We start from the raw sequence: 42,180 nt of genomic DNA on the forward strand, positions 1-42,180 counted from the left end.
CCAAGCCTCATTGCGAGTTGTTTTGTTAGGTGAATTTACACAATTTATTTTTTAGCGCTTTAAAGCAAAGTGACTTTTAAAAACTCGACCATCTTGAAGGGTTACAAAAAACCAATAATCACTAGAAGGCATATCATTACCATTATAAGTGCCATCCCAGCCAGCTCCTAGTGGATCAATTTCCGCAAGAAGTTTTCCAAAACGATCAAAAATTAGGATTTGTGTATTGGGTTGAAATTGTTCTGAAAGACCTTTTACTTGCCAAAATGGATTGTACATATCACCATCTGGTGTGAAAAATTTCGGAAATCCAATAACTGAAACTAATTCCTCAGAAATACCACAATCATTTTCTATATCACGAACATAAACGGTATGAAATCCAAAGTCCACGTTGCTAAACACATTGCTTTCTTGATAAGGTCCGATAATGTTATCTAACGCATATTCATAAACACCTTCACCAGAAACAAACACAGATATGGTATTGTTAGTTGAAGCATCAGTAATTTGAATATCAGTAATAACTGCAATATCTGAAGGTAAAACATTAATAGTTCTGTCTTTAAAACAACCATCAGTATTGGTAACGCGAACTGTGTAGGTTCCTGGTTCATTGACTTCAATTTCAAACATATCTTCACCAGTTGACCATTCGTAATAATAGTTATTAGGTATGTCATCAATTAGTCCACTTGTTAACGTTATGGTCTCAGGAAAATCATTTAAGCAATACAACAATTCTTCTTGGATCACAATATTTGGCAATTCAAAGACGGCTAATTCTATAGCACTAATGCCATAACAGGCATTCGCATTTTCAACACGAGCGTAAATGGTTTGGAAATACGGAATAGTATTAGTAAAGTTGGTACCTAAAGGATTATCTTCAATAAGTGCATCTTCGTAAGTTTCATAATACGTAAGATCTAGACCAGCTGGCAACCCATTTAAAATGAAATTTTCAGCATCAGAAAGATTAAAGTTTACAAATCCATCTTCTGTACCATCGTCGTCACAGGATTCTAAAAAGGTATCGCTAGATGCAGTTGAACTTGCTTGAAGTGTGATTTCGGCAATATTGGTACAGCCAGTAACAGTATCTGTTACAAGTGCATAAATGATATGTGGATTGAAATAATTATCAAAGGAATCCGGATTAAGTTCATCTTCATCATTGTTTAAATCAACTAGAGATACATAAAAATTAATGGTTCTATTAGGAGCACTATTGGTAATGTCATTGAAAGCTTGATTAAGATCAAAGGTTGTAAACCCTTCAGGAATACCGTCTTCATCACATTGTAAAATGGTTGTATCAATAGCTTCTGGAGAATCGTTGATAGTAAAAATGAAAGAATCTGTTGAATAGCAATCTGTATTTGCATTATTTTCAATACGAACAAATATCTCTTCAGTATATGCTATAGTATTAGTATAAAAATTTACTAGTTGACCTGTATTATCATCTGCATCTTGCTGTGTTGGGTGATATGTAATCGTATAAAGAGTTTCATCCTGTGCGCCTAAAATATTAGAACTAAAATCTGAAAATATTAAAGTTGTAAAACCATCCATACTATTACCAGTGAAATCTGTATCACAAACAGTGAGATCATCTAATTGAGTAATTACAGGTGTAATAAATACACTTAGAGTAAATTCTGTAGTTTCATAACAGTTTGTGTTATTATTGTTATCTACTCTTGCATAAATAATTTGAGTAACATCAGTATTATTAAAGTCTCCTATAATTTCATTCTCATTTGCATCTGCATCTATTTGAGTTGTAAAATAATGAACAGTAAAGTCATCAGGATTTTGTGTGTCTAATATTTGGGCATCTTGCATGGTAAAATCAAAAGTAGAAGTTTCAGTTTCATCACAAACTACGATATTGCTAGGTTGAGTCGCTGTTGGTATATCAAAAATGCCAACAACAGCTTCTCCTTCAATTGGACATTCACCATTGTTTTGTTCTATAAATACTTCATAAAAACCTGGAATATCAACAAATAATTCAAAGGTAGAACCTGGCAAAGGCAGTCCATCTCTAGTCCAAGCATAATCAGCTCCAGGAATATCTTCTGCAAATAGCGTATAACTATCACCTGTACAGAGTTTTAATTCTGTTGTGCTAATGCCATTCTGAATGATATCAATTTGCGAATTGAATAAGGATTGAATAAAAGGAGGTAGCCCAATCCGACTTCTGTTTTGGAAATTACCATTAACATCTAATAATACTCCTGTCTCATCGTAATCTGCAGCAGCTCCATCGGCTTCTGGGTTTTGAATAACTCCTATATAGCGTCCAGAATTTCCAGAATTTGAAAAATCAAATTGTGCTCTATAAATTCGTCTATCGATACCTAATTGTAGGGCAGCACCATTAATTGAATTAGATGAATGCACTGTCTGCTGTGAAGCAGGAATATCTATTGATTCTAAATCCCATTGCAAAATTCTACTTGAACCATTTCCAGAGGCACCATCATTAACAGAGGCATAAACTTTTCTGTTTTCAGCTGAAAATTCAATTCCATAAGGGCTGTCATTATTTTGAGGTCCATATAATTCTAACGAATTTGAAACTATACCTGTATCATTATCAAAATCAAACAAATAAACACCTCCTGGTGCATCTGTACCTGGTGTTGTTCCAAAACCAAAGTGAGCTACAGCTAATTTAGATCCATCTGGTGAAGCTTTTAAATAGCCCAATGAATTTCTACGATAGCCAGATATTTCTACAGAAGGTCCAACCGTTGATATAACCGGGTTTGTGTCTACACCAATTTCAGTTACTTTAAAGGCGTAAAATTTATCTATAAAATGACTAATTACCCAAAAAGATGAGCAATCGTCAGCTTTTACAGCTGTTATTTTTTCAGAACATTTATATTCTACTTGTAGTGGGTCAGTAATATCATACGTAATAAGTGGTATGTTTTTTTCTACTGGGTCAACATCACCTAAGCCACCATTTAAAGTAATATCCACTAGAGAATACGCAAGTCCGTCATTTACTCCATCATTTACAAAGTTTCCTGGAAAAGCAGATGTATTATCATGATGAGGTTCATCTACAGTAAAAATATAATACAAATTAGGATCTTGGGGTTTTGGTACGATTAATCCAGAAGACGTACTTGAGTCATCTCCCTTGAGTCCAGTTCCCAAAGCTACATTACCATTAGCCATAGGCAAATGATTAGAATTCCATACAGTTATACCATCAGAGTAAAATAATAAATCACCATTTGTATCAGAAATAGAAGTACAGCCTTCAAGTGTATTAATTTGACCATCAGTTACGGCAGTAACCGTTCCTGTTACAGCATCAAATCTTAAACCAGCATTTTGACCAAAGTACCAATAGGACGCTTCTCGTTGTGCATAGGTAAATAAACTGCATAGCAGTATCAATAAAAATAGATAGGGTTTCTTTTTCATTTTAGTAATAGCAATTTACTTAATCAACTAACAATAATATAACAGCTTTTAGGCTAAAATTACTACCTAAAATTAGATTAAAGGCAGAACTTTAACATAAATCTATATTAAGGGAATAGCTGAATGTATAAAGATATTACAAATCTCTCTTTTTTAATAACCTGTACGATAAAAAGATAAAAAGCGCAGTCCAACCCATAACAATTACAATTTCGTACCAATGAACTGCGAAGTCATAAAGAAATTCTTGTCCGTTAGGAGCTTTTGAAATTGCGATTCTTTGAAATGGTTGATCAATAAGCTTGTACATAGATTTCAAAGGGAAGAAATTCTGAATTTTTTCAGCAATATCAGCATTTGCCTGCCAAGTTATCAAACCAAAAATAATCCACTCTAATATATATAGCACGAATAAAAATGCTAAAGCGAAAGCAGAACGCTTTACTAACATTCCTAAAAACAGACATAAACTAAAGAAGCCTACGAGTTTCAAGAAGTAAGCAAATAAAAATTCTGTTTCTCTAAAAATTAAACTGACTTCATTAATACTTGAATAATATAAACCAATACATAAACAAATAATGAAGATTAAAAATGTAGCGATTGCCGAAAAGAAAACAATTGTATAAAATTTAGACAATATGAATTCTTTCTTACTAAGACCATCAATAAGGTTCTGTTTTATTGTTTTATTGCTGTATTCGTTACCAATCATACTCACCACAACAATAGCGAAAAAGAACTTAAACTGTGATGCAAAAAATGTAGTAATATGCCATACAATTGGGAAATTGAAAAGCCCGTAATGTCCTAATTCTAAGGTGAAAAAGCCAAAAAAGTCAATACGTAATGATGATAATATAATGACAAAAAATGGAAGTACGAATGAAATAAATATCAAAACTTTACTCGCTCTATTGAGTAATAATTTTTGCAATTCTAGTTGTAAAAGTCTTAACATGATGGGTTGGTTTTATTCTGAATGAATTCAGTTACGATTGATTGATGATTAGTTGTCAGTAAGTTGTAAAAATTGTTCTTCTAAACTTTCTTTACGTTTTACGAGGTGTGATAACACGATCCCTTTTTCAAACATGAGTGTGTTAAAAGCAGGAGCATCCATAGATTCATTTAAAAACGCAGTAATAAGTTGGTCTTCAATTTTTATAGTACCGAATGATGCATCGTTCTCAAGAACTTTAATTAATTCGTCATGTTTTTGAGCCTTTAATTCAAAAAAGCCATGACTAGAAATCATTTCATCTACGCGACCTGAATAGAGTTTCTCTCCTTTACGCAATACCACAACATGTGAACATACTTTTTCAACTTCATCTAATAGGTGAGAGGCAAGAAGTATCGTTGTGCCTTTACTAGCAATTTGTTTTATAATCGCTCTAATTTGATGAATTCCTTGAGGATCAAGTCCGTTTGTAGGTTCATCAAGAATTAATATTTCCGGTTCATTAAGCAGTGCTGAGGCAATGGCTAAACGTTGTTTCATACCTAAAGAATAGGTTCTGAATTTGTGATCTTTTCTATCTAATAAACCAACGACTTCTAACTTTTCAGTTATTTTACTTTTATCAACACCTTTAATTTTACAGACGAGTTTTAAATTTTGCTCGGCAGTCATATATGGATAAAAGTTTGGACGCTCAATAATAGCTCCAACTTTCTTTAAAGCGTCATGAGTAGATGTATTACCATCAAACCAATGAAAGCCTCCTTGAGTTGCGTTTACAACATTTAAAACAATGCCTAAAGTTGTTGATTTACCACTTCCATTAGGACCTAAAATACCGTAAACATTTCCTTTGTTTATAGTGAATGATAAGTCTTTTACAGCAGTGAGGTACCCAAATTTTTTGGTAAGATTGTTAATGGTTAGTATAGATTCCAAAGTTGATTGATTTTTTTACTAAAAAAGATTCAGTAATGGTTGATTATAAAAGTAAGACGACATTGACTTTGTTTTGTTACAATGTCGACTTAATTATTAAATTCAATAACCGAAATTTTTTAATTCCAGTTTTCGTCAAAATCTAAATCATTGTATTCCTCAGAATCCAATTCATCATCCAATTCATCATCAAATTCATCTTTATAGTCATCAAGTTTTTCTGCTACAAAAGTTTTTTCAGGAGCAGAGTCAGGAATTTGTCCGAAAACAAACATTAGGTTTGGGTAATCAGTACCTTCAGCTTCTTCAGCAATTTCAGCAAGTTCTACTAAAAAGGTCCACATATTCATGAAATCGTAAACATAAATCAATTTTGTTTGCGATTGACTTACTACCTTGTTTAAAGCAGTTTCACTCATTAATCTTACAGATGAATTACCTTCACTTACATCAAACATAGAAATTTCTTCACCTTGATCCCATTCTTCATTACTAAGATAAAAAGACGCCATTTCTAAGCCACCAAATCCAAACGATTGGGTAATGGCATTATGCAAGTCTTCAAGCGAATCTGTTTCACGAATTTCTATATCGCGAAAAACATCTTCTTTAGTATCGTTATCAAGTATAACTCTAAATCTGTATATCATGTTGCAAAAGTAAATTATTTACAGAAACGATGCAAAGTAAATGTCATTGCTGTTAGCAATAAAAAAGCACCAACCTGATGAGCTACTCCTAGCCAAACTGGAACGGCATAGATAATTGTCAAAACACCCAATAAAAACTGAATGCCAACCATAATTAATAAGGCATTAATACCATACAATTGGTTATTAGTAAGAATTAATCGTTTTGCTCGATACCAAATGAATAGTATAATTGCAACTACCAAATATGCTAAGGTTCTGTGTACAAATTGAACGCCACTTTTTCCTTCAATAAAATTTTTATATAACGGACTTTGTTCAATGTATACGGTTTCGTGCATAAATTTGCCGTCACTCATCAGTGGCCAATGATTATGCATTATTCCTGCATCTAAGCCAGCTACAAAAGCACCATACACAATTTGGAGGATTAGTATCCCTAAACCAAATCTTATGATGTTTCTCACTCCTTTATCAATGTCTTTTTTGATTGGGAATATCAAATCTAAAGCGACCCAAAACGTATATGCAACGGTTATAAAGGCAGTTGTTAAATGCATTGCCAATCGATAATGACTTACATCTGGATTGTCAACTAATCCACTTTTAACCATATACCAACCTAAGAAGCCCTGGAAGCCACCTAAACAAAGCAAAACAATCGCTTTTTTAATTGTTGGTTTTGATATTTGCTTGGTTATTAAAAAGAATATAAAAGGAAGTAAGAATACCAAACCTATAAACCTACCAATAACACGATGAATCCATTCCCAGAAGTAAATGTCTTTAAAGTCCTGAAGGTCGAAATGCGTATTTAGTTTTTGATATTCTGGATATTGTTTATACAATTCGAAAGCATCATTCCATTCAACCTCATTCATAGGAGGAATGGTTCCAGAAATTAATTTGTAGTTAGAAATTGATAATCCAGAATGAGTTAGCCTTGTAATACCACCTACAATGACCATTATAAAAATCAATACACAACCTGTGAATAACCAATAGATAACTCTTTTGTTGTCCTTTTTCATTTTCTATTTTTATCTAGCATCCATCTAAATTATCAGACTTATGCTTTTATTTTTTTTAATATTTGTCTCGCTCTAGCTTTATAACCTGCACTCTGCGTTTGATAATCTCTCTCTAATATCAATACTAATTCAGGATGAATCCAATCAATGTTATTTCCTAACAAAAACAACGTATTCATTGCATAAGCTTTAGGAGCAATTTTCTCATCATTAATCATCCAATCAAAACAAGATTCAACAATTTTTTCTTTATGTTTTGAATTTAAGGACATTTGAATACTATTAATTGATTTGGAGTAATAGGCTTTGACTAGATATTCACAAACTTTAGCCACTGGTCTTACAGCAGAATCTAAATGAACCTTATGAATGCTTTCAGTAAATCTATCCAAATATGGAATAATAGCTTCTAACTTTTCACCACACATAAACTCAAAAACCCAAGCAGCACGACAAGATACCTTATCGTCAACACTAAATAATATATCCATTAATTCTGGAATAAGTTTAGGTTGCGAGATTACTAAATTGGCATAGTAGAGGCGCTTCTCTCGCGAATGGTTGACGTAATTTAATTCGTTGTAAAGTTGTGCAGTTGTCAATCCTTTTTTTTAATTTTAAGCATTACAAAAATAATCAAAATGAAACTCATAAAAAAGATACTCCTAGCTTTACTTATTGTATTTATTGTAGCACAATTCTTCGGACCAGATAAGAATGAAGGTGATTATGCTTCAATTGAATCTTTTATTGCAGAAACAAAACCTTCGCCAGAAGTCAAAAGCATATTGAAAGAATCGTGTTTTGATTGCCATAGTAGTGTCACACGTTATCCTTGGTACAATAATATTACTCCTGTCAATTATTGGCTTGAAGATCATATTAAGCACGGAAAAGGACACTTTAATGTTTCTAAGTGGGATAAGTACAAAACTAAAAAGAAAGACCACAAACTCGACGAGTTAATTGAAATGGTTGAAGAAAAAGAAATGCCATTAAACTCTTATACATGGACACATTCTGAAGCTAAATTGACAGATGCTCAAATTAAGGCTGTTATCGATTGGGCAAAAGGAGTGAGAGCTACTTATGCTGCTGAACTTTCTAAAGATTAGCGAATTTAAGCTATGCAAAAAAAACTCCTTATCATTGGTTTTGTTTGGCCAGAGCCTAATAGTTCTGCAGCGGGAAGCAGAATGATGCAATTAATTTCCTGTTTTAAATCTGAAGGTTATGCTATTACCTTTGCAAGTGCTTGCGCAAAAACTGACAATGCTTTTGATTTAATACCCTTAGGAATTGATCAAGTAACAATAGAGTTGAATCATTCTAGTTTTGATGAATTTATAATTCAACTTCAACCTGACCTTGTTTTGTTTGATCGCTTTATGAGTGAAGAACAATATGGTTGGAGAGTAGCTGAACAGTGTCCGAATGCTTTGCGATTACTCGATACCGAAGATTTACATTGCTTACGGAAAGGAAGGCAACAAGCCTTCAAAGATCAGCAAACCTTTGATACGACTTATCTTTTTAATGAGACAGCAAAACGCGAAATAGCTAGTATTTACAGGTGCGATTTATGTTTGATTATTTCTGAAGCTGAAATAGATATTTTGACTCAGGTTTTTAAGGTTGATCATTCGCTTTTATATTATTTACCTTTTCTGTTAGAACCTATTTCAGACAAAGCAATTAGTGATTTCCCAAAATTTAAGGAACGAGAACATTTTGTAACTATTGGAAATTTTTTACATCCACCAAATTATCAATCAGTTTTATATTTAAAAGAACATATTTGGCCTTTAATAAGACAACAATTACCAACAGCTCAATTACATAATTATGGCGCTTACGCTTCACAAAAAATCACTCAATTACATAATGAAAAAGACGGCTTTTTAATTAAAGGTTATGCTGAAGATGTTCCATTAACATTACAAAATGCAAAAGTATGTTTAGCACCTTTACAATTTGGAGCTGGTTTGAAAGGAAAGTTGATTGATGCAATGCAAAACGGAACACCTTGTGTAATGAGTTCTATTGCTGCCGAAGGGATGTTTGGAAGTTTAGATGCCAATGGATTCATTTCTGATGAAGTAGGTGATTTTGTCAATTCAGCCGTTGCATTATATACTAATAAACCTATTTGGAAAGACACTCAGGCTAAGGGATATAAAGTGATTAATTCACGTTTTCAGCTTTCAAATTTCGAAACGGATTTCATTCAACTTCTCCACGATGTAATGTCAATTTTAAAAACACATCGTCATGAAAATTTTATTGGTCAAATGCTTCAACATCATACTGCGCAAAGCACGAAGTATTTGAGTAAATGGATAGAGGAGAAGCATAAAGACAATTAGCAAAATATATTGATGACATTTTAATAAACTTTCGATGGTTTGATATAATCTTAAAATCATTACCACCATGAAAGTTATTTTTAAATTAGTCTTAGTTCTTTTAGTTTTTAGTTTCTGCTCTTGTTTCTTCTGATGACGACAGCAACAATAATGATAACGATTTTACCTTTGAAGGTGTCTGGAGACTATCTGCCATAAGTGTTGAAAGTTCATTTGATTTCAATAACGATGGGATTTCAAGCCGAAATCTTTTTGAAGAAACACCTTGCTATGATGGTGATTTTATAAATTTTAGAGCTGATGGCTCTGTAAATATTGTATCTGCCTTAACCTTTATTTCAATTGAAATTACAAGTCCTACTGAGTTTGGACATGTCTATGAATGTTTAGATGGCTTAGATAGAGAATCGTCTTGGATTAAAGAAGGTAACATTGTAACTGTTGAAAATGGAAGTACAGATTTAGTAGGAATAATTATAGAAAACACATTGACAGTAGTGTTAGCAGAGACCTTTGAAATTGAAATGTATGATGGCATGAATTACTCTTATCCAGAAGAAGATGTCGTTCTAGAATATACCAAAGAATAACATTACTAGTACTATTTTAAAACCTGTTGTATCTGAAGTAAAGCCATATCAATAACTTTTGGATGATCAAGCTGATTGTGACATAAGGATAATTCTGTACAAGCGGTTACCACAAGATAATCCTTGGAGTATAACTGAATAAGGTTTTGATAGTTTCTGAAATCTGAGTCTAAATCACTATTGTTGTATACTTTTTTTCTGAAGTTATCTATGTCGATCTGTTCTTCTGCTGTAGGTCTTTTTGTATTAATTCCTTCAGCTTTTAAGGCATCAGAAATATAATTGGATGTCATTGTATATTGAGACCCAAAAAGAACTATAGTATTGATGTCATTCGCTTTACAATAGGCAATCGTAAGTTGAATGGGATGAACAATATTCAAATTGTGAGCAATTTTATCTAAAGTTTCGTGTAAAGTGATGTTCGGAATAAGATATTGTTCAACTTCAAATTTTGAGATTTCATTTAAAGTATTAGTTAATTCAGGAATAAGTTTATCAAACTGATTTGGTAAAAACGGATTGATAAGATTAAAATCTATCTGGTACATCAAAAAAGGGAACGTGTGGAAATCACCTAATTTTTCATGAAACTTATTATGCAAGGTATTTACATAATACTGAGTGCTTCTCTCACCAAGACCAAGAATACAAGTCTGTTTTGATTGCTTTGCCATGTTATACTTTTTCTAAAATATAATCTGCAAAGTAGTGCTTACAATCTGTAAGCCTTGTAATCAACTTCAGTTGGCTGTCTTTTAAAATATTATTGATAATGTCATCATTATATTTTCTGGAGATTTCGGTATGTATTTTTTCTCCTTTTTTAAACACAAAGGATTTATTTAATGAATCTATAGTAACGATTTGATCAATTTTACTAACCAAATAACTCTTGGCAATGCCTTCGACTACGGTGTATTCAGGAAGGTGATCAAATTCATCAAGATTAAAATCCCCTTCAAGTTCTCTATTAATACGTTCTAAAACATTTAGATTAAAACGCTTGGTGATGCCTTGTTTATCGTTATAAGCTGGCAGCACAATATCAACAGATTTAATCAAATCTACACCTAGTAAAATTTTATCATTTGTATTAAGTGATTCACTTAAAGATGCTACAAAACGTTTCGCGTTATCATCTAGCAAATTTCCAATATTAGAGCCTAAAAACAAAACTACCTTAGGAGCTTTTGTGTCCTTAAACGAAGACAATATTTTGAAATATTCACCTTGCCTTTTTGAAACATTTACATTTGGAAATTCTTTATGTAAAGTAGTTTCTAATTGATTTAATGCATTCTGAGATATGTCGATAGGGACATATTCAAAATCATAACCATCATCATCCAGTTTTTGTAGTAGTTGTTTGGTTTTAGTACCATCTCCTGCACCAAGTTCAACCAGTTCAAAAAACGTATCTTTTTGTAGTTTTAAACTATCAATAATATTCTGAGTTTGATTCTTGAAAATATCCATCTCTGCATTGGTGAGATAGTATTCTGGCATATTCATGATTTCAACAAAAATGGCATCTCCTTTTTTATCGTAAAAGTATTTTGAAGACAAGGTTTTATTGACCTTACTCAAACCTTCGTTAACATCATTTTTGAAATTATTAATCATTTAACTTTTCAATTATTTAATTACTAGGAAGCAAAACATACATTATTTAGCGAGTCTGATTCCTGAAAATTGCCATTGTGTATTTGGTGAGAAAAAATTGCGGTATGTTGGTCTACTATGATTTTCTGTTGTAGCAGCCGAAGCGCCACGAAGTACCATTAAATTAATCATAAACTTTCCGTTGTATTCTCCAACAGCACCTTTTGCCGTTTTAAAATGAGGATATGGTAAATAAGCCGAATTTGTCCATTCCCAACGATTTCCCCAATCTAATTGTTTTGAAGCCACTTCCCATTCAAATTCTGTTGGTAATCGCATACCTTTCCAGAAGGCAAAGGCTGAAGCTTCATAAAATGAGATATGACTCAATATGTCATCTGGATTGATTTCCTCCAATCCTGAAAGCGTATAGTGATACCATGTATTATCTTTTTTAATCCAATAAAGTGGATGCTCAATGTGATATTCATTTATCCAAGACCACGCATCATCTAACCAATATTTTGAACTTGTATATCCTCCAGTTTCTATAAAATCTAGATATTCTCCATTGCTAACTAACGATTTCGAAATTTCGAAAGGCTCTAGAAACACACGATGTTGACCTAATTCGTTATCAAAACTAAATCCGTTACCATCGTGGCCAATGTGATAAATCCCTTCATCTACTGCAATCCAACCTGCTTCAGAATTTTTCTGATTGATGAAGTTTCTGTCTGAATATTTTGGATATAACGGATTACATGAAAATGTATATTTTAAATCGGTAAGCAATAATTCTTGATGTTGTTGCTCATGATTAATTCCTAAAACAGTTAATTCTGTAATCTCATTTGATGTTGAGCTTTCTAGAAGTTGAACCATGGCTTTATTCACATGTGCTCTATATTGATAAATAGTTTCAATATTGGGACGTGTAATCAAACCTCTATTTTGACGCTCAATGCGTTGTCCTAAACTGTTATAGTAGCTATTGAATAAATATCCGAAAGAGGAATCAAACTCCTGATAGTATTTTGCGAAGGGTTTTAGGAGCATTTCTTCAAAAAACCATGATGTATGTGCTAAATGCCATTTAGGCGGACTAGCAAACTCTGCAGATTGTGGCATGTAATCTTCAACTTGAAGCGGCTTACACAAACGTTCTGTGACCGATCTTGTTTTAGTAAAAAGAGTTAAAGTGTTGTTCATGTAACTACTGCCGAAACCTAAGAATAATATCTTAATGATATAGACTTGTAGTCAAAGATAAGTAAGAAAACTTACATGTGTTGAAGAATAAATGTTAGGATTATTATAAATTTTCAGTCTTAATATCTTCAATCTCTAAACCTATAAATAAGAGTTTATGAAACGTTGGTAATTGTGCTTCAGTTGAAGTAGTAGTCCAATCTGACCAAGAAGCTTCCAATCCATCAATTGGTAAAATATCAACCCACATTTGATAACTTTTTGGTTTTCCGCTGTTATCAAAATGCCATAAATACGAATCACCAGGTGTTGATCCTCCAGAGGAATAGGTCACTAAAAGTGCCTCATTATCGTTTTCTGTTTTTACGAGTCTTCGTTCCACGCCATCATCAAAGACTTTGTAAGGCGCAACTAACCAAAAGGTATCATTATTGAAATAGCTTTTAGCCTTATTAATGTAGTCGTTAACATCAGCTTGGTTGTATCTTATTTCATTGATAAACACTTTACTCTTTTTATGATCGATTAAATTTAGATCTACTTTTATGTTTTTCCAATAAACTTCACAAGTGTTTTTAGATTTATTCCATTTGAAATGGTGACGTTTTTTAAAGGTGAATTCAATATAGTCTGTGGCTTTATAAGCGTCATAATTCAAAGCATTGAGCATTCTTATAGCCAAAGCATCTGCAGCTTTTCCTTGAGTTCCTGTTGGTAAATCTTCATTGTATTTGAAATACATAAATCCGAATAATAGGAGCGTAGGTAAGGTGATGAAAATGATGACACCAACAATGATTTTAAATATTTTTTTTACTCTAGATGTCTTAGCCATGGTAACTGATTAGTCTTAATTCAATTTTTGTTTAATAGCTTGAGCTAGAAGCTTAGCAGCATCAGGATTAGTTCTAAACCATAATTCGGGTTCTATGAGTTCTAATTCTGAAAGTGCAAGGTTACCATTATTATCTTCAAAAATGTCGACTCTAGCATAAATTGGTAGTTCATTACACGCTTTAACGCAAGTTTCAGCAAACTCTATTTCAGAAGCAGTAGGAGAATATTCGTGAACGCTTCCTCCAAAATCATCTTGAACTCTAAATTCACCCGCTTTTGCTTTTTTAAGCATAGCATGTGTAAATTCTCCATTGAAAACCATCATTGATATTTCACCTTTGCTTACAATGTTGTATTGAAAAGGCTGCAACATCATGGCTTCATTGGCAATCAATTCTTGAAAAATGGATTCATGAACTTCTAAGTTTTCTGGATTTAGTTTGTACGTATGTCTTGCAGCACCAGAAATACATGGCTTTAAAACTGTGTCTTTCCAATTTAAAATGTGATGGAGTTGTGTTAAAGAAACTTTGACACCTTGTTCTATAAAATGACTTTCGGTAATTTGCACTCCATTTTTCTCCAAATCTAAAAGGTAATGCTTGTCTAAATTCCAACGAATAAGAGCTTCAGAGTTTAATAAAGTTGTTTGTTTTGAAATAATTTCTAACCATTCTGAAAACTCATCATAGCGATCAAAATAATCCCAAGTCGTTCTGAATAACACCGATTTTGTAGTTGACCAATCAAAAAACATATCGTCCCAAGCGAGTCTTAAAGTTTTGAGTCCGAGTTCTTCTAATGCATAATAAACTAATCGATCTTCAAAATAAACATTATGCTTATAGGCATCAGTTTTTGAATCGTTTAGATAGCGTTGTTCAGTAAGAATTACACAATCGTATGTAATCATTTCGTTTAGGTTAAGCAACTAAATTAGTAAAAGTAAACGAGAAGGTTAGAACTAAATTGTTAATTATATGAGTTGTCTAAATAGTTTTTAAAAGAGGAACAGTTATGCTATGAATTTACATATTGATTCTTGAATATTATCATCATTTTATGATCATAATATTCGTTGTCAATTTTCAGAAAGTTCTTTTGGATACCATATTGTTCAAAGCCTATTTTTTCATAGATTTTCTCAGCATTTTTATTGATTGTTATCACATCAATTTCTATTTGCTCAATTCCATTTATTTTGAAAGCCTCATTTAAGGTCGATTTTATAATATTCAAACCAATATGTTTTCCTTGATATTCAGGTGCTACAAAGACTTGAATAATAATTCCTCTATGATTTGTTTTTTTTCTGTCATGCCTATTGAAACCTGAAATACCAATTAATTTATCCTTATGAAATGCGCCTATTACAAAATTACTTGCATTGGAACTTTCTATACATGATTGAAAGAATAATTTATCTTTTGCCTTTTCATCTTGGTAATTTGAAGTGAAATTTTTTGGATAATCCTTTAAACATTGTAATCTTATTTCTCTGTAAGAATTTGATTCGTTAGGATGTAGTTTTCGAAAGTTAATTTCCATTCTAAGAATTGGTTATAAATGATTTGTTTAGTACTAAATTAACAAAAGAAACCGAATCAAAGTAAATTCAATTGTACTTTCAATTCATAGTAAGAAGTTTAAGCTAGGCGATTTGTTGCCAAGTTGTTTTATGTATTTCGTAACAAATACAATTTTCAAACTCAGGATAATCTTTCATTTTAGGATGGATAAACTCGCCGATTTTTTTCATCCCAATTTTTTTCATTATGCTTTCAGATTTGGTATTTTTCTCAGTAAACACTGAGATTATTTTTTCTAAACCCAATTCTTTAAACGCATATTCTAGGCATTTTTTAGCGCCTTCGGTTGCATATCCATTTCCCCAAGAACTTTGTTTTAATCGCCAACCAATATCTGTTGCAGGCGTAAATTCTGTTTCATATTCTTGAAATGCTAATCCAATAAATCCAATTAATTCTCCAGTTTCTAAAACTTCGGTGGCGAAGTAGTTGTATCCATTTTTATCATAATGTTTTTTCAATCGGTCAATAAAATCAGATGTTTCACTTTTAGATAATGGTTTCGGGAAGTATTCCATGACATCTGAGTCGGCATTTATTTTCGCGAATTCTTCTAAGTCGTTGTTATTCCAATTACGAAAACCAAGTCTTTCAGATTTAAAAATATAATCTTTTTTCAATTTAATAGTGTTTGTTTAGCAAGTCAATAATTATACTCGTTTGTTAGGCAACGCTTTTATTAATACCGCTTTTTTGCTTTTTTCAGCGTGAGTCATTGCAATTATAAATTCAGTTAGTTCAAAAGTGTCCATTTCCAATTGTCCGAGTTGTATATTCAATTCTTGAGCTCCATTCTCCTCATTCAATTTGGCAACACTTTTATAAAACTTGCTTTTCCTTTTAGAAGGTCTAAAGTTTTCAGGAACTAAAAGACAAATAAAATGTTGACCATAAATGTTTATTGGATAAGCATCTTTTATTATTTCCCAATTTATAAATTCATTGTGAGTTGTTCTATCGTAAATTCCAATTTCGTTTATGATTACCTGTGGTCTTTTGTCAAACAAATGAAAAAGACCAACTGGAATTACTAAACCAAAAAAGCAAGTTCCTATCCAGCCCATTATTCTATTACTTTCACTCGCATCTTTTCTAACAATCATCCATATTCCAACTGCAATTAAAGGTGCAGCCAGTAAAAATAATTTCAGCACCTTTTTTTTTGATTTATATAGTTTGATTTCGGTCATTCTTTAAGTGCACGTTAAAGTTACGTTGGCAAGGTCTAAATTAATATAACAATAATGATGCACAGTGATGAGAATAATTTTTTTATTTAAACATTTACTAATTTGCTTGGATTACCTCTATAATCCAATTAGAAATTTCTTTCAATGCAATTGGAGATATTGTTTGTTCTATCTCTTTATATTCATTCATTTTACCCGTTGTACATTCTTGAAATAAATGGTTTAAATTTTCTAACTCAACAATCTTATAGTTCTTATTATTCCCCTTAATTAAAGCATTTCGTATCGCATTTTGATTTACGGTTGCATTAACTTGAACATCCTTACTTCCGTTTAAGGACAACACTGGAATAGTTAGTTTTTCATATTCATCAGCAGGATTATAGTTAAAGAAATAAGTGTTCCAAGGTTTTAAAACACCATCGGTTTCTTTTGTGATAAATGCTGAGATATTTTCTTCTGTGGCACCTAACGACTTTAAAATGGGAGTTAAATAAGTATTATTATGCGCCAATAATTCTTTCCTTTTTTGTAAAATTTCTTTGTTAGAAGCTGCAATTTCAATTGCTTCTCTTACATTTTTTTCAAAAGCTAGTTCATCTGGAACAGGAAAAGGCCTCAATGATTTAGATTGCATAACTGATATTTCACTTCCTGAAATACCTGTTCCGGCCATAGACACCATAAATGAGATGTCTGAAGTTTGATTGGCAGCCAAAGGCGCTATTATGCCACCTTCACTATGTCCAACTAATCCAATCTGATTCGTGTTGATATCGTTTCTTGATTTTAAATATTGAACAGCACTTAATACATCTTGTGCAAAATCTGCTGTTGTGGCCTTACTAAAATTACCTGTAGATTCTCCAAAGCCTCTATCATCATAACGTAATACAGCTATGTTGTTTCGCGTAAGGTAATCCGAAAGTACTAAAAACGGTCTGTGTGTTGCTGAGCTTCCATTTCTGTCAGTTCTCCCACTACCGCTTATTAAAACAACTACTGGGTATTTACCTTTTTTTGACGGTCGTGTAAACGTTCCAGAAAGCGAAATACCAGCTTTAATATTGTCAAATTTTACATTTTCTTCATGGTAAGGGTAAGGTTTTGTTGGCTCTTGTGGCCTATTAATTTTAGGCATTTCAGGGTTCCCTTTTTTTAAATTTAAAACGAGTTTAACGTTACCTTCATTATAATTACCTTCAAATTGATGTGTGGTTTCATTCCAGATACCTTCATATTTCATACCTAAGTCGGGTGCATCTATTAATAACGTCCCTTCTTCAAAAGACGTTGACTTAGGTTTAATACCATCAACATTAAAGGTTGGGATAGCCATTGTTGACGTGTAAAATTCTCCATTTTTTTCTAAGAGAAAGACAAAGAGAATTTCTTTATTATCAGGTGTTTTAGCATTCCCATGCCATACACCTGGTAGTTCTTGGGAAAATATATTCAATATGGAGAATATTAATAGAATTGTAGTTGTTATTACTGTTTTCATTGTTTTGAATTTTAATTGTAAATGCCTCAGCAAATTATTTTTTGCTGTAGTGCTTAAAAAAAATAGTATTAATAATTGTTGTGATTGAAGAGTTTTATTGCGGAATGGAGCTAAAGTATATTACCTGTAGCCTTCGCCTTAGAATCCATGTTACGACCTATAAATAATCCAATTAGCATACCAATGCTAATTCCTACTGAGAGTCCTAAAGATTTTTCAAAACGCATACCCAAAACAACGCCAAGTACAGTTCCGAAGGCAGCTCCAGTTGATATTCCAATATTTGTATAGTATCCAATTGAAATTAAAGAATGCTTTTCTCTTAAATAGTCTTCGAACTCTTTTAACCCTTTACTGTAATGTTTTTTTCTGTTCTCAGGATTTGATTTTAAATTTAAGTTATCAAGTTTTGCTTCAATAGATTGAATTTTGTCTACTGTAAACTCTCGAATTTTTAATTCGGAAAGTATATAAAGAAATTTCTCATAAATCTTAATTTCAGATTTTTTATGTGTTTCGTTCTTTAATTTTTCAAAAAAAGTATAAGTGTTAACTATTGTCATAATATTTAGTGTTTTCTTGGTTAGTGGCTGAAAACAAAAAATATTACATGTAAAACATTTTTTTTAAAAGAATAAACTAAAAACCTAAGTAAGAAAAGGCTTAATAAGGGCTGTTTAAGTTCTTAAACTTTCTAAATCTGCTAATATTTCATTTAGTTTTTTGAAGACTCTTCCATAAACAAGATTCAAATCCCATTTGTATATTCTACCACCAAAATAGGCTAACAAACTTAAAATTAGAACAACAATGACGATTCCTATAAGTGGAATTCCAAAAATTAAATACAAATCAGGAAAATTTAATACTATATGGTCTACAAGCCTTTTTCCCAATAGAGATCCCTCAGAATCTTTAAACCAAAACCCTAAAATAAAGGACATAAACATAATTGGGTACAAAAATGTTGACATTCTCTTATTTATAGCGACTTGCATTTTGATCCAATTGTTGAATTCTTTTAGATATTGATAACTATTGCTTCCTTTATCTATTTCCTCTAAGCCATTCAATAATTTTTTATTAATGATCACGAGTGCCATTAGAGTTACGAAAAACATAATACCCATTATAGGTATTCCAATAAAAAATGTTACAATTAAAAAGACAAATGCAAATGCAACAATAGCAATTAAATTTATACGAAACATCCTTTTAAATTTATCAATAATATGTATTGATTTTTGATTGTAGAGGTCGTTTATTTTAGGAGCAACTAAGGCATCATTTTTAAGAAAACCTTCTTTCCAGATATTTTCAATTGATTTTTCCATCTAGTATATTTTTTAATCTAATTTTTATTCTTTTTACACGTACACCAATATTGTTTGGATTGGTTCCAATTATTTCAGCGATTTCCTTGTATGGTTTTTCTTCTAAATAAAGCATAATAATAGCTCTATCAATTTCTGATAGTTTTCTAATAGCATCATATAAAAGATTTAAAGATTCGTCTGAAAACGCATAATTATCTTCAGTTTCTTCAGCAGGTAAGGAGTCAGAGACAAAATGTTGACCTTTCTTTTTCTTTTTCTTAAGTAGGGTCAAACAAACGTTTAATGAAATCCTATAAATCCAAGTGCTCCATTGCGATTCCTCACGGAAATTATCTTTACTCCTCCAAATTTGCAAACACACTTCTTGATAATAATCTTCAAAATCTTCCTGCGAGTTGGTATAACCTCGACAAAGTTTTATAATTATTCCAGAAAACGGTAGAATAGATGTTTTATAAAAATCGTTACTCAATTTGTTTTTTTTTAGTTAGTGGTGTAAATCAATAATTATTACATGCAATTGAGATTATTTTTAAAAAAGTATAATGTTGTTATTTTTCACCAATGTCTTCATTCCAAAGTTCAGGCTTAGCTTCAATAAAATTTTTCATGAGCCTTTTACATTCCTCATTGTCTAAAACAATAACTTCAACGCCTCTTTCTTTCAGTAGTTCTTCTTCACCTAAAAAAGTGTGATTTTCTCCAATAACTACTTTAGGGATTTTATAAAGTAAAATGGTTCCAGAACACATTGAACAAGGAGATAAAGTCGTGTACAAAGTACATTCAGAATAGACAGAAGCAGGTTGTCGACCAGCATTTTCTAAAGCATCCATTTCACCATGTAAAATGGCACTTCCTTTTTGAACACGATGATTGTGACCTCTGCCAATAATTTTGTTCTGATGCACCAGTACAGACCCAATTGGAATGCCGCCTTCTTTTAATCCAATTTGAGCTTCATTAATTGCTGCTTGTATGAATTTTTCCATGATAATGATAGTTACTTTTTACTCCAACGACTTTGAATGTTACAACCACTTGAGCGCAGTAATGCTAGAATTGGACAACGAGCATCGACTTTTTGTCCTAAGCTTGTGATTTGTTCATTAGTTGCCTCTCCATGTACGATTGTATCAAGTCTTACATTCTTATAGCTTCCATTTGAATTATCTGACGTTCCCATAAAACCAGAAAGATCAAGGTCAATTTCAATCTTTATATTGATTTGCTCAATATTTATAGAGAGTTCATCAGCAACAACTTGAGCTTGTTCATTTTGGCATCCTGCTAATGAAGCTGTAAAATATTGCATGGGATTTGGTCCTGAATTTGTTCCGCCATCTTCTATAGGCTCATCCAATTTAAGTTTCCATTCTGTATTCGTGATTTCTACTTTAGTTGGCCAACCATTTCCTTGAGCTTCAGCTTTGAAAGTTTCCAAATGTAAATTCTCCATATTTAAAATTATTTATCTAGTTTAATTTAATCAGTTTTAATCTAATTGTTTTGAATTATAAAACATGCAACTTTACTTTCAGGTTCGAAAAATATATATAAGTCTCCATCTCCCCAGAAATTTAAATGTTCAAAATATTGTTTATACCAGTCTTCTTTAGGTTTTACATTTGTACGTTTAGTTTCAACTCCAATATCACTTCTTAGTTCGCAAAGGAACTTCATTGTCTTATTATTTTTTGGAGAGGATGGAATATCTGGATATTGAATCCAACTAGGAACTCCAGTATGACCCATTCCATAACCAAAATCATTAGCTTTTTTTCCTTTAAAGTGTACTTTTTTGAATACAATTTCAGAATCGGGTTTCAAGTCATCATATGAATTATCTGTTTCTTTTAATTCTTCCAAGTTAATGACTTTCGGATTCATTGGGTCAGAGTAATCAACATATAGTTTGTCAAAATTTAAATATATAGGAGCAACCAGATGTAAGTCAAATGGAAGCCAAGAAAAGAAATCATCTGACTTGGAAAATTTTCCTAAATATTGAAATGGAGCATTAAATTCGAATTTTGGAATCGTAAATTCAGCTGGTGGTTCTCCTCCTAAATAACTTTTCGATGTCGAACTTGCATGTAATTGATATAATTGATTTGGTTTGAGATCAACAAAATTAAAATTCAATTCCCTTTCATTCAATTCTCGTTTAGTTTTATTGCCTTCATCAAAATCGAAAGCTCTTATAAGTTTATCATCCTTAAAGACAAGTTCTATTGATGACCAAATTATGTTTGCTGTTTTTTTATCAATTACTTGAGTTTTTAGAAATTTATGGCACTGTTCATCTCCATTAAGTTCAGCTTCCCATCCAGCTAAATAGATGGTCTTTTCATTATTTTGACCAAAACAAGAAGTTAAAAATCCCAATGCTACTATTAATCTAATTTTAGCTATAAGTTTCATAGGTTTTCAATTTGGCTATAGTGTGTTCATGAATGGCTCGATGCAGTGCGCACTAAGATAGCAAAAAGAAACAGCGTAAAGGACATTCTGTCAAATTAAGGAGAAGGCTCAGAACCAACTGCATTTCGCTGGCAATAGTTGTTATCCTAGTTCTTAATTAATTCTGTTAGCTTTTCCTGTGAATCTTTATAACCTAACTCTATTGCTTTTTTGTAGCTTTTTATAGCATCGTCTTTTAAGTTATTTGCCTTGTATCCATCACCTAAAGAGTCGAAAAGATTGCCATCGTCTGGATAGCGTTGAACATTTATTTTAAATAGTTCTAATGCCCAATCTAAATTTTCATTAGACCTTAATTGTAGATTTCCAATTGTATTTAAAAGACTTGCATTTGTAAAGTTATCAGCGTAATTCTCTTGAAGTAGAGTAATTAACTCATTCGATTTATCTGTTGAATGATGCTTTATATAATTCATTGTAAATGAGTAAACATTATCGGTTATTGGTTTTGGGGAATAGTTTTCCTCCAAAATTATTTTTGCAACAACATAAGCAATGCTTTCTACTTTTTCACTATTTGCATTTGTTGAGTAAACGATAAATAAATCCTTTTCAGGATACCAAATTAGAGAATGTGAAAATGTTCCATTAGAGCCGTTATGAGATATTCTTAAAGCATTGGATATTGAATGATTAACGACCCAGCCATAAGCATAACTATGAGTCTTTTTAGAATTCATTGGAATATAAGGCGTTGTTAAGTTTTTAAATGATTCGGCTGTCAATATTAAATTCGTTTTTAAAGCTTTGTGCCAAAGTAGCATATCATTCTGTGTAGAGTTAATTCCGCCATTCCCTTTTAGATGCCAATTGATATCTCCAGTTTCTTGATAACGTTTAATTGTAGACTCCGTTTCTATTATGTTCCTGTTGTATCCATGTGACATCTGTTGTGTATCCCATTTAGGCAAAAGATATCCTGTTTGTAGCATTCCTGCTGGTGTAAAAAGATACTCGTTTAAGAAGGCTTCATAAGGCTGACCAGAAGCTAATTCTATAATTCTTGCTAAAATGCTATATCCAGTATTAGAATAGGAATATTCTTCTCCAGGCACAGATAATAATTTACTTGCGAAAAGTTTCTCAAAAAAATCTTTTTGTGTAATTTCTGTAAAGTCACGTCCTATAGATTCTGAAAAACCAGCAGAATGTGTTAATAATTGATGTATTGTAATGCCTTGTTTATCAATTGGCACATTTATGAAAAACTTGCTTAACGAATCAGTTAATTTTAGTTGTCCTAATTCGGCTAGTTTTATAATGGCTGTACTTGTGAATTGTTTGGTGTTAGAACCAATGTCAAAAATTGTGTTTGGGTTATTAAGAGTTTTATTGTCCTTGTTAGCTAAGCCATATCCTTTGTTTATAATTAGCTCACCTTCTTTAATAGCTAGAATTGCACCCGAAAAACCATTAGAGGTTCCATGACTTAAATAATTGTCAATTTTTGTAAAAGTTTCTTTTGAGCTTATTTTTTTTTGAGCATTTGAAGTTACTATTCCCAATAGTACGAATGCAATTGTCGAAACGACAAAACGTGTTTTTTTCATTATGATTTATGATTTTTGAATAAGACGAATAGAAATCTAGATAGGTTACACTGTTTCCTAATTTATTGTGAACATTTCTTATTACAAGCGGTAAGAGAAACTGACTATGCACGTTGATAGTGTAGTTTTTAATTCTATTTTAATGTTTGAGCCGGATTTGTTTTAAAGATATAAGCAATAAAGCACCTAATAGCGTCAGTAGTAATTTGTTCATTTTCATGATATATTTTTGCTTAGTTACAATCTGGAACAATACCTTTAAGATACATTAAATTATATGCAGTTTCATATCCGATTTTATGTGCAGTCCACGTATTCCATTCATCAGAACTTTGATCTAGTGGTTCGTCACCTAAAACACATTCACCTGTTAATAATGTGTACATATAAGCTGCAGAAGCTTTGTCTAAATTTCCATGCATGTGCCAGTTGTCGCTATAGGCAGATTGTGAAGGAATAGCTTCTTTAAGTTGGACATACAAAGTTCGAATAGGTATTGCACGTGCATTTGGTAATTCTGCATTTCTAACCATATACAAAGCGGTCCCTAAGTCTGTACCATTATTGGTTTCGCTAATACGTTTGTCTAATCCGTATAACATTGAAGTGTTGCCATGGTTACCGTTATCTTGCATTGGAAACCCTAATGAAAAATCAAACTGAGCAGGATCGATATTATAGCGTTTATTTGGTTCAAAATTTGTATTTGCTCTTCCATAATTAAAATTAATAGGAGGTGTTCCATTACTTACAAGCGTTCGGTTTGATTGTCCTACTATCCATTGTAAACCATTTAAAATACCGTTTTCAGAACTTGTTCCAGTATGGTTGTAATTCAGAACATCATCATCAATATCACAGCTTTTAAATGGAGAAATAAAAGAACGTTCTCCAGTATATTGAACATTATCTGTTTCACTAGTTTTAGTTGCTAATGCTATTTCAGCAATTTCATCATCATATTGATAGTCAGACTTCTTTGCGCTTTTATTGAGTATTTGAGAATAAATTGATGCTGCTGCTAAATATGCACCGTTTGGTGTTGGATGTTCAATGTCTTCATCTTTTTTAGTAGATGGTAATGCCTCCCAAGCTCGACCAGCAGGAATAGTTTCAACAGTTACTTTTGCTCCATCTGCTGTGCGATGCGAGTATTCGGAAAAATGACCAATGGATGCTGTAGTGGCTACATCTTTTGGCCACAACATTAAAAGCAAAGGTTGAGCGTCACCTTCTGCAATTTTTGCAACAATTTTATTTACTCCTAAAGCATAATATCCTGGTAATTTTGCTATAATATATGGATCAGCACCTATTACAACATAATCCCATTTATGGGCACCTTCGCCTGCTAAATTTGCTAGTCTTTCTGATTGATTGTCTGGCCAATAATAATATTGCATTAATGAATGGCAATAATAATCGGCATCGAATACATTGCCAGCTTGTCCTAAACCATAAGTAACCACTTTTTCTTTATAAATATCTTCAAAATCAATATTCAATTCTAAATTAATAGAAGCGTCTTGTAATAAGATGTTTTCTAATTCTGTAGCTATTTTATTTGATGCAAATGCACCAGAACTTTCATTGATTGATTTACTTGTTCCTAATACTAAAATATTAAGTTCACCATCATCGTTAAGATCTGGTGAAACTTGAATTATTGAATTTTTAGATGAATCATCTGAAGAACAGCTGATTGTAAAGGTTAATGAAGTGAAGAGTATAATACTCAACAAATTAGAACATAATAAATTTCTTATAGCTGCTTTCATATTTTATTTAAAAAATTAACTGTTAAATTACTAAAAGAAAACGAACCAAAGGAAATACCATAGGATTTTTCGAGTAGGAGTACAAACGAAACCAGCAATGGACTATACACGTTGTTATGTTTAGTTGACTAAGGTGCTTTTCTTTAATTTATAATTTGATATCATCTAAAACTTCCCATTTTATATTCTACTATGGGTTTATTATTTGCTGATTATCACTCGAAACTCGATAATAATTAAATCGGTTATTATGATTTGTTTAATTTTTTGGAAATTCTAATATTAATGCGCAATTTTGACTCTTATCTTATAGCAAATTATGGAAAAAAAGAGTCTTGAAGTAGCCTTCGATAAATTATATGATAAATTGGAAGGATGGTTGAACACATTGATAGAGATGATTCCAAATGTCATTATTGCATTGGTTGTTTTTATTATTTTCTATATACTGAGTAGATGGATTGGTCATGTAATTACTAAAATGCTTGGGAAATTATCTAAAAACAATCTAATTAATAGATTGATTGCTAGAGCTTTATCCGTGTCAATCATTATGGCAGGTGTCTTTTTTGCTCTTGGGCTTATGCATCTTGATAAAACGGTAACCTCTCTTCTAGCTGGTATTGGGATTTTTGGATTGGCACTTTCTTTTGCTTTTCAGCATACCGCTACAAATATTTTATCGGGAATGATTATATCCTTGAGGAGTAAAATTCAATTGGGTGATCTTATTGATTCGAACGATACTTTTGGTAATGTATTGAGAGTAGGTTTGCGTTCAACGAAAGTTTTAAATGTAAAAGGTCAACATGTGGATATTCCAAATAGACTTCTTTTAGATAATACTTACAAAGAGTTTTCAAAAACAGGATTTAGAAGGATTGATGTAATTGGTAAAATAAATTTTAGAGAGAACCTAGATGAGATTAGACAAAAAGCTGAAGAGAGAATGATGAACTTTGATTTTCTCTATAAAGAGAAAACACCGAACTTTGTATACAACGAAATTCACAAGGAAAAGGTTGATTTTACTTTAAGGGTTTGGATGAAGTTCACTAATGTTGATGGTGATTATTTGAATGCCAGAAGTCAGTGTTTGATTGAACTTAGTAAATTATTCAATGAGCTTGAGGTAGAAATCGCTAGAGATGAAATTCTTTACCTAGACAGAATATAAGGCACAAAAACTCTTAAAGAATTACTTAGTTTAATTAAACCTAACGTGTTCGTGATGGTTTACTTCTCAGTTCGCTTCGCTCGTGTGTGTTGCTGTGAGAACTAAAAGAGCAAAAAAAAACAGCGTAGTAATAATTAAACATCATAGCAATTTATTATACACGTTGTTGGCTAACGTTTTTATTCGAGTATTAATATTTTTTCCATTTTATAATCCTCTTCAGAATGTCCATTTGGGAAAGAGTTTACAATCGATTCCATTATTCTAAACCCATTTTTTTGATAAATATCAATTGTATTTTGATTTTTTCGGTTTACAATTAATTCGATTTTTTTAATTCTGTTTTCCGTTGCAAATCGATAAACAAATTCCAATGCAGTTTTTCCAATTTTCCTTCCTCGAAATGATTCCAAAATATATAGTTTACTTAGACTAAGTATTTCGTCCAATTTTTGAATTCCTAAATACCCAACATTTTTTTCGTTAAAGTTTAGTAGATAATAGTTGAAATTCTCATTTTTAATTTGGCTTCCAATTGCTTTTTCCGATTGAAATTCTGTTAAAAAATAATCCGTATGTTCAGATGGAATAAATGGATCATAAACTTGGTGCATAATTTCATTCGCCAAATTTTCTATGATTTTAAATTCAGTCGAATTATCAGCTTGTTTAATCTCAATCATCGTTTTTCTTAAATGTTTACCAAAGTGTTTATGTGTGATTTCGGTTTGCTGAGTCTAAGATAGCAAATTAACAGATACCTATTGTTCTATAGAAAGGTTTTTCCGAAATGAAAATTAGACACAAAAATCTATGCACATTGTTTAGCAATGTGTTTTAGATTTATAAATTTTCCTTTTCAGCTTTTTTCCAAAAATAAACAGCAAAAATGGTTGTTATAATCGGAATCATAAATCCGTATTCATCAATCCAAAATTCAGTACTACCATTTGAAATGGTCAAAGGAGTACATATTTTTTGAATATAAATGTTATGAACAGAGTGATACATAGCAGCTGGCCATAAACTTTTGGACTTAAAAGTGTAATAAGCCAAAATCACAGAAATTCCAATTATCATAATAGTAAAAGCAGTCAGATGTAATAAAAGGTTTTCACCTCGACCGTACATTAAATTTATTATAGGGAAATGATAGACAGCCCAAATTAATCCGCTTACAATTGCGACCGATTTAAATGACATCACTTTTCTCAACTCAAAAATTAAAAATCCACGCCATCCAATTTCTTCACCCAAGGTAGAACCTAAATTTTTGACGACACCAACAGTTAATAATAGAAATATCATAACTATCATAACAATTGTTTGATTAGAATTATCTATCCCTAATTCATTACTCCATTGCAAGATTCTTTCAGAATTTATTAAATCTCCAAATCCAAATAACCAAATAAAAGCATAAGCAATCGAAACATAAAGTATGGGAGTAATGTAAGAGAGTTTTAAGTATCTCAGTTCTTTTAGGTTCCAGGGTAAACTTGAAATAGGTCTCTTCCTAATTTTTAGCGTAATGAATGATGCCAAAGCTGGTGATAACATCAATGCACCAACATAAATACTAGTTGGATTTAATTTTAATATTGCATAGTATGCTATTGAACTTAGAACTGTAAGAAGTATTAAAAATAGAATGATAGTTTTCCACACTTCTCTATTTTCTGATAAAGTTTTTGACATTTATTTATTATAGTTAGTTTTAATGAAGACGGAAGACAGAAAGTTTTGTTACATTATTCCTACATTTTCACGTATGATTTGTGCGACCTTGAATTCTCAGGATTTTTGGTTGTAGTACATCAGATGATTAAATATATAAATATAAATTGAAGTAGGAGTTTAGCATTACTAATACACGTTGTTGTACACTGTTATTCTTTTATGTAATTCCAAATTTCACCACCTTGCTCAAAAACCATTTGTTTTTCATCATCAGAGAAAGTAAATGATATTGACTCGGCATACATTTGCTCCAAAACAAACCTGTTGTTTCCTTTGTATACTAATGGTTCTTTAAATTCACTTTTTATAAAATTAACTAAAACATTCTTATCTTGAATAAAAACAGATTTGTCATTAGGGTCTTTTTGAGAAATATAAACTCCTACAAATTTTTCAACTTCAATTTCTGATATTTCTACAGGAGCATCATTTAAATATAACTTGAGAATCTCTGTGTAAATCTCATTAATATCGATTTTAGAACCGTTTGAGAGTAATGTAAAAGATAATTTCTCTTTAGAAAAATAAATTGAAGTCGCTCTAAATTCATCAATACGCCCACGATGCCCAAATCCCTGTCTGTCATTTGTTGTATACCGAAAAAGTCCCATTCCATATCTGTCTTTTATGGTTTTCATTAATGTAAGGCTTTCTGTTGAGAGCACTTTACCAGTAAGCAAGCCTTCAAAAAAACTATTTAAATTTTTTGAAGTTGAAACAATTGAGCCAGTTCCTTTTGCGGTAGTCAAATCTGTTTCAGGAAATTCAATCCATTTTTCCTCATAGTTGTATGAGTATGATTCATTATCATTTGTATTTATTTCCTTTCCTGAGTATGTGTTGTTTAATTTAAGTGGCTTACAAATTTTCTCTTGTAGAAGCGTTTTATAAGAAGTGTTATAGGCTTTCTCAAGTATTAGTGCTAATAAAAAATAATTGGAATTACTATATTCTCCTTTACTATTTGGTTCAAAGTCGCTTTCATATTTTGATATTTTAGATAGCATTTCTGTAGATGATATTTTTTTGGTACGATTGTTAAAGAACCATTTATCTTTTGTAAAACTGTGAATACCACTTCTGTGTTGTAATAACTGAGCAATAGTAATTTTGTTCGCGTTTTTAACGTTCGGGAAATAGTGCTCTATAGTTTTATTTATGTCTAGTCTGTTTTCTTCAATAGCTTTAAAGACAAGCGCAGCTGTAAATGATTTAGTAACAGAACCTATGCGGTATTTGGTATCTGTTCTAGCTTGCTTTTTTGATTTAAGGTCACTAAATCCAACAGTGTTTTCATACATTGTTTTTCCGTTTTGAGATAGTATAATACTTCCCATAAATTCATCATTTTTATTGTATGTTTCTAATAGGTTGTTAATTTTAACTTGATAGTTATTAGGGATTTGTTTTGCTGTTCGTGTAGGTTTTTTGTTTTCTGTACAAGAAAATAGCAACGTGATGAATGCTACTAATAGTAAGGATTGTTTTTTCATTTTTTGATTGTATAATAATTTAAAGAAAGAATTTCTGTCACAAAATTGCATACAAACCCTAAAATAAACTTGTTCGAAAAGGATAATTATTTGTTCTAAACGTAATTAGTAAGTATTATGCATTAATTCTAATATTAACTTTACTTGAATTATTGTCCTGATTTGTAATCTATAAGAAAATTAGAAGCATAATTGTGTGCAACAAGTTCATGTATAGTTACTTGCTGTGAGGAGTACGATAGCAATGAGCTATGCACAATGTTAGGCACTGAATTTTATTAATTTCTCAGTTGAAAAATGATATCCATAGTTTCAATATTTGGAGCTTCAACAATTTCATAGGCTTCAGGAATGCTTTTTGCTAAATCAGATTCTCTATAGGCATTTAGTGATTCCTGTGATTCCCAAATGTAGATTCCACCATATTGACCAGACCGATCAGTTTTTACATAGTATTTTTGCAAAAGCCCTGGAATATCTATAAATTGAAGTTCTCGATCCTTTGCCTTGATTAATAGTTCTTCTTCTGGAAGGTTAGATTTCAGTTTGATAATCTGTAATATCATAAGGTTTGGTTTTTAATATTTAGAATTATTAAATTATTGAATGGGATTTTTTATAAATCATGTTATTAATACATGTAAACTATTGATTTTAAAACAGTTCATAGTAAGCTACTAGTTTTATTTCGCTGGCAAATGTTTTTCTAAAAAATCATATACCAAATCAAAATGTTTCAATGGTTCTATATGTCCACCGTTCAATATTATATGTTCGTTAAAATGTTTAAACTTTTTATTTTTTAACCTTTCGATTATTTGGTTTGACATAGATGTTGAAGGCCATTGGTCATCTTCCTTACCTGAAAGTATCAAAATAGGACCATTTATGTTTTCTACATGAATTTCTGCGTTTTTAACTGCTTCTTCATCTTCAAGCATCATACTAAAAGCAGTAAATAAATCTCCTTTTAATGCTGGTGATATGGTTTTTAATGGTGCAGGTACATAAGCTACTTCATTGCCCTTGTAAGTCCAAGAAGAAGTATTTGCAGACCAAGTAATTGCAGGGAAAGTCACATTTGATGTAGATAAGGCAATGACTGCTTTGTATTGATTAAATCTGCTTGCTAAATTTAGAATTAATTCGCCTCCTTTAGAACCTCCAATCAGGGCTATTTTTGATTCATCAATTTTATTTTTTTTAGCGATATTCATTATAGTATCAGAAATTGCGTCTAATGAAATTCTGTCGAGATTTCTCGGTGTTCCGTCCGCATTGAAGTATCCGATTGCTAAAATTGCATAGCCTTTTTGAATAAGACTGTCTCTTTTACCTTTCATATGATTTCTGTGCCAATCAATTCCACCTTCTGCACCTCCAAAAGCTACAATCAAAGGTTGATTGTCAGAATCACCTAAATATAATAAGGTTTCAACAACTCCGTTTTCTTTTGGAAGTGATGGCACATAAGTAAAAATGTAGATAATTCCTGCTATAAAAATCATGGGAATTATTAGTAAAATTCTTTTTGTTCTTTTTTTCATAATAGATTTTGTGTGGTACAAAAGTAATAAGCTCGATTATGAAAAAATTTGACATATATCAAATAATTATTTTTCCGCCCGTATTCGACTCAAAGTTTCTTGAGTTATTCCTAAATAAGAAGCAACCATACCCAAAGGAATACGATGATATATATTAGAATAAGTTTTTTGAAAATGAATATATCTTTCTTTGGCAGATGTAAATCTTATAGAAGTTATACGTTCCATAAAATGACCAAAAACAGTACCCATTGATAAACGAGCGTAACGTTCCATTTCTGGAAAATTGTCAAAAAGATATACCAGATCGTTTACGTTTATAAAATATGCTTCGGTAGTTTCAATTGCGTCAATGTAGTAAATATCTTTTTCTCTTTGCATAAAGCTTTTGGGTGAGTTGACCCATTCATCTGTTCCTGAAAAATATTCACTTATTTCTTTTCCATTTTTAATGAAATAGGTTCGTAGGATACCTTTATTGATGAAATAACTTTTTGTGCATATATGCTTTGCATCTAATACAAGTTCTCCTTTTTTGAATTGTATCGGTTTAATTCGTTGTGAGAGTTCAGATTTTAGTTTTTCCGAGAGTTCAATGAATTTTTCAAAATGTGCAAGAATATTTTCGGTTGTATTGATGATGTTCAAATTTTGTATAATAATTTTATTATTGTTCCTAACGTGTTCGTGTATGACTTCGTTGTGTGAGGACTAAGTTAGCAAAAAGAAACAGCGTAGTGGGTATTCGGAAGAATTTCCATGGTAATCATTAAACATCACTAAGCAATTGAATATACATGTTGTTGTGTGTACGCACTTTTAAACGCTAATATTTTATTTTAATTACTTCTCCTTGTTCAGTGAGAGGATGAATGTCTTCAATATCATCCCAATTTTTTTTCGCACTTGGGATTTGAACACTTGCCAAATGATAAATACCATACATTTTAGAATCTATCTTAATTTTGTTTTCTTTCGCATCTAGTAAAATCCAGTAAGGAATGAAAGCCCAATCAATATTTTCAATTGTCCCAATGGTTTCAGCACTTTCTGTATCGCCTGAAATAAAAATGTTTTTATTATGCCATGTTATTAAATATGAAAAATGGTTTAAAGAAAATTTATGTTTTGTTTTAAATGCTTTAATACTGAAATCAGGAATTAAATTTTCGAGATTTTCCAATTCCGTTATATTCCAAGATCCATATTCAGTTCCTTTCTTTTCTTTTATGACTTTCTTAATATTCTTCTTTGAGTAATGGTCAGAGTGTTTGTGGGTAAAAATGAAGAATGAATCATTTTTTATACTATCTAATTCACTTTTTTTAAATTCCATATAATTATGAGCTCCAGATTTATAAGGAAAGTCAGCATATATATTGGTAGTTCCATCTGTCAAATACAAACCACAGTTACCAATAAATTTAATTTTGATCTCTTTGGATTGTGAAAAACCAAAACTTGTAATAAAAAGTAAAATTATTATAGGTAAACTTCTTCTATATCTTATATTCATTTGAATGAGTTTTCTTATTGTGGGCAACGTGTTCGTGTATGAGTTGTGCGTTGGCTAGCAACTAAATTAGTAAAAGAAAACAAACCAGTGGAAAATCCGTAGGATTTTACAAGTACATACAGAACCGGCAATTAATTATACACGTTGTTAGCACCAGTTTCTACTTTTTTTCTTCACGCAAAATTTTCTCCATTTTACGACCTCTTGCCAATTCATCAATCAGCTTTTCCATACGTCTACATTGTTTATACAATTCAAATTCATCCTCTATTTCTTCAATTCGATAACCACAAACGACTCCTTTAATCAAGTGTGCGTTAGGATGTATTTTAGCTTTTTGAAAAAATGTTCTAAAGGTTGTTTTTTCATCAATAAGTGCTTGTAAAGCATCTTGATCAAAACCAGTGAACCATTTAATTACTTGGTTAAGTTCTTCTTTTGTTCTTCCATTCTTCTCCAACCTATTCAAGTAAAGTGGATAAATGGATGCAAATATCATATTAGCGACTTTTTCATTTTTTCCGGCTGTAACTTTCATTTTTATATGATTTTGAATTGATTGGTGCCAACATGTTCGTGTATGGTTTCGTTGCGTGAGAACTAAGATAGCAAATAAACAGAAACCTATTGTTCAGAAGCGATAGAAATTCCGATAGGAATTTCCGAGTACACACAAACCAAGAAATTTATTATACACGTTGTTATGAACTTTTTTTACTTCTCAGTATTCTTGTAATACGGTTAATAACGATTTCTGATAAATTCCAATTGTATCCATCAAAATTAGTTGTATTCATAAATTGAATAACAACGGTATCAATGTCTTTGTGGTATTCAGCAAGACTCTGATAGCCAAGAACTAGACCTCCATGTTCATATTCATAAATGGAAGAATAGATTTCCTGTTCACCTTCATTAAAAACGGAACCATCGTTTAATGCCCTCAAGAATATACCCACATCCTGTGCAGTAGCAATCATTAAACCTGAATTCTCTGTCTTCATATCGGCCTCAATTCCAACGTAATATCCGCTCATTACATCATCTAGATCCACTTCAACAATCGAACCGAATGTATTGTTGAGTTCGAGTGGTATCAAGATTTCTTCTTTAATATATTGTTGATGACTATAACCCACAACCTTATCAATGAGGTCAGAAATCAACATATAATTAGTATTTGAATAGCCATAATCTTGACCTGGCTCAAAGTTCGCAGGTAAATCCAGTGCGTATTCAAGTGTTTCTCGTTTGTTTTCTGGTGGTTTTTCCCAATAATCAGGATGGTCTACAAAATTAGGAATGCCACTGCGATGTTGAACCATCATTCGCAAGGTGATTTTATCAGCGTTTTCAATTCTTCCTACAAGTTCTGGAAAGTAATCAGCGAGCGTTTTATCTAGCGACAAACGACTATCTTTAACTAATTTGGTTGTAGCAACAGCAACATATAACTTGGTTATACTGGCAATCTTGAATAAGGCGTGTGGGTTGGCGGGTATTTTATTTTTTCTGTCATGCCAGCCAGCCGTATAAAATGCTGGCAGTTTGCCTTCTTCGTCCACGTAAACAATCATTCCATCAAATCCATGACCAATAGCTTCATTTACTTGTTCTTGAACTGTATCAGGGAGTGGTAAAATCCATGCCTTTACCAAAATCCATGGTACAAAGAACAAAGAGGTCATGCTTGCTGTAATAAATGCTATTCTGAGTATTCGTTTTGTTGTCATATTATTTCAGGGCGATACGTTTTTTAAATTGCTCATAACGTATTCGTGTATGATTTGTGCGACCTAGAATTCGAAGGGTTTTTTGGTTGTTGCAAATCAGATGATTAAAGATATAAATTTAAATTGAAGTAGGAGGTTAGCATTGATTATACACGCTGTTAGCTACAGTTTTGTATGTTCTTTTTTACAGAATCATAATTATTTTGTAGTTCACCACCTAGTTGGTTCATAAAGCTAAGAATACTCATTATTTCTTCTAATTCTCCTTTTTGTAAAGCATCTGCAGACTTGTTTATTTCAAGTTGAACCCTTCTTTGCAAATTATACATACTTTCAAGTTCGTAGAGACATTCATAATTGAATTCGTTTGTAACATTTAGCGTAGTCGTTGTTTTCCAGGCTATTTCTGTTAATGTTCGGATTTCTAGTTTTATCTGTGTTTTTCCTCTATAGCGATATAATCCATTAGCAAGAGTTACCGAATCTTTTGTTTTAAAAAAACCAGGATGTCTCTTTCTTTGTAATTGTAATTGCCTTGGGCTTGCAATAATTATAGAAGTTTTGCCATCATATAAATTCTTGAAATCTTTATATGCATTTAAAACTTGATGATTATTTTTTAATATAATGTCAATTTCTAATTTATTGTTTTCAACTTCTTCAGTGATTTTGCTTATTGCAATCGCCTTACTTTCATTTGTTTTTTTTGAAGAATTCCAGTTATTAAACCAAATGGCAAGATTTATACCTACAAAAAGTAATAGAAGTTCGCCAAAAATATATTTCAAATTTATTTTCCCATTTAGTTTAAAAAATCTCATATAGTATTTTTTGATAAATTGCAGCTAACGTGTTCGTGTATGATTTGTGCGACCTAGAATCCGCAGGATTTTTGGTTGTTGCTTATCAGATGATTAAAGATATAAATTTAAATTGAAGTAGGAGGTGAGCCATGATTATACACGTTGTTAGCAAATGTTGTTTTAATTCAGTAATGCGTTTCATTCTATGTTATATCCGACCACTTTTATTTCTTCGTTTTCATTTTTGACCAGTGTGATTTTTTGTTTTGCTTTGCCTTTTTCAAATTCACTATTATAGTTCATATTGTAAAATCCTTGTTCAATTGCATCTTCTGAAACCATAGTATTCCAATCGGATAATTCCGTGCTTTTTAGTTCTCCAAGTTTGTTTTCAGTTGATTCAAATATTTTTACCAAATCTTCTTTGGAATAGACTTTATAGAATTCCTCTCCAAAAAGTGTAGTTGCTTTTTCAAAGTCAGATTGCTTTATAAATCCAAAAAGTTCAGCTGTTACTTTTTCTGCATCTTGTCGATCAGATTCTCGATTTTTATATTCGTTACTAAAGTTACAACTTGCAGCAAAAATTGGAATCATTAAAATTAGTAAAAATCTTTTCATTATTTGGTTTTTAATATTTACTAACGTGTTAGTGTATGGTTTCGTAGTGTTTGGTACTAAGATAGCAAAATGGGAAGAACGTGCGGTAAATCCGCTAGGATTTCTTGACAAACCCCTAACTGACTTAACTATGAATTATACACGTTTTTACCAACTGTTTTTTTTCTAAAGTTCAGTTTATTCGTTCCCATTATTAAAAGCCATAAACAAATTCCGAATTCTCCAAGAGTTGCAGGATATGCTACAATTTGGGAAATAATCGTTTTATTAAAATCTGAGTATAGGAAACCTCCAAAAAATATTATCAAATAACCAAAGCAGCCAGCCATTAAAAGTATTCCTAGAAGTTTTGGTAGAAAGCCTGATTTATAAACTAAATATCCAAACGGAAATAACCAAAGACCCCAGAAAATTTGTGAGATTTGAATTCCGTTGTTATAACTATCAATATAAAACATTACTTGGGTTTGAAGTTCGGTTTCACCTAGTTTTTCTAAATACTCAGTCTTATAAATAGTGTTAGAACTGAAAACTTATTCAAGATAATTACGAAATAAATTGTCACACTTATCAATGAAAATATTACCATAAGATTAGCGTGGAATTTGTTTACTCTGTGTAAAAGTTTGTATAAAACTAATGGCAGAAAAATGTGAATTAGAAAAGTTATTATGCCACTAACTATTCCTAATCGAAACAAGAATTCAGAATTTGTTATGTTTTCAAATGTTTTTGATGGGCTTTCCCTAACAATTAACTGGGAAGGAATATATGCAAGGCTAATTATTCCAGCTATTATTAGTATTAAATATAGTATTCCGGCTACTCTAGCAGTCTTATTTCTTGATGTCATAGTTATCTGTTTGAATTTGTTATCCCTTTGGCCATTTCCAAGCATACCATACAATTAAAGCAGTAATAATACTTTCTAAAAATGCTAAAAACACATAAAATAAGTACCATTCGTTAGTTGAATAAACACCTATAATAATCATCATTAGTGTAAATAAAGTTCCAAATATGATATTGAGAATTCGGTTTAATTTTGGTTTAAGGATAATTGATGCTGCAACCATCACTGAAGAAATTGCCAAAATCATTGATGCTATTAGTAATTTGGTTGGACTGTCCAAATTATTTTCGCCTGTAATTAAACTGTTTACTTTATCTGGTGTATACAGCTCAAAGTAGTCTCCATATAAATAACATAAGGTTACAGAAGTCCACAATGCGGCAAGTTTGATTTTGATGTTTACTTTTGAATTTTCTAACATTTGAGTTTGATTATAATTAGTTCAGCATTAAGACCATTTAATTAAGGTTTGGTTTAATCGAATTATATTTATTTTCTAATAGTTGCTAACGTGTTCGTGTATGGTTTGTTACATTGGCAAGAACTAAGTTAATAAAAGAAACCTAGCCTATAGAAAATTCAACAGGAATTTTCCGAGTATGCAACGACCATAGCAATTAATCATACACGTTGTTAGGCACTGCTATTTTATCAATTCCATTACTTTATTGGTAATCCTGTCACATCGGCTCGAGCCAAATTCAAAAATATTTTTATCATTCGCTACTTCATAGAGTTTTTCTTTTAGCATTTCTTTCGACCTGTGAACACGCACTTTTACATTCGCAATAGTTAAATCTAAAGCAATAGAAATTTCTTTTAGACTCATTTCTTCTACTTCTTTCATAATATAAACAGTTTTATATTTGATGTCTAAACTGTCAATAGCATTTTCCAAAACTTGTTTTGCTTCATTCCGTATCATCTTGTCCTGTGGATTTAATTGTTTGCTATCAGGAATTTCTAAAATTGTGTTACTCTTTAAATTATTATATTGTTCATTTAAGTGATATAACTTTCCTTTTTCTTTTAAACTTGCCAGAGATTCGTTTATTCCAATGCGAATAAGCCAAGTAGAAAAAGTAGATTCTAATTTAAACTGATATAGTTTAGTAAAGGCTTTAATATAACTGTCTTGCATTATATCTTCAATTTCGGCATAATCTTTTATATAACTTCTAACAACTCTATATAGTTTTTGATTATTCCTTTTTACCAAAATTTCATAAAGTTCTTTTTCGCCTCTTAAAATGCGCTTTATGACTTCACTCTCTTTAATTTTATGATTATTCAAATCATTGATATTTATTGCTTCCATTTTATCGTGTCTTTTACTTTGGATAAGGAATTCAAAAAAAAGTTACAAATTTTTGTATCCTTTTTTAAAATCTGTAATCAAAAGACTTTAACAAATTTAAAATAATAAGATTATGGATTCAAATGTACAATTAGTAAAAAACATTTTAAAGTACACTTTTGGTTTAGTGCCAATAGTTGCAGGAATAGACAAGTTTACCATTATTCTAACCAATTGGAGTCAGTACATTTCAGAAGGCTTTGCAGGAATGCTTCCTTTTGAATCTACTACATTTATGATGATAGTAGGTGTTATCGAAATTGTAGTTGGTGTTCTTGTTTTAACTAAAACAAAACTTGGAGCTTATGTGGTTTCTGCATGGTTAGTGACAATATCATTGACTTTGATTTTTAGTTGGAGTTATGTAGATGTTGCTGTAAGAGATTTAGTGATGGCTATTGCTGCCTTTTGTTTAGCAAAATTGTATGAAAACAAACAAAGTAAAGCCAAAAACTAAAAGTTAATTTGTAAGTTATATTTTAAAATGATCACGTAATGTTGAACCGTTACGTGTTTTTTTAATTATACACGTTGTTGTGCACTCTATTTTATTTAGTTTTCAAATCCGTTTACTGCAAATAAACTTCCAGTGGAATTCCGTTTGGATCACGAAAGTAGAATGCATAATAAGATTCTGAATATTCAGGATATTTTTTAGGTTCACGAGTGATTTTTACATTCAGTTTATTAATCAGTTCATAAATTTTATCAACTTCCGTTTCGCTATTCAATTCAAATGCCAAATGATCTAATCCGACATTACGGACAAATTTTTCACTTTTTTCAGTTCGATCAAATCGTATATAAAGATTATGTTCGCCCTGTTTATAAGATTTCATTATTCCAAAATCTCCTTCGCTAACGTGGTCAATTTCAAATCCCATTTCGGTCAGTATTTTGTCATAAAATAATTCGGAATCATTGAACTCTTTTACGTTAAGAATTATATGTCCAATTATCGCTTTCATAGATTTTTATTGATTTGGTACATTGTGCACAACGTGTTCGTGTATGGCTTGATGCGTTGGCTGTAAGATAGCAAATAAAAACAAGCGCATTATTCAGCAGCAAGAATTTTCCATTTAGAAAATCAGAAGCAATGAATTATACAAGTTGTTGTGCTTTCGTTATTTTTTTAATTCCTTATTGATTAGTCCAACAATTATATCTATTTCCTTTAGCATATGTTCTAATCTACCTTTGGGTTCTTGTTCAGATATACTTTTCCAACGATGCACTCCCTCGTAAACCAAAATCAGTTCTTTTAAATTTTTATCAATATTAAAAAACCCTCTTAATTTAGGTTGCTTTATTAGCCTTTTGGGTAGTGTTGTTGATCCTAATTATGGATTTAAATTTTGAATTACTCCATTTTTACCATCGTCAGTGTATTCAGCACGCCTTGTAGTTAGGTTTTGTTGACGTTTTAAGTCGATTAATTTGTTTCTTATTTCTGAAGGAATTAATCCAACATCACCATTGTTCTGAAGAGATTCTATTGTGCTAGAATTGAATGTTAAAGGTGTAGAAATTACAGGAAGTTTAGAAATCTGCTCATATACTTGATTTGGTGGTAGAACATCATTATTATAAGTATTAGTATATACCTGATATTCTTTAAGGTAATTATTGAATTTTTCAATGGTTTTTTGAGCAACCATTATATCACTATTCAAATCGCCTAATAACTGCAGATAATAATCTTGTGTCTTCGCATCTAATTTTTGATTTTCGTATCAGTTATTAATTTGTAATGCAATCAAAATTCCAATAACGACAAGAAAAATTTCTCCAATGGCATATTTCAGATACTTTCCTGTTTTATTTTTACCCATAAGATCGTAACGTTTTTTTTTATAATTTTTTATCATTGTCGATATACCGTATTTTTCAATTAATTGTCTTTATTAATACATTTATATCACTTTTTGTTTGAATTAGCAATTGATTTTGCCCTTCAATTGATTTAAGTGTTGTGAATAAATCTCCAAATACAATGGAATTAGATTGAAAATTAACACTTTCTATTGTTGGTAATTGAGAATCCATATTAAGCAATGGATCTACAACTTGTTTAACAAAAATAAAAGGCATGATATCGTTTCCAAACTTTCTTGTCAAGATTTTAACCTGTTCTTGTGTTCCTCCATAAAAATCAAAACTATAATATTCAGATAATAATTTTTTTAATTTATTATTTGTAATTAAATCAATACTTTGAGAGGAAATCATATTATCAAATGAAATTTTTATAGGAATAAAAGATTCGTATGAAGATAATATTGGCATATATTCCACAAAATTATTTATTCGAACTTTCTCGTCCATAGGATTTCCCAATAAGACTAGAGCTTCATTAATAACTCGCGATTTTTCAACATTGAATTCTAAGACTTCTTCTATTTTCTTAAGGTCTTCATTTAGGTTTTTGCTGATTTCTACTAAATAATTAAGTTCTTTTTTGTGAAGTAAATTTTGATTATTCCAATTGTTAATCTGTAAAGCTATCAAAATTCCAATAACTACAAGTACAATTTCACCTATTGCATATTTCAAATACTTTCCAGTTTTATTTTTCTTCATAAGGTCGTATCGTATTTTTCTAAAGAATTTTATCATTAGTTATTGGTTGGTCATAATGAAGCACAACGGGTTTATATTTGAGTAGTAGCGAATTTATGATACTACTTTTTAGAAAGTAATTTACAAAATAAAAAGTAATAGCGACTGAATTTATAATTCAATCGCTATTACTTATACACGTTGTTGTGAGTAGTTTTTACTTCAATTTTTCTAATAAAAGTTCAGCAACTAATTCGGAAGATGCAGGATTTTGACCAGTTATTAATAAACCGTCTTCAACCGCATAAGGATTCCAATCTGCTTTTTTAGAGTAAACTCCACCATTACTTTTTAGCATATCTTCTACCAAAAATGGAACAACTGAAGTTAGTTGAACAGCTTCTTCTTCTCCGTTTGTAAATCCAGTCACTTTTTTTCCATGAACTAAAGATGTCCCATCTGCATTTTTTGTGTGTTTAAAAATAGCAGGAGCGTGACAAACAGCAGCAACAGGTTTATTGTTTTGATAAAAATCTTCTATTAAGGCAATTGAATTTTTATCTTCTGCTAAATCCCATAATGGTCCATGTCCTCCAGGATAAAATATAGCATCATAATCTACTTGATTTACAGTTTCTAACTTTACTGTTTTTGACAATATTTCTTGGGTTTCTTTATCTTTATTAAACCTAACTGTTGCGGGAGTTTGGAAATCTGGTTCATTACTTTTTGGGTCAATTGGAGGTTGTCCTCCTTTTGGAGATGTTAAAGTAATTTCAATCCCTTTATCTTTTAATAAATAATAAGGTGCTGCAAACTCTTCTATCCAAAAACCAGTTTTGAGCCCAGTACTCCCTAAATCTTCGTGACTTGTTAATACAAATAATACTTTTTTCATTGTTGTAATTTTTTCTGAGTTAGTACTTAATTTTTGTTCAATAGAATTACTTTCTTTTGTGTTCTTACCACATGAAGAAAACAAAGCTACAGCGATTACCATTATTGTTACTCTTTTCATTTGAAAATGATTTGTTTTGTAGATACAAATCTATAATGAAAAGAAGTCTTAAAAATTGATGTATCGTAAGAAATTATTTTTGAACTAACTTTTTTCTAACCCTACTTAAGGTTTCTGTCGTAACACCCAAATAAGAAGCTATATGGTAATTCTTTACACTCTGCTCAATGTTGGGATAAGTACTTATAAATGAACTATATTTTTCCTTTGTTGATTGAGACAAGTTTCCGATTATTCTTTTTTGAAACCCAGCGAAAGCTCCTTCCATTTTTTTTCTAAAGAAAGTTTCTAATCGAGGAATTTCGATATACAAGCTTTCCATATCTACTTTGGATATTCGACATACAGATGCGTCTTGAATGCAGTCAATAGTCATTATCGCTTTGGAACTTGTAAAAAAAGCCGTGTAGTCGCTTATCCACCAATCTTTAATAGCAAACTGTATAATGTGATCTTTTGCAGAGTTGTCAACAAAATAGGTCCTTAAACAACCGCTATTAATAAAGTATTGATGATTCACGGTCTTGCCTGCATTTAAGAGTGTATCCCCTTTTTTTAAAGTGAGTTTTTCAAATTTACTTTCAATCTGAGTAATTTCTTTTTGTGAAAAAGAAATGTCTTTAAAAATACCTGATATCATTGATTTCTGGATGTTCATTTAAATGTCTTGTCCTGAAA

48 protein-coding genes and 1 pseudogene (1 of these 49 cut by a window edge) are annotated in these 42,180 nt (G+C 31.3%); 4 read left to right on the forward strand and 45 right to left on the reverse strand.

The features are described from left to right. The 7 genes from RH81_RS05530 to RH81_RS05560 all read right to left on the reverse strand — a co-directional run. A protein-coding gene (locus tag RH81_RS05530) for a T9SS type B sorting domain-containing protein (protein WP_033958857.1) crosses the window boundary here: on the reverse strand, positions 1 to 11 show its beginning. The gene continues 1,774 nt to the left of window position 1, outside the view; only the first 11 of its 1,785 coding nucleotides appear in the window; the start codon lies at positions 9 to 11; its stop codon lies off the left edge, out of view. A gap of 40 nt (positions 12 to 51) precedes the next feature. Continuing rightward, positions 52 to 3,456 (reverse strand): T9SS type B sorting domain-containing protein, encoded by a 3,405-nt coding sequence (locus tag RH81_RS05535; protein ID WP_033958859.1) that lies wholly within the window; start codon positions 3,454 to 3,456, stop codon positions 52 to 54. A 136-nt stretch (positions 3,457 to 3,592) separates the two neighbouring features. Next, positions 3,593 to 4,417: an ABC transporter permease gene (locus RH81_RS05540; RefSeq protein ID WP_033958862.1), complete on the reverse strand. Its 825-nt coding sequence runs from the start codon at positions 4,415 to 4,417 to the stop codon at positions 3,593 to 3,595. A 48-nt stretch (positions 4,418 to 4,465) separates the two neighbouring features. After that, on the reverse strand, positions 4,466 to 5,359 hold the full coding sequence (locus RH81_RS05545; RefSeq protein ID WP_033958864.1) for an ABC transporter ATP-binding protein: 894 nt from the start codon (positions 5,357 to 5,359) through the stop codon (positions 4,466 to 4,468). A gap of 119 nt (positions 5,360 to 5,478) precedes the next feature. After that, entirely contained in the window at positions 5,479 to 6,009 is a 531-nt protein-coding gene (locus RH81_RS05550) for an IS1096 element passenger TnpR family protein (RefSeq protein ID WP_033958865.1), read from the reverse strand. Between the two features lie 14 nt (positions 6,010 to 6,023). Further along, complete coding sequence (locus tag RH81_RS05555) at positions 6,024 to 7,040, reverse strand: COX15/CtaA family protein (protein ID WP_033958868.1); 1,017 nt, start codon at positions 7,038 to 7,040, stop codon at positions 6,024 to 6,026. Between the two features lie 38 nt (positions 7,041 to 7,078). After that, complete coding sequence (locus RH81_RS05560; RefSeq protein ID WP_338152374.1) at positions 7,079 to 7,531, reverse strand: adenylosuccinate lyase; 453 nt, start codon at positions 7,529 to 7,531, stop codon at positions 7,079 to 7,081. Positions 7,532 to 7,681: 150 nt separating this feature from the next. Between RH81_RS05560 and RH81_RS05565 the strand changes: the two genes are divergently transcribed. Together RH81_RS05565 and RH81_RS05570 are read left to right on the forward strand one after the other, a co-directional pair. Next, positions 7,682 to 8,155, forward strand: a complete 474-nt coding sequence (locus RH81_RS05565; RefSeq protein ID WP_033958873.1) for a heme-binding domain-containing protein — start codon at positions 7,682 to 7,684, stop codon at positions 8,153 to 8,155. Between the two features lie 12 nt (positions 8,156 to 8,167). Continuing rightward, positions 8,168 to 9,406, forward strand: coding sequence for a glycosyltransferase (locus RH81_RS05570; protein WP_033958875.1), 1,239 nt, complete (start codon positions 8,168 to 8,170; stop codon positions 9,404 to 9,406). Between the two features lie 601 nt (positions 9,407 to 10,007). On the opposite strand, the gene RH81_RS05575 is transcribed toward RH81_RS05570, so the two are convergent. From RH81_RS05575 to RH81_RS05655, 17 genes are all read right to left on the reverse strand, one after another. Further along, a complete protein-coding gene (locus RH81_RS05575; RefSeq protein ID WP_033958877.1) occupies positions 10,008 to 10,673 on the reverse strand; it encodes an aspartate/glutamate racemase family protein in 666 nt (221 codons plus the stop codon). A 1-nt stretch (position 10,674) separates the two neighbouring features. Next, positions 10,675 to 11,622, reverse strand: coding sequence for an L-histidine N(alpha)-methyltransferase (locus tag RH81_RS05580; RefSeq protein ID WP_033958880.1), 948 nt, complete (start codon positions 11,620 to 11,622; stop codon positions 10,675 to 10,677). 42 nt (positions 11,623 to 11,664) lie between these two features. Continuing rightward, complete coding sequence (egtB, locus tag RH81_RS05585; RefSeq protein ID WP_033958882.1) at positions 11,665 to 12,813, reverse strand: ergothioneine biosynthesis protein EgtB; 1,149 nt, start codon at positions 12,811 to 12,813, stop codon at positions 11,665 to 11,667. A 103-nt stretch (positions 12,814 to 12,916) separates the two neighbouring features. Continuing rightward, positions 12,917 to 13,648 carry a hypothetical protein gene (locus RH81_RS05590; protein ID WP_033958883.1) on the reverse strand — a complete coding sequence of 244 codons (732 nt, stop codon included), beginning with the start codon at positions 13,646 to 13,648 and terminating at the stop codon, positions 12,917 to 12,919. A gap of 15 nt (positions 13,649 to 13,663) precedes the next feature. After that, positions 13,664 to 14,563 (reverse strand): ATP-grasp domain-containing protein, encoded by a 900-nt coding sequence (locus RH81_RS05595; protein WP_033958885.1) that lies wholly within the window; start codon positions 14,561 to 14,563, stop codon positions 13,664 to 13,666. A 107-nt stretch (positions 14,564 to 14,670) separates the two neighbouring features. Continuing rightward, positions 14,671 to 15,198 (reverse strand): GNAT family N-acetyltransferase, encoded by a 528-nt coding sequence (locus tag RH81_RS05600; protein ID WP_033958888.1) that lies wholly within the window; start codon positions 15,196 to 15,198, stop codon positions 14,671 to 14,673. 103 nt (positions 15,199 to 15,301) lie between these two features. Further along, positions 15,302 to 15,859 carry a GNAT family N-acetyltransferase gene (locus tag RH81_RS05605; RefSeq protein WP_052172432.1) on the reverse strand — a complete coding sequence of 186 codons (558 nt, stop codon included), beginning with the start codon at positions 15,857 to 15,859 and terminating at the stop codon, positions 15,302 to 15,304. Positions 15,860 to 15,889: 30 nt separating this feature from the next. Further along, positions 15,890 to 16,393 (reverse strand): STM3941 family protein, encoded by a 504-nt coding sequence (locus RH81_RS05610; RefSeq protein ID WP_152604792.1) that lies wholly within the window; start codon positions 16,391 to 16,393, stop codon positions 15,890 to 15,892. A gap of 133 nt (positions 16,394 to 16,526) precedes the next feature. Further along, the gene (locus RH81_RS05615) at positions 16,527 to 17,933 is read right to left on the reverse strand and encodes an alpha/beta hydrolase family protein (RefSeq protein ID WP_033958893.1); all 1,407 of its coding nucleotides are present in this window, start codon (positions 17,931 to 17,933) and stop codon (positions 16,527 to 16,529) included. Positions 17,934 to 18,043: 110 nt separating this feature from the next. Then, entirely contained in the window at positions 18,044 to 18,496 is a 453-nt protein-coding gene (locus RH81_RS05620) for a DUF456 domain-containing protein (RefSeq protein WP_033958896.1), read from the reverse strand. Positions 18,497 to 18,610: 114 nt separating this feature from the next. After that, a complete protein-coding gene (locus tag RH81_RS05625; protein ID WP_033958898.1) occupies positions 18,611 to 19,267 on the reverse strand; it encodes a hypothetical protein in 657 nt (218 codons plus the stop codon). After that, on the reverse strand, positions 19,251 to 19,742 hold the full coding sequence (locus tag RH81_RS05630) for an RNA polymerase sigma factor (RefSeq protein WP_033958900.1): 492 nt from the start codon (positions 19,740 to 19,742) through the stop codon (positions 19,251 to 19,253). The genes RH81_RS05625 and RH81_RS05630 overlap by 17 nt, the downstream gene beginning before the upstream one ends. Positions 19,743 to 19,821: 79 nt before the next feature. Further along, positions 19,822 to 20,262 carry a nucleoside deaminase gene (locus RH81_RS05635; protein WP_033958901.1) on the reverse strand — a complete coding sequence of 147 codons (441 nt, stop codon included), beginning with the start codon at positions 20,260 to 20,262 and terminating at the stop codon, positions 19,822 to 19,824. A gap of 11 nt (positions 20,263 to 20,273) precedes the next feature. Continuing rightward, the gene (locus RH81_RS05640; protein ID WP_033958902.1) at positions 20,274 to 20,729 is read right to left on the reverse strand and encodes an OsmC family protein; all 456 of its coding nucleotides are present in this window, start codon (positions 20,727 to 20,729) and stop codon (positions 20,274 to 20,276) included. A gap of 41 nt (positions 20,730 to 20,770) precedes the next feature. Then, positions 20,771 to 21,694 carry a hypothetical protein gene (locus RH81_RS05645; RefSeq protein ID WP_033958903.1) on the reverse strand — a complete coding sequence of 308 codons (924 nt, stop codon included), beginning with the start codon at positions 21,692 to 21,694 and terminating at the stop codon, positions 20,771 to 20,773. A gap of 146 nt (positions 21,695 to 21,840) precedes the next feature. Further along, positions 21,841 to 23,304 (reverse strand): serine hydrolase domain-containing protein, encoded by a 1,464-nt coding sequence (locus RH81_RS05650; RefSeq protein ID WP_033958905.1) that lies wholly within the window; start codon positions 23,302 to 23,304, stop codon positions 21,841 to 21,843. A 233-nt stretch (positions 23,305 to 23,537) separates the two neighbouring features. Then, positions 23,538 to 25,082, reverse strand: a complete 1,545-nt coding sequence (locus RH81_RS05655; protein ID WP_033958906.1) for a hypothetical protein — start codon at positions 25,080 to 25,082, stop codon at positions 23,538 to 23,540. Between the two features lie 319 nt (positions 25,083 to 25,401). Between RH81_RS05655 and RH81_RS05660 the strand changes: the two genes are divergently transcribed. Then, positions 25,402 to 26,259 (forward strand): mechanosensitive ion channel family protein, encoded by an 858-nt coding sequence (locus tag RH81_RS05660; protein ID WP_033958907.1) that lies wholly within the window; start codon positions 25,402 to 25,404, stop codon positions 26,257 to 26,259. Positions 26,260 to 26,438: 179 nt separating this feature from the next. Here RH81_RS05660 and RH81_RS05665 read toward each other — a convergent pair whose 3' ends face one another. The 15 genes from RH81_RS05665 to RH81_RS05730 form a co-directional block, all read right to left on the reverse strand. Beyond that, positions 26,439 to 26,942 carry a GNAT family N-acetyltransferase gene (locus tag RH81_RS05665; protein WP_052172433.1) on the reverse strand — a complete coding sequence of 168 codons (504 nt, stop codon included), beginning with the start codon at positions 26,940 to 26,942 and terminating at the stop codon, positions 26,439 to 26,441. A 160-nt stretch (positions 26,943 to 27,102) separates the two neighbouring features. Continuing rightward, on the reverse strand, positions 27,103 to 27,957 hold the full coding sequence (locus tag RH81_RS05670) for a CPBP family intramembrane glutamic endopeptidase (RefSeq protein WP_033958908.1): 855 nt from the start codon (positions 27,955 to 27,957) through the stop codon (positions 27,103 to 27,105). Positions 27,958 to 28,148: 191 nt separating this feature from the next. Further along, positions 28,149 to 29,492 (reverse strand): serine hydrolase domain-containing protein, encoded by a 1,344-nt coding sequence (locus tag RH81_RS05675; protein ID WP_033958941.1) that lies wholly within the window; start codon positions 29,490 to 29,492, stop codon positions 28,149 to 28,151. Between the two features lie 278 nt (positions 29,493 to 29,770). Further along, a complete protein-coding gene (locus tag RH81_RS05680; protein WP_033958910.1) occupies positions 29,771 to 30,058 on the reverse strand; it encodes a YdhR family protein in 288 nt (95 codons plus the stop codon). A gap of 117 nt (positions 30,059 to 30,175) precedes the next feature. Beyond that, positions 30,176 to 31,039 (reverse strand): alpha/beta hydrolase family protein, encoded by an 864-nt coding sequence (locus RH81_RS05685; protein WP_033958911.1) that lies wholly within the window; start codon positions 31,037 to 31,039, stop codon positions 30,176 to 30,178. 66 nt (positions 31,040 to 31,105) lie between these two features. Beyond that, a complete protein-coding gene (locus tag RH81_RS05690; RefSeq protein WP_033958912.1) occupies positions 31,106 to 31,687 on the reverse strand; it encodes a Crp/Fnr family transcriptional regulator in 582 nt (193 codons plus the stop codon). A 178-nt stretch (positions 31,688 to 31,865) separates the two neighbouring features. Then, positions 31,866 to 32,555, reverse strand: a complete 690-nt coding sequence (locus tag RH81_RS05695) for an MBL fold metallo-hydrolase (protein ID WP_033958914.1) — start codon at positions 32,553 to 32,555, stop codon at positions 31,866 to 31,868. Positions 32,556 to 32,715: 160 nt separating this feature from the next. After that, the gene (locus tag RH81_RS05700; RefSeq protein WP_033958916.1) at positions 32,716 to 33,093 is read right to left on the reverse strand and encodes a DUF2200 domain-containing protein; all 378 of its coding nucleotides are present in this window, start codon (positions 33,091 to 33,093) and stop codon (positions 32,716 to 32,718) included. A gap of 163 nt (positions 33,094 to 33,256) precedes the next feature. Continuing rightward, positions 33,257 to 34,288, reverse strand: coding sequence for a serine hydrolase domain-containing protein (locus tag RH81_RS05705; protein WP_033958918.1), 1,032 nt, complete (start codon positions 34,286 to 34,288; stop codon positions 33,257 to 33,259). Positions 34,289 to 34,446: 158 nt separating this feature from the next. After that, positions 34,447 to 35,109, reverse strand: a complete 663-nt coding sequence (locus tag RH81_RS05710) for a hypothetical protein (RefSeq protein ID WP_033958919.1) — start codon at positions 35,107 to 35,109, stop codon at positions 34,447 to 34,449. Between the two features lie 180 nt (positions 35,110 to 35,289). Continuing rightward, positions 35,290 to 35,712, reverse strand: coding sequence for a DUF4019 domain-containing protein (locus RH81_RS05715; RefSeq protein WP_033958921.1), 423 nt, complete (start codon positions 35,710 to 35,712; stop codon positions 35,290 to 35,292). Between the two features lie 128 nt (positions 35,713 to 35,840). Then, positions 35,841 to 36,170, reverse strand: coding sequence for a DUF4386 domain-containing protein (locus RH81_RS17295; RefSeq protein WP_277619906.1), 330 nt, complete (start codon positions 36,168 to 36,170; stop codon positions 35,841 to 35,843). Positions 36,171 to 36,205: 35 nt separating this feature from the next. Beyond that, on the reverse strand, positions 36,206 to 36,610 hold the full coding sequence (locus RH81_RS17300; protein ID WP_338152375.1) for a DUF4386 domain-containing protein: 405 nt from the start codon (positions 36,608 to 36,610) through the stop codon (positions 36,206 to 36,208). Further along, positions 36,585 to 36,986, reverse strand: coding sequence for a DUF6326 family protein (locus tag RH81_RS05725; RefSeq protein ID WP_033958924.1), 402 nt, complete (start codon positions 36,984 to 36,986; stop codon positions 36,585 to 36,587). The genes RH81_RS17300 and RH81_RS05725 overlap by 26 nt, the downstream gene beginning before the upstream one ends. A gap of 222 nt (positions 36,987 to 37,208) precedes the next feature. Further along, positions 37,209 to 37,883 carry an RNA polymerase sigma factor gene (locus RH81_RS05730; protein ID WP_033958926.1) on the reverse strand — a complete coding sequence of 225 codons (675 nt, stop codon included), beginning with the start codon at positions 37,881 to 37,883 and terminating at the stop codon, positions 37,209 to 37,211. Between the two features lie 112 nt (positions 37,884 to 37,995). Here RH81_RS05730 and RH81_RS05735 point away from each other — a divergent pair, with 112 nt between their 5' ends. Next, the gene (locus tag RH81_RS05735) at positions 37,996 to 38,379 is read left to right on the forward strand and encodes a hypothetical protein (protein ID WP_033958927.1); all 384 of its coding nucleotides are present in this window, start codon (positions 37,996 to 37,998) and stop codon (positions 38,377 to 38,379) included. Between the two features lie 112 nt (positions 38,380 to 38,491). On the opposite strand, the gene RH81_RS16385 is transcribed toward RH81_RS05735, so the two are convergent. The 6 genes and pseudogenes from RH81_RS16385 to RH81_RS05760 all read right to left on the reverse strand — a co-directional run bounded on the left by RH81_RS16385 (position 38,492) and on the right by RH81_RS05760 (position 42,160). Continuing rightward, complete coding sequence (locus tag RH81_RS16385; RefSeq protein ID WP_052172435.1) at positions 38,492 to 38,890, reverse strand: VOC family protein; 399 nt, start codon at positions 38,888 to 38,890, stop codon at positions 38,492 to 38,494. 375 nt (positions 38,891 to 39,265) lie between these two features. Beyond that, complete coding sequence (locus RH81_RS05745; RefSeq protein WP_152604793.1) at positions 39,266 to 39,598, reverse strand: hypothetical protein; 333 nt, start codon at positions 39,596 to 39,598, stop codon at positions 39,266 to 39,268. Between the two features lie 63 nt (positions 39,599 to 39,661). Beyond that, positions 39,662 to 39,757, reverse strand: a pseudogene (locus tag RH81_RS17395) (DUF6090 family protein); the annotation flags it as partial. Between the two features lie 55 nt (positions 39,758 to 39,812). Next, a complete protein-coding gene (locus RH81_RS17130; RefSeq protein WP_052172436.1) occupies positions 39,813 to 40,505 on the reverse strand; it encodes a DUF6090 family protein in 693 nt (230 codons plus the stop codon). A gap of 196 nt (positions 40,506 to 40,701) precedes the next feature. Beyond that, entirely contained in the window at positions 40,702 to 41,502 is an 801-nt protein-coding gene (locus RH81_RS05755) for a type 1 glutamine amidotransferase domain-containing protein (protein ID WP_081988236.1), read from the reverse strand. A 73-nt stretch (positions 41,503 to 41,575) separates the two neighbouring features. Beyond that, a complete protein-coding gene (locus tag RH81_RS05760; RefSeq protein ID WP_033958931.1) occupies positions 41,576 to 42,160 on the reverse strand; it encodes a Crp/Fnr family transcriptional regulator in 585 nt (194 codons plus the stop codon). Positions 42,161 to 42,180: the final 20 nt, after the last annotated feature.

Origin of the sequence: Psychroserpens jangbogonensis (assembly GCF_000797465.1) — a bacterium.
Classification (GTDB): domain Bacteria; phylum Bacteroidota; class Bacteroidia; order Flavobacteriales; family Flavobacteriaceae; genus Psychroserpens; species Psychroserpens jangbogonensis.

Bases quoted from the DNA above. Each gene is read 5' to 3' on its own strand.
- RH81_RS05575 (WP_033958877.1), bottom strand. From the start codon at position 10,673: ATGGCAAAGCAATCAAAACAGACTTGTATTCTTGGTCTTGGTGAGAGA.
- RH81_RS05760 (WP_033958931.1), bottom strand. From the start codon at position 42,160: ATGAACATCCAGAAATCAATGATATCAGGTATTTTTAAAGACATTTCT.
- RH81_RS05645 (WP_033958903.1), bottom strand. From the start codon at position 21,694: ATGAAACTTATAGCTAAAATTAGATTAATAGTAGCATTGGGATTTTTA.
- egtB (WP_033958882.1), bottom strand. From the start codon at position 12,813: ATGAACAACACTTTAACTCTTTTTACTAAAACAAGATCGGTCACAGAA.
- RH81_RS17300 (WP_338152375.1), bottom strand. From the start codon at position 36,610: ATGCTTGGAAATGGCCAAAGGGATAACAAATTCAAACAGATAACTATG.
- RH81_RS05540 (WP_033958862.1), bottom strand. From the start codon at position 4,417: ATGTTAAGACTTTTACAACTAGAATTGCAAAAATTATTACTCAATAGA.
- RH81_RS05620 (WP_033958896.1), bottom strand. From the start codon at position 18,496: ATGACAATAGTTAACACTTATACTTTTTTTGAAAAATTAAAGAACGAA.
- RH81_RS05710 (WP_033958919.1), bottom strand. From the start codon at position 35,109: ATGAGATTTTTTAAACTAAATGGGAAAATAAATTTGAAATATATTTTT.
- RH81_RS05565 (WP_033958873.1), top strand. From the start codon at position 7,682: ATGAAACTCATAAAAAAGATACTCCTAGCTTTACTTATTGTATTTATT.
- RH81_RS05535 (WP_033958859.1), bottom strand. From the start codon at position 3,456: ATGAAAAAGAAACCCTATCTATTTTTATTGATACTGCTATGCAGTTTA.
- RH81_RS05670 (WP_033958908.1), bottom strand. From the start codon at position 27,957: ATGTCAAAAACTTTATCAGAAAATAGAGAAGTGTGGAAAACTATCATT.
- RH81_RS05700 (WP_033958916.1), bottom strand. From the start codon at position 33,093: ATGAAAGTTACAGCCGGAAAAAATGAAAAAGTCGCTAATATGATATTT.
- RH81_RS05570 (WP_033958875.1), top strand. From the start codon at position 8,168: ATGCAAAAAAAACTCCTTATCATTGGTTTTGTTTGGCCAGAGCCTAAT.
- RH81_RS05715 (WP_033958921.1), bottom strand. From the start codon at position 35,712: ATGAAAAGATTTTTACTAATTTTAATGATTCCAATTTTTGCTGCAAGT.
- RH81_RS05725 (WP_033958924.1), bottom strand. From the start codon at position 36,986: ATGTTAGAAAATTCAAAAGTAAACATCAAAATCAAACTTGCCGCATTG.
- RH81_RS05705 (WP_033958918.1), bottom strand. From the start codon at position 34,288: ATGACAACAAAACGAATACTCAGAATAGCATTTATTACAGCAAGCATG.
- RH81_RS05555 (WP_033958868.1), bottom strand. From the start codon at position 7,040: ATGAAAAAGGACAACAAAAGAGTTATCTATTGGTTATTCACAGGTTGT.
- RH81_RS05550 (WP_033958865.1), bottom strand. From the start codon at position 6,009: ATGATATACAGATTTAGAGTTATACTTGATAACGATACTAAAGAAGAT.
- RH81_RS05625 (WP_033958898.1), bottom strand. From the start codon at position 19,267: ATGGAAAAATCAATTGAAAATATCTGGAAAGAAGGTTTTCTTAAAAAT.
- RH81_RS05580 (WP_033958880.1), bottom strand. From the start codon at position 11,622: ATGATTAATAATTTCAAAAATGATGTTAACGAAGGTTTGAGTAAGGTC.
- RH81_RS05730 (WP_033958926.1), bottom strand. From the start codon at position 37,883: ATGGAAGCAATAAATATCAATGATTTGAATAATCATAAAATTAAAGAG.
- RH81_RS05650 (WP_033958905.1), bottom strand. From the start codon at position 23,304: ATGAAAAAAACACGTTTTGTCGTTTCGACAATTGCATTCGTACTATTG.
- RH81_RS05695 (WP_033958914.1), bottom strand. From the start codon at position 32,555: ATGAATATAAGATATAGAAGAAGTTTACCTATAATAATTTTACTTTTT.
- RH81_RS05635 (WP_033958901.1), bottom strand. From the start codon at position 20,262: ATGGAAAAATTCATACAAGCAGCAATTAATGAAGCTCAAATTGGATTA.
- RH81_RS05735 (WP_033958927.1), top strand. From the start codon at position 37,996: ATGGATTCAAATGTACAATTAGTAAAAAACATTTTAAAGTACACTTTT.
- RH81_RS05595 (WP_033958885.1), bottom strand. From the start codon at position 14,563: ATGATTACATACGATTGTGTAATTCTTACTGAACAACGCTATCTAAAC.
- RH81_RS05755 (WP_081988236.1), bottom strand. From the start codon at position 41,502: ATGAAAAGAGTAACAATAATGGTAATCGCTGTAGCTTTGTTTTCTTCA.
- RH81_RS05680 (WP_033958910.1), bottom strand. From the start codon at position 30,058: ATGATATTACAGATTATCAAACTGAAATCTAACCTTCCAGAAGAAGAA.
- RH81_RS16385 (WP_052172435.1), bottom strand. From the start codon at position 38,890: ATGAAAGCGATAATTGGACATATAATTCTTAACGTAAAAGAGTTCAAT.
- RH81_RS05685 (WP_033958911.1), bottom strand. From the start codon at position 31,039: ATGAAAAAAAGAACAAAAAGAATTTTACTAATAATTCCCATGATTTTT.
- RH81_RS05660 (WP_033958907.1), top strand. From the start codon at position 25,402: ATGGAAAAAAAGAGTCTTGAAGTAGCCTTCGATAAATTATATGATAAA.
- RH81_RS17295 (WP_277619906.1), bottom strand. From the start codon at position 36,170: ATGTTTTATATTGATAGTTATAACAACGGAATTCAAATCTCACAAATT.
- RH81_RS05590 (WP_033958883.1), bottom strand. From the start codon at position 13,648: ATGGCTAAGACATCTAGAGTAAAAAAAATATTTAAAATCATTGTTGGT.
- RH81_RS05615 (WP_033958893.1), bottom strand. From the start codon at position 17,933: ATGAAAACAGTAATAACAACTACAATTCTATTAATATTCTCCATATTG.
- RH81_RS17130 (WP_052172436.1), bottom strand. From the start codon at position 40,505: ATGAAGAAAAATAAAACTGGAAAGTATTTGAAATATGCAATAGGTGAA.
- RH81_RS05655 (WP_033958906.1), bottom strand. From the start codon at position 25,082: ATGAAAGCAGCTATAAGAAATTTATTATGTTCTAATTTGTTGAGTATT.
- RH81_RS05600 (WP_033958888.1), bottom strand. From the start codon at position 15,198: ATGGAAATTAACTTTCGAAAACTACATCCTAACGAATCAAATTCTTAC.
- RH81_RS05560 (WP_338152374.1), bottom strand. From the start codon at position 7,531: ATGGATATATTATTTAGTGTTGACGATAAGGTATCTTGTCGTGCTGCT.
- RH81_RS05665 (WP_052172433.1), bottom strand. From the start codon at position 26,942: ATGATTGAGATTAAACAAGCTGATAATTCGACTGAATTTAAAATCATA.
- RH81_RS05675 (WP_033958941.1), bottom strand. From the start codon at position 29,492: ATGAAAAAACAATCCTTACTATTAGTAGCATTCATCACGTTGCTATTT.
- RH81_RS05640 (WP_033958902.1), bottom strand. From the start codon at position 20,729: ATGGAGAATTTACATTTGGAAACTTTCAAAGCTGAAGCTCAAGGAAAT.